At 72.6% G+C, this 57,330-nt stretch carries 46 protein-coding genes, 1 tRNA gene and 1 riboswitch; of the genes, 29 read left to right on the top strand and 18 right to left on the bottom strand.

What is annotated here, in order from left to right; all coding sequences use genetic code 11:
- Positions 1–851: 851 nt before the first annotated feature.
- A complete protein-coding gene (locus ACFVVX_RS12300) occupies positions 852–1,937 on the bottom strand; it encodes a ThiF family adenylyltransferase (protein ID WP_387944338.1) in 1,086 nt (361 codons plus the stop codon).
- 285 nt (positions 1,938–2,222) lie between these two features.
- Between ACFVVX_RS12300 and ACFVVX_RS12295 the strand changes: the two genes are divergently transcribed.
- The gene (locus ACFVVX_RS12295; protein ID WP_387944638.1) at positions 2,223–2,924 is read left to right on the top strand and encodes a M48 family metallopeptidase; all 702 of its coding nucleotides are present in this window, start codon (positions 2,223–2,225) and stop codon (positions 2,922–2,924) included.
- Positions 2,925–3,116: 192 nt separating this feature from the next.
- Here ACFVVX_RS12295 and ACFVVX_RS12290 read toward each other — a convergent pair whose 3' ends face one another.
- Together ACFVVX_RS12290 and ACFVVX_RS12285 are read right to left on the bottom strand one after the other, a co-directional pair.
- Positions 3,117–3,725 (bottom strand): NUDIX hydrolase, encoded by a 609-nt coding sequence (locus tag ACFVVX_RS12290; protein ID WP_387944336.1) that lies wholly within the window; start codon positions 3,723–3,725, stop codon positions 3,117–3,119.
- The gene (locus tag ACFVVX_RS12285) at positions 3,722–5,260 is read right to left on the bottom strand and encodes a zinc-dependent metalloprotease (RefSeq protein WP_387944334.1); all 1,539 of its coding nucleotides are present in this window, start codon (positions 5,258–5,260) and stop codon (positions 3,722–3,724) included. Before ACFVVX_RS12285 ends, ACFVVX_RS12290 begins: the two co-directional genes overlap by 4 nt.
- 209 nt (positions 5,261–5,469) lie before the next feature.
- On the opposite strand from ACFVVX_RS12285, the gene ACFVVX_RS12280 reads away from it, so the two are divergent.
- The 4 genes from ACFVVX_RS12280 (at position 5,470) to ACFVVX_RS12265 (ending at position 8,695) form a co-directional block, all read left to right on the top strand.
- Positions 5,470–6,618 carry an NAD-dependent epimerase/dehydratase family protein gene (locus ACFVVX_RS12280; protein ID WP_387944332.1) on the top strand — a complete coding sequence of 383 codons (1,149 nt, stop codon included), beginning with the start codon at positions 5,470–5,472 and terminating at the stop codon, positions 6,616–6,618.
- Between the two features lie 108 nt (positions 6,619–6,726).
- A complete protein-coding gene (locus ACFVVX_RS12275) occupies positions 6,727–7,167 on the top strand; it encodes a molybdenum cofactor biosynthesis protein MoaE (protein ID WP_387944330.1) in 441 nt (146 codons plus the stop codon).
- Between the two features lie 184 nt (positions 7,168–7,351).
- Positions 7,352–7,540, top strand: a complete 189-nt coding sequence (locus tag ACFVVX_RS12270; RefSeq protein WP_387944328.1) for a hypothetical protein — start codon at positions 7,352–7,354, stop codon at positions 7,538–7,540.
- Between the two features lie 42 nt (positions 7,541–7,582).
- A complete protein-coding gene (locus ACFVVX_RS12265; protein ID WP_387944326.1) occupies positions 7,583–8,695 on the top strand; it encodes a PDZ domain-containing protein in 1,113 nt (370 codons plus the stop codon).
- 125 nt (positions 8,696–8,820) lie between these two features.
- Here the strand turns inward: ACFVVX_RS12265 and ACFVVX_RS12260 are convergent, their stop codons facing one another.
- Positions 8,821–9,384 (bottom strand): PPA1309 family protein, encoded by a 564-nt coding sequence (locus ACFVVX_RS12260; protein ID WP_387944324.1) that lies wholly within the window; start codon positions 9,382–9,384, stop codon positions 8,821–8,823.
- Between the two features lie 178 nt (positions 9,385–9,562).
- Here ACFVVX_RS12260 and ACFVVX_RS12255 point away from each other — a divergent pair, with 178 nt between their 5' ends.
- From ACFVVX_RS12255 to ACFVVX_RS12245, 3 genes are all read left to right on the top strand, one after another.
- Positions 9,563–12,574: a UPF0182 family protein gene (locus ACFVVX_RS12255; protein WP_387944322.1), complete on the top strand. Its 3,012-nt coding sequence runs from the start codon at positions 9,563–9,565 to the stop codon at positions 12,572–12,574.
- A 56-nt stretch (positions 12,575–12,630) separates the two neighbouring features.
- Positions 12,631–12,704, top strand: a tRNA-Met gene (locus tag ACFVVX_RS12250).
- Positions 12,705–13,053: 349 nt separating this feature from the next.
- The gene (locus ACFVVX_RS12245; RefSeq protein ID WP_387944320.1) at positions 13,054–15,033 is read left to right on the top strand and encodes a tetratricopeptide repeat protein; all 1,980 of its coding nucleotides are present in this window, start codon (positions 13,054–13,056) and stop codon (positions 15,031–15,033) included.
- 29 nt (positions 15,034–15,062) lie between these two features.
- Here ACFVVX_RS12245 and ACFVVX_RS12240 read toward each other — a convergent pair whose 3' ends face one another.
- Positions 15,063–15,482 carry a Fur family transcriptional regulator gene (locus ACFVVX_RS12240; RefSeq protein ID WP_387944318.1) on the bottom strand — a complete coding sequence of 140 codons (420 nt, stop codon included), beginning with the start codon at positions 15,480–15,482 and terminating at the stop codon, positions 15,063–15,065.
- Between the two features lie 105 nt (positions 15,483–15,587).
- Between ACFVVX_RS12240 and ACFVVX_RS12235 the strand changes: the two genes are divergently transcribed.
- A complete protein-coding gene (locus ACFVVX_RS12235; protein WP_387944316.1) occupies positions 15,588–17,066 on the top strand; it encodes a catalase in 1,479 nt (492 codons plus the stop codon).
- A gap of 97 nt (positions 17,067–17,163) precedes the next feature.
- Here ACFVVX_RS12235 and hisN read toward each other — a convergent pair whose 3' ends face one another.
- The 5 genes from hisN to ACFVVX_RS12210 form a co-directional block, all read right to left on the bottom strand.
- A complete protein-coding gene (hisN, locus tag ACFVVX_RS12230; protein ID WP_387944314.1) occupies positions 17,164–17,961 on the bottom strand; it encodes a histidinol-phosphatase in 798 nt (265 codons plus the stop codon).
- A 253-nt stretch (positions 17,962–18,214) separates the two neighbouring features.
- The gene (locus ACFVVX_RS12225) at positions 18,215–18,538 is read right to left on the bottom strand and encodes a DMT family transporter (RefSeq protein WP_387944312.1); all 324 of its coding nucleotides are present in this window, start codon (positions 18,536–18,538) and stop codon (positions 18,215–18,217) included.
- A 120-nt stretch (positions 18,539–18,658) separates the two neighbouring features.
- Positions 18,659–19,714 carry a ribosome small subunit-dependent GTPase A gene (gene rsgA, locus ACFVVX_RS12220; RefSeq protein WP_387944310.1) on the bottom strand — a complete coding sequence of 352 codons (1,056 nt, stop codon included), beginning with the start codon at positions 19,712–19,714 and terminating at the stop codon, positions 18,659–18,661.
- A 15-nt stretch (positions 19,715–19,729) separates the two neighbouring features.
- A complete protein-coding gene (gene aroA, locus ACFVVX_RS12215; protein ID WP_387944308.1) occupies positions 19,730–21,061 on the bottom strand; it encodes a 3-phosphoshikimate 1-carboxyvinyltransferase in 1,332 nt (443 codons plus the stop codon).
- A 67-nt stretch (positions 21,062–21,128) separates the two neighbouring features.
- Positions 21,129–21,845: a M50 family metallopeptidase gene (locus tag ACFVVX_RS12210; protein WP_387944306.1), complete on the bottom strand. Its 717-nt coding sequence runs from the start codon at positions 21,843–21,845 to the stop codon at positions 21,129–21,131.
- A 132-nt stretch (positions 21,846–21,977) separates the two neighbouring features.
- Between ACFVVX_RS12210 and ACFVVX_RS12205 the strand changes: the two genes are divergently transcribed.
- The 8 genes from ACFVVX_RS12205 (at position 21,978) to def (ending at position 29,913) form a co-directional block, all read left to right on the top strand.
- Entirely contained in the window at positions 21,978–22,730 is a 753-nt protein-coding gene (locus ACFVVX_RS12205) for an SOS response-associated peptidase (RefSeq protein ID WP_387944304.1), read from the top strand.
- Positions 22,731–22,747: 17 nt separating this feature from the next.
- Positions 22,748–23,404, top strand: a complete 657-nt coding sequence (locus ACFVVX_RS12200; RefSeq protein WP_387944302.1) for an alpha/beta family hydrolase — start codon at positions 22,748–22,750, stop codon at positions 23,402–23,404.
- Positions 23,405–23,681: 277 nt separating this feature from the next.
- A complete protein-coding gene (locus ACFVVX_RS12195; RefSeq protein ID WP_387944636.1) occupies positions 23,682–24,425 on the top strand; it encodes a sigma-70 family RNA polymerase sigma factor in 744 nt (247 codons plus the stop codon).
- On the top strand, positions 24,422–24,814 hold the full coding sequence (gene rsrA / locus ACFVVX_RS12190) for a mycothiol system anti-sigma-R factor (RefSeq protein ID WP_387944300.1): 393 nt from the start codon (positions 24,422–24,424) through the stop codon (positions 24,812–24,814). The genes ACFVVX_RS12195 and rsrA overlap by 4 nt, the downstream gene beginning before the upstream one ends.
- Before the next feature lie 389 nt (positions 24,815–25,203).
- Entirely contained in the window at positions 25,204–26,649 is a 1,446-nt protein-coding gene (locus ACFVVX_RS12185; protein ID WP_387944298.1) for an HD-GYP domain-containing protein, read from the top strand.
- Positions 26,650–26,678: 29 nt separating this feature from the next.
- Positions 26,679–27,965, top strand: coding sequence for an HD-GYP domain-containing protein (locus ACFVVX_RS12180; RefSeq protein ID WP_387944296.1), 1,287 nt, complete (start codon positions 26,679–26,681; stop codon positions 27,963–27,965).
- Positions 27,966–28,219: 254 nt separating this feature from the next.
- Positions 28,220–29,209: a tetratricopeptide repeat protein gene (locus tag ACFVVX_RS12175; protein ID WP_387944294.1), complete on the top strand. Its 990-nt coding sequence runs from the start codon at positions 28,220–28,222 to the stop codon at positions 29,207–29,209.
- Positions 29,210–29,271: 62 nt separating this feature from the next.
- Positions 29,272–29,913 carry a peptide deformylase gene (gene def, locus ACFVVX_RS12170; protein WP_387944292.1) on the top strand — a complete coding sequence of 214 codons (642 nt, stop codon included), beginning with the start codon at positions 29,272–29,274 and terminating at the stop codon, positions 29,911–29,913.
- A gap of 84 nt (positions 29,914–29,997) precedes the next feature.
- Here the strand turns inward: def and ACFVVX_RS12165 are convergent, their stop codons facing one another.
- The 3 genes from ACFVVX_RS12165 to ACFVVX_RS12155 form a co-directional block, all read right to left on the bottom strand.
- Entirely contained in the window at positions 29,998–31,056 is a 1,059-nt protein-coding gene (locus tag ACFVVX_RS12165) for a ferritin-like protein (RefSeq protein WP_387944290.1), read from the bottom strand.
- Between the two features lie 162 nt (positions 31,057–31,218).
- Positions 31,219–32,235, bottom strand: a complete 1,017-nt coding sequence (locus ACFVVX_RS12160; protein ID WP_387944288.1) for a ribonucleotide-diphosphate reductase subunit beta — start codon at positions 32,233–32,235, stop codon at positions 31,219–31,221.
- Positions 32,235–34,631: a ribonucleoside-diphosphate reductase subunit alpha gene (locus ACFVVX_RS12155; protein WP_387944634.1), complete on the bottom strand. Its 2,397-nt coding sequence runs from the start codon at positions 34,629–34,631 to the stop codon at positions 32,235–32,237. The genes ACFVVX_RS12160 and ACFVVX_RS12155 overlap by 1 nt, the downstream gene beginning before the upstream one ends.
- 184 nt (positions 34,632–34,815) lie before the next feature.
- A riboswitch (cobalamin riboswitch) is annotated at positions 34,816–34,957 on the bottom strand.
- A 156-nt stretch (positions 34,958–35,113) separates the two neighbouring features.
- Between ACFVVX_RS12155 and ACFVVX_RS12150 the strand changes: the two genes are divergently transcribed.
- The 5 genes from ACFVVX_RS12150 (at position 35,114) to ACFVVX_RS12130 (ending at position 43,078) form a co-directional block, all read left to right on the top strand.
- Positions 35,114–36,301, top strand: coding sequence for a hypothetical protein (locus ACFVVX_RS12150; protein ID WP_387944286.1), 1,188 nt, complete (start codon positions 35,114–35,116; stop codon positions 36,299–36,301).
- Between the two features lie 243 nt (positions 36,302–36,544).
- Entirely contained in the window at positions 36,545–38,062 is a 1,518-nt protein-coding gene (locus tag ACFVVX_RS12145) for a glycosyltransferase family 2 protein (protein ID WP_387944632.1), read from the top strand.
- Positions 38,059–39,156 carry a glycoside hydrolase family 26 protein gene (locus tag ACFVVX_RS12140; protein WP_387944284.1) on the top strand — a complete coding sequence of 366 codons (1,098 nt, stop codon included), beginning with the start codon at positions 38,059–38,061 and terminating at the stop codon, positions 39,154–39,156. Before ACFVVX_RS12145 ends, ACFVVX_RS12140 begins: the two co-directional genes overlap by 4 nt.
- Positions 39,156–41,342, top strand: a complete 2,187-nt coding sequence (locus tag ACFVVX_RS12135; protein ID WP_387944282.1) for an ArnT family glycosyltransferase — start codon at positions 39,156–39,158, stop codon at positions 41,340–41,342. The genes ACFVVX_RS12140 and ACFVVX_RS12135 overlap by 1 nt, the downstream gene beginning before the upstream one ends.
- Positions 41,343–41,344: 2 nt before the next feature.
- On the top strand, positions 41,345–43,078 hold the full coding sequence (locus ACFVVX_RS12130; protein WP_387944280.1) for a glycosyltransferase family 39 protein: 1,734 nt from the start codon (positions 41,345–41,347) through the stop codon (positions 43,076–43,078).
- 184 nt (positions 43,079–43,262) lie between these two features.
- Here ACFVVX_RS12130 and ACFVVX_RS12125 read toward each other — a convergent pair whose 3' ends face one another.
- Positions 43,263–43,757, bottom strand: coding sequence for a GNAT family N-acetyltransferase (locus tag ACFVVX_RS12125; protein WP_387944278.1), 495 nt, complete (start codon positions 43,755–43,757; stop codon positions 43,263–43,265).
- Positions 43,758–44,268: 511 nt separating this feature from the next.
- Between ACFVVX_RS12125 and ACFVVX_RS12120 the strand changes: the two genes are divergently transcribed.
- Positions 44,269–45,225: a helix-turn-helix domain-containing protein gene (locus ACFVVX_RS12120; RefSeq protein ID WP_387944276.1), complete on the top strand. Its 957-nt coding sequence runs from the start codon at positions 44,269–44,271 to the stop codon at positions 45,223–45,225.
- 26 nt (positions 45,226–45,251) lie between these two features.
- Here ACFVVX_RS12120 and ACFVVX_RS12115 read toward each other — a convergent pair whose 3' ends face one another.
- The 4 genes from ACFVVX_RS12115 to ACFVVX_RS12100 all read right to left on the bottom strand — a co-directional run bounded on the left by ACFVVX_RS12115 (position 45,252) and on the right by ACFVVX_RS12100 (position 49,156).
- On the bottom strand, positions 45,252–46,031 hold the full coding sequence (locus tag ACFVVX_RS12115; RefSeq protein ID WP_387944274.1) for a histidine phosphatase family protein: 780 nt from the start codon (positions 46,029–46,031) through the stop codon (positions 45,252–45,254).
- Positions 46,032–46,210: 179 nt separating this feature from the next.
- Entirely contained in the window at positions 46,211–47,824 is a 1,614-nt protein-coding gene (gene mctP, locus ACFVVX_RS12110; RefSeq protein ID WP_387944272.1) for a monocarboxylate uptake permease MctP, read from the bottom strand.
- Complete coding sequence (locus ACFVVX_RS12105; protein ID WP_387944270.1) at positions 47,821–48,084, bottom strand: DUF3311 domain-containing protein; 264 nt, start codon at positions 48,082–48,084, stop codon at positions 47,821–47,823. Before ACFVVX_RS12105 ends, mctP begins: the two co-directional genes overlap by 4 nt.
- A gap of 280 nt (positions 48,085–48,364) precedes the next feature.
- On the bottom strand, positions 48,365–49,156 hold the full coding sequence (locus ACFVVX_RS12100) for a GntR family transcriptional regulator (RefSeq protein WP_387944268.1): 792 nt from the start codon (positions 49,154–49,156) through the stop codon (positions 48,365–48,367).
- A gap of 336 nt (positions 49,157–49,492) precedes the next feature.
- Here ACFVVX_RS12100 and ACFVVX_RS12095 point away from each other — a divergent pair, with 336 nt between their 5' ends.
- The 6 genes from ACFVVX_RS12095 (at position 49,493) to ACFVVX_RS12070 (ending at position 57,268) form a co-directional block, all read left to right on the top strand.
- On the top strand, positions 49,493–50,785 hold the full coding sequence (locus tag ACFVVX_RS12095) for an extracellular solute-binding protein (RefSeq protein ID WP_387944266.1): 1,293 nt from the start codon (positions 49,493–49,495) through the stop codon (positions 50,783–50,785).
- Positions 50,786–50,876: 91 nt separating this feature from the next.
- Positions 50,877–51,902 (top strand): carbohydrate ABC transporter permease, encoded by a 1,026-nt coding sequence (locus ACFVVX_RS12090; RefSeq protein WP_387944264.1) that lies wholly within the window; start codon positions 50,877–50,879, stop codon positions 51,900–51,902.
- Positions 51,899–52,729: a carbohydrate ABC transporter permease gene (locus ACFVVX_RS12085; protein WP_387944262.1), complete on the top strand. Its 831-nt coding sequence runs from the start codon at positions 51,899–51,901 to the stop codon at positions 52,727–52,729. The genes ACFVVX_RS12090 and ACFVVX_RS12085 overlap by 4 nt, the downstream gene beginning before the upstream one ends.
- A gap of 6 nt (positions 52,730–52,735) precedes the next feature.
- Positions 52,736–54,289, top strand: a complete 1,554-nt coding sequence (locus tag ACFVVX_RS12080; protein ID WP_387944260.1) for a glycoside hydrolase family 3 protein — start codon at positions 52,736–52,738, stop codon at positions 54,287–54,289.
- Between the two features lie 452 nt (positions 54,290–54,741).
- Complete coding sequence (locus ACFVVX_RS12075; protein WP_387944630.1) at positions 54,742–56,019, top strand: extracellular solute-binding protein; 1,278 nt, start codon at positions 54,742–54,744, stop codon at positions 56,017–56,019.
- A 190-nt stretch (positions 56,020–56,209) separates the two neighbouring features.
- Complete coding sequence (locus ACFVVX_RS12070) at positions 56,210–57,268, top strand: SIS domain-containing protein (RefSeq protein WP_387944258.1); 1,059 nt, start codon at positions 56,210–56,212, stop codon at positions 57,266–57,268.
- Positions 57,269–57,330 lie beyond the last annotated feature (62 nt).

The following is a 57,330-nucleotide window of genomic DNA, read 5'->3' as shown; positions in this document are numbered from 1 at the left end:
ATCTGTGGGTGGCTCACCGTCACCTGCGGCTGTTGGCTGCGCACAGGAAGTCGGCCAGGTCGACTTCCTGTGCGCGGCGGTTGCCGTGAGTGGGTGGCGCCGGTTCTCCAGTGGCTTGTCGGGCGCGGTGGCTGATGGCCGGCCCTCTGAGGGCGGGGGAGGTTCGTCGCCCGGCCCCTGTGCCCGGCCCCTCCGCTGCGGGCGGAGGGGCCGGGCCAGTTGTGGTGCTTCCGCCGGCCTCGGGCGGTGCGCCCGGGGCCGGCGAGTTGACCCGCGCTTTGGGGCCCACCCCCCTCCCCCTCCCACCACCCCTCTCCATTCGGTCTGCGGTCTGTCCCGGTCAACGCCTGCCCACGCCCTGCCCACACCTCGCCGGCACCTGCCCGTGCCCGCACCCGCGCCTGCCCGTGCCCGAGCCGTGCCCGAGCCGTGCCCGTGCCTGCCCGTGCCTGTGCCTGTGCCTACCCGAGTCCCGCCGTCGCTTGCCCGCGCCATGCCCGTGCTCGCCTGTCCCGTGCCCGTGCCCGTGCCCGTGCCCGTGCCCGAGTCCCGCACCCGCCCCCGCGCCCGTGCTCGCCAGTGCCTTGCCCGCGCCGGCCGCGGCGGCGCGGGCGCGCCACCGGCCGGGCCGGTCCCCGCTTAGCCTCGCCCTGCTCAGCCCCGTCCCGCCGCCGTGCAGCGCCGACGCGGCTGCGACTTCGACTGCCGGCCGATCCTCGGCCCACGGCTGTCCCTTCCTCACATCCTGCACGCTGCAGCGGGCAGGACGGACGCGGTCCCACGTCGGACGCGAGGTCCGTAAGTGCTGATGGTCCGACAGGCCTCCCTTCCCGGGGGTCCGGTGGTCGCGGTCAGTTCGGCGGCAGCGGTTGCCAGAGGCAGCCGCAGTCCGGATGGCCCTTCAACCGCAGGCGGCGGGACATGCCGTCACCCGCGGAGATCTCGCACCAGCCGTCGACGCTGGGCGGGCGGAGGCCGTCGAGGTGGAGCTGGACGTGAAGGGCCGCGAGACCGGCCACGGCCGTCGCCAACGCCGTGTCGCAGGCCGGGGTGCGGGCCCGGCCAGGGCCCTCGTCGGCGAGCTGGGCGAGCAGTCGGGGCCAGGCGGCGTCCTCGTCCTCCCTCGTGAGCACCAGGCAGTGGCCGCAGGCCGAGACGCCGGGGACCACCAGCGGCCCGACGACCCCGAGCTCCTCCACCACTCCGACGTACAGGTGCGGCACCCCGGCCCGCAGCAGCTCCCTGGCCGCGTACGTGCCGCCGGCGAACGCCCCGCTGCCGTCCCTGGGCGCCAGCACGACCAGATCGGGCGGTCCTTGCGCCACGCGGCCGTGGCCGGGCGCCGGCCGTCGCGCCGAGGCCCGTTGGACGACCTCGCGGGCGGCGGTCGCCCGCAGCCTCCCGACGTCCCCCGCTGGCAGGCCCGCGGGGGAGCAGTCCCCGGGGCCGACCCGCCCGTTGTCCACCACGGTGACGGCCCCCACCCCGCCCGCCGCCAGGACGGCGGCGAGGGCCGCCCCGACCCGGCCGGCGCCGCGCACCTCGACCCGCAGGTCGGCCCGGCGGGCCAGGACGGCGGGCGCGGCGCCCGGACTGGAGTGGACCAGGGAGAGCGAGGCGAGATCCGGCCCGAGCAGGTCGCGGTGCGGCTGCGGGTAGCGCCCGAGCGCGGCGCCCGCCGCGTCGGCGTCGTCCAGCAGCCCGGCCTGTTCCAGCTCGTCCAGCAGCGCGTCCGCCGGGTCGCGGCCGAGGCCGACCCGCTCGCCGGCCGCGAGCAGCTCCGGTCGCTCGCGCGTCCCGTCGAGCAGCCCGAGGAAGTCGCAGAGGGTCTTGTCGGCGCGTTCGACCACCCCGGCATAGCGCTGGACGGTGCCGAACTGCAGGGTGTCCGAGTCCCGCCAGCTGCGGGAGAGGGCGGGCTTCAGGGCAAGGCGCACGGCGGTCTTCCTTCCGATCGTTTCCGGACGGCTGATAGCAGCGTGCCCGATCGGACCGACGCCGTGCTCTGGGTTGTCCACAGGCGCGGGTCCATGATCACACCATCAGTTCGCACCCCCTGTGGATAACTCGCCGTCCGGTCCGGGGCCGCATTCCGGACACTCTCTGTCGGCCTTTCGTTCGCGATCACTCCACGAAAGATTTCGGCCACGGCAGCGGACTTCTGTCAGGGGTAGCGGGTAACGTCGTGTGCCATGGCAGCCGAACGGGACTCCCATCCCCCGGTGTCGCGTCGGCGTGCCCGTGCAGCGTCCGGGTCGCAGGTCGCGGCGCCGAGTACGCGCGGGCGCCCTGATCAGCGGCCGACATCCCCGGAACCGCCGCAGCCCCCTCCCGACGCGGACAAGCGCGGCGAGGCGCATGTCGAGAAACAGCTCGACCGCTCCCGGGTGGAGGTCCGCCGCAGTGCCCGCCGCAGTCGCACCGTCTCCGCGTACCGTGAGGGCGACCGCACCATCGTGCTGATCCCGGCCCGGATGTCGCACGCCGAGGAGCAGCGCTGGGTCGCGCAGATGCTGGAGAAGCTGGCGGCCCAGGAGAGCCGCCGGATGCTCGGCGACGACGCGCTGGCCGCCCGGGCGCGTGAGCTCTCCGCCGGCTACCTCGGCGGCCGGGCCCAGCCCGCCCAGGTGCGCTGGGTCACCAACCAGAACTCGCGCTGGGGGTCGTGCACCCCGAGCGAGCGCACGATCCGGCTCTCGCACCGCCTCCAGGGCATGCCGGAGTACGTGGTCGACTACGTGCTGCTGCACGAGCTCGCCCATCTGCTGGTGCCGGATCACGGCCCGGCCTTCTGGGCGCTGCTGGAGGCCTATCCGCGCACCGAGCGGGCCCGCGGTTATCTGGAGGGCGTGGTCTCGGCGGCCCGGCTGCCACACATCCCGGGCGCCCGGCCGGAGCCCGACCCCGCCGGTTCCTGCGGCTAGCCCCCAACCCTCAGCCCCAGCCCCTCAAGCCCCAGCCCCCAGCCCCCAGCCCCCAGCTCCGACGCGTCGGAGAAGGCGCGGCAGACCGCCGGAAGCCCGGGCGAGGGGCCGTCGGAGCCCGCGGGACGGCCAACCGGAACGAAAGAAGGGGCGCGGGCCTCCCGGCCCGCGCCCCTTCGACATGCCTTCACCTCAACCGCGGGCGGTCAGCTCCCGGGCGCGCGCGACGAGGTCGCGCACCGAGTGGTCGGTCAGTTCGGGCAGCCGGTCGAAGTCGAACCAGCGCAGATCCAGCGACTCCTCGCTGATCAGCGCCTGCGCCCCGGGCGGTGCCACCGCGATGTACTGGACGTCGAGGTGGGTGTTCTCCGGCCGGTCCTTGCCGGTGCAGCGCACCTGGTGCCGGTCGAGCTTGGCCGGCACCGGAACACCGTCGACCGTCAGCAGCACGAGGTCCGGGATGCCCGACTCCTCGGTGGCCTCGCGCAGCGCGGCCGAGGCGAGGTCCGGGTCGCCCGGCTCGCAGTGGCCGCCCATCTGCAGCCACATCCCGACCTTGGGGTGCAGGGTGAGCAGCACCCGCCCGGCGGCGGGGTCGATGACCGCCGCGCTGGCCGTGATGTGGGCGGGCAGGCACGAGCGGTACAGGCCCTCGGGCTGCTCGGCCAGGTGGTCCAGGTAGTCGCGCCGCAGCCGGTCCTGGTCCGGGTCGGCGGGCTGCCAGTCGGCCAGGGTGCGGACGGCGTCGGCGTGCAGCGAGGCGGCGGGCCGGGTCGACGCGCCGGGGTCGGTGATCGTCATGCGGTGGGCTCGCCCTTCCCGTCCTCGTCCCCGTCCTTCTTCGTCAGGTCGGGCTTGGCCTCCGGCGCGGGCGAGCCGCCGGCGGCCGCCTCACCGAGCAGCTTGTCGATCGCGTCGAAGTCGAGGCCGCCCTCCAGGCCGTCGCCGGTGCCGCGGTGCACGAAGGCGTCCGGGTCGTCCAGGTCGGCGGCGGTCGGCAGCATGTCGGGGTGCTGCCAGAGGTCGTCGCGGCCCTCGATGCCGCGGGCGTCGGCGAGCAGTGCCCACAGCCGGGCGGCGTCGCGCAGCCGGCGCGGGCGCAGCTCCAGGCCGACCAGGGTGGCGAAGGTCTGCTCGGCCGGTCCGCCGGCGGCGCGGCGGCGGCGGACCGTCTCGCGCAGGGCGCCGGCCTGCGGCAGGTGCGGTTCGGCGGCGGCGTGCACGACGGCGTCCACCCAGCCCTCGACCAGCGCGAGCGCCGTCTCCAGGCGGGCGAGCGCGGCCTTCTGCTCGGGGGTGTCCTCGGGCTGGAGCAGGCCGCCGGCGAGCGCCTCCTGAAGCGCCTCGGGGTTGCTCGGGTCGAGCTGGCCGGCCAGCTCCTCCATCCGGGAGCTGTCGACCTTGATGCCGCGGGCGTAGGCCTCGACGGCGCCGAACAGGTGGGCGCGCAGCCACGGCACGTGGGCGAAGAGCCGCTGGTGGGCGGCCTCGCGCAGGGCGAGGTAGAGCCGGACCTCGTCGGCGGGCACGTTCAGGCCCTCGCCGAACTCGGCGATGTTCTGCGGCAGCAGCGCGGCCTTGCCGGCCGGGGCGAGCGGCAGGCCGACGTCGGTGGAGCCGACCACCTCGGCGGCGAGCGCGCCGAGCGCCTGGCCGATCTGGGTGCCGAACATGGCACCGCCCATCGAGCGCATCATGCCCATCAGCGGGCCGGCCATGGCCTGCATCTCCTCGGGCAGCACGCCGCCCATGGCGGTGCCGACCCGCTCGGCGACCGGGTCGACCAGGTCCTTCCAGACCGGCAGGGTGGCCTCGATCCACTCGGCGCGGCTCCAGGCGACGGCGGTGCCCGCACCGGAGGGGAACTCGGTCGCGGAGTCCAGCCAGAGGTCGGCGAGCCGGACGGCCTCGGCGACGGCCGAGCGCTCGGTGGCGCTGACCGAGCGGTCCTTGCTCTTGCCCTCGACGGGCTCGGCGACCACGGTCTGGCGGGCGATGTCCTTGGCGAGATCCCAGTTCACCGGGCCGCCCTCGAAGGAGAGCATCTGCCCGAGCTGCTGGAAGGCCGCGCCGAGGTCGTTGGGGTTGAGGCCGCCGAACATCGCGGCGAAGGGGTTGTCCGCACCGGGCCCGCCGGCACCGGCCGGCCCGCCGGGGGCTCCCGGCATACCCATGCCGAACAGCGCGCCGAGCGGGTTCCCGGAGAAGCCGAACGGCGACTGGCCGCCCTGGTCGGGCTTGCCCTGGCGGGGCTTGTCCTGCTCGGACTTGTCCTTGTCCTTGCCGTCCTCGGGCTCCTCTGGCGGAACGCCGAATCCGAAGGGAAGGTCGCTCACGGGGTCCTCGATCCGGTCGGCCGTCTTGCGGGTGGTGGCGGGTGAAAACTGCCGGTCCGAGGCGGTCGGCGGAGTGGGGGACTCGTGGCCGGTGGGCGGCTCCCGCGCGGCTGGCCCGCGCCGGGTGCACCGCCGGGCCTTAGCCTCGGGCAGGATGGACGTACTGACACACGTACGTACGCACATAAGCTAACCGTGGAGGATGGCCGGTGAGTTCCCCGCCCTCGGACGTTCGCTCTGGGCTGACCGGAGGTGAGGACGCCCCGGACATCACGGCGTCGCCGCCTCCAGCCTACGGCGGAAGGCCACTGACCGTGGCCGTGACCGGCGCCGCCGGCGTGCTCGGCGAGCGCGTCGCCGCACGCCTGGTGGCCTCGCCAGGCGTGAAGAAAGTGCTCGCGGTGGACGACCGCCGCGGGGAGGTGCCGGGGGTCCAGTGGCGGATCCTGGACGTCCGCGACCCGGCGGTGGCCGAGCGCCTGGCCGGGGTGGACGTGGTCGTCCACCTCGCGATGGACCTCGGCATGGAGTCCGACCCGCGGGCCCGCAGCGCCTACAACGTGCGCGGCGCGCAGACCGTGCTGACCGCCGCGGCGGCCGCCGGGGTCAACCGGGTGGTGCTCTGCACCTCGGCGATGGTCTACGGCGCGCTGGCCGACAACGAGGTGCCGCTCGCCGAGGACTCGGAGCTGCGGGCCACCGAGGAGGCCTCGCTGGTCGGCGACCTGCTGGAGATCGAGCGGCTGGCCCGGCGGGCCCCGCGCGCCCACCCGGGCCTCCAGGTCACCGTGCTGCGTCCGGCCGTGGTGGTCGGGCCGGGCGTCGACACCGTGCTGACCCGGCACTTCGAGGCGCCCCGGCTGCTGGTGGTCGCGGGTTCCCGGCCGTGCTGGCAGTTCTGTCACGTGGACGACCTGGCGGCGGCGCTGGAGTACGCGGCGCTCGGCCTGGTCGAGGGCGAGGTCACCGTCGGCTGCGACGGCTGGCTGGAGCAGGAGGACGTGGAGCGGCTCTCCGGGATCCGGCGGATGGAGCTGCCCGCCTCGCTGGCGCTGGGCACCGCCGCCCGGCTGCACCGGCTGGGCCTGACCCCGGCCCCGGCCGGGGACCTCGCGTACACCATGTACCCGTGGGTGGTGTCCGGCAGCCGCCTGCACGAGGCGGGCTGGCGCCCGGTGTACAGCAACGAGCAGGTGCTGGCCGAGCTGCTGGCGCAGGTCGCCGGCAAGCACGCGGTGGCCGGACGGCGGCTGGGCGGCAAGGAGGCCGCCACCAGCCTCGGGGCGGCGGGGGCGACGGTGGCGCTGGTCGGTACCGCGGCACTGGTGCGCCGGGCCCGCAAGCGGCGCCGCTTCTGACCGGTCGGGGCGGTCGGTTCTCCATCCCGTTCTCACGATGCGAAATTTTGCAATCGTGATACGGAAGCCCCTTGCCCGAAACCACCCGGGATGGGGAATCATGGAGTCATGTCCGAGAACCACGACCCCATCCGCCTGCTCGCCGTCCGCGACACCCCGCTCTCGCTCGACGAGGTGTACGAGGCGGTCGGCGACGACGCGGCCGGCGGTACGACCGTCTTCGTCGGGACGGTTCGCGACCACGACGGCGGCAAGTCCGTCGCCGCGCTGGAGTACAGCTGCCACCCCTCCGTCGAGCAGGAGATGCGGCGGATCGCGGAGAAGGTCGTCGCGGACTTCCCGGTCCGGGCGCTCGCCGCGGTGCACCGGATCGGCCGGCTGGAGATCACCGACAAGGCCGTGATCGTCGCGGTCTCCTGCGCCCACCGGGGTGAGGCGTTCGCCGCCGCCCGCCGGCTGATCGACGACCTCAAGCACGAGGTGCCGATCTGGAAGCACCAGGTCTTCTCCGACGGCGAGGAGGAGTGGGTCGGCGCCGGCAGCTGCTGAAGCGCCCCGCCGCACCGTTTTCCGGCAGGCGCGCCGGGCCCTCACCCGAACGGGTGCGGACCGGTGCGCCGGATACTCCCTGGCAGTGAGCCGATCGGCCGTCCCGTAACCCGGACGGCGCCACCTGCGTTGTCCGCCGGGGTGGTTAATCTGCTCATAGACACGACGAGCTGGGAGTACTGAGATGGCTGTGCTCGCCTGGTTGATCATTCCGGTAATCGCCGTCCTGCTCGCCGCCCTGTGGGCGGGGTGGGCCCAGCGGGCCCCGCGAGCCACGGGGGACCCGGCCTCACTGGCCGAACACCGGCGCTTCATGGCGGCGATGGAACGCACCACCGCCGACAGCGCCCCGGGCGACCGCCCCGGCCGGTAGCCCGGCGGGCGCCGCGTCACCCGCGTCCCGTACTGTCGAGGCATGCCACGCCGCTCTGCGACGATGCTCGCCGCCACCCTGCTCCTCATAGCGCTGCTCTGCGTCTCGGTGCTGACGAAGGTGCCGTACACGGAGATGAGCCCCGGGCCGACGTACAACACGCTCGGGATGCAGGACAAGACGGGCAAGCCGGTGATCAGCATCACCGGCCACGAGTCGTACCCGACCAGTGGCCACCTCAACATGACGACCGTCCAGGTCACCGGCGCCAAGTACGAGCCCAGCCTGGTCTCCGCGGTGGTCGGGTGGCTGCGCGGCGACGTGCTGGTCGTCCCGCACGACAACGTCTACCCGAAGGGGCAGACGGACGAGCAGGCCAAGCGGCAGAACGCCGAGGAGTTCGCCTCCTCCGAGGACAGCGCCCGCACGGCGGCGCTCACCCAGCTGGGCATCCCGGTGGGGGCCGAGCTGATCGTCAAGTCCGTCGCGGCCGGTGCCCCGGCGGAGGGCAGGCTGCACGCCGGCGACCAGATCGTCGCCGTCGGCGGCACCCCGGTGACCACCCCCGAGGACGTCGCCAACGCCGTCACCAAGCACAAGCCGGGCGAGCCGGTGGTGTTCACCGTCGTCCCGCGGGTCAAGGACGCCAACGGCGCCAAGGCCGACCCGGCCAGCCGCACCGATGTCACCGTCGTCACCATGCGGGCCGGGGACGCCGACCCGACGCTCAAGCCGGACCGCGCCGACTCGGCGATGGTCGGCATCGTGGCCGGGATCCGGCACACCTACCCGTTCCAGATCGACATCGGCCTGCAGGACGTCGGCGGCCCGAGCGCCGGTCTGATGTTCTCGCTCGGCATCATCGACAAGCTGACGCCCGAGGACCTCACGGCGGGCAAGTTCGTCGCCGGCACCGGCACCATCACCGACGACGGCAAGGTCGGCCCGATCGGCGGCATATCGATGAAGCTGATCGCCGCCCGCGACGCCGGGGCCGAGTACTTCTTCACCCCGGCCGCCAATTGCGCCGAGGCGAGCAAGGACACCCCGTCCGGGCTGACCCTGATCAAGGCCGAGACGCTGGACGGCGCGCTGAAGTCGCTGGAGCAGGTCCGCTCCGGGCAGACCGCCGCGCTGCCGTCCTGCACCGGGTAGCGCCGGCGCCGCCGGACCCGGCGACCGCCCGCGGGGTGAGCGGCGGCGGCCGGCCCCGGGGCGGACGGCACCCGGGGCCGACCGGCGTCACCGCCGGAACGGCGCCACCGGGTGGAAAGGCCCGGTCAGGAGAAGGTCGCCAGCAGTGCCTTGGTCAGGCCCGGCACCAGGTCGGGGCCGGTCAGCACCTCGCGGGCGGTGTCCTTGGAGCGCAGCCGCAGGGCGATCTCCTTCTTGCCGTTGCGCAGCACGGCGGCGGTGATCCGCACCTCCTCGCGCTTGGGGTGGTTGGCCACCCAGTCGGCGAGCTGGGAGTCGCTGGCGTTGCGCGGGCGGGACTGCTCGGCGCCCGGCGGAAGCATCAGCCGCTCCACCACCAGGGCGCAGCCGGCCACCGCGTCCGGCCAGGCGATGGTGCCGAGGAACTTGTCCAGCTCCATGCCGGCCGGCAGTTCGTCCTGCTCGACCGGGGTGAGACCGGGCTCGTCGCTGTCGGCGAGGCCGAGCTGCTTGGCGACCCGGGGGTCGGCCTTGCGCAGCGCGGCGCTGTCCACGAGGGCGAACAGCCGGGCCGGGAGGTCCCAGCCGAGGGTGGCGGCGTACTCGTCGATCTCCAGCGCGGCCCGGGTGAGCGGGGTAGCGGCCGGGAGGCTGGAGACGTCGTCGGGGGAAGGGGAGACATCGGACATGTCCCAATCCTCACACGCCGGGCGGCCGGGGCGGTGCCACACACGGACGGCCGACCACGGCGGGCGGTTGTAGTAACCGTCTGCTAACGGTGGGAACTCGGCTAAAGCCTGGTTAAGTTGCACTGACGACCGAACCTATTCCAGACGACACAGCTGAGGTGCCACCGTGGTATTCCAGATGCCGGAACGCTCAGGGCCGGGTTTCCGGCGCAGGGTAGGCCCGCCCTCCCGGCGCGCGCGGGTCGCCCTGCTGACCCTGGGCGTGCTCGCGGTGCTCTTCCTGTTGTTCGTCATGTTCGCCGGGTTCTGGACGGACTGGCTCTGGTTCAAGTCCGTCCACTACTCCTCGGTGTTCACCACCCAGCTCTGGACGAAGGTGGGGCTGTTCGCCGTCTTCGGCCTGCTGATGGCGCTGATCGTGGGCGCCAACATCTGGCTGGCGCACCGGCTGCGGCCGCCGCTGTCGGCGATGTCGGTGGAGCAGCAGAGCCTGGACCGCTACCGGGCGGGGCTGGCGCCGTTCAAGCGCTGGGCGCTGATCGGGCTCTCGCTGGTGATCGGCCTGGTGGCCGGTGCGGCCGCGTCCGGCCAGTGGCGGACCTGGCTGCTGTGGACCAACGGGACGTCCTTCGGCGTCAAGGACGCGCAGTTCAACCTGGACGTCTCCTTCTACGCCTTCGAGCTCCCCTTCTACGAGTTCCTGCTCGGTTTCGCGTTCAGCGCGGTGATCGTCTCGCTGCTGGCGTCGGTGCTGGTGCACTACCTGTACGGCGGGCTGCGGCTGCAGGGCCCGGGCCGCCGGGCCAGCGCCGGGGCGCAGGGCCACCTGGCGGTGCTGCTCGGCGTCTTCGTGCTGCTGAAGGCCGTGGCGTACTGGCTGGACCGGTACGCGCTGGCGGTCAAGACCGGCGGGTACAAGGGGGTGTCCGGCTGGACGGGCCTGCGCTACGTGGACGCCAACGCGTTCCTGCCGGCCAAGACCATCCTGTTCTTCGTCGCGATCATCTGCGCGGTGCTGTTCTTCCTGACCCCGATCCGCCGCACCTGGGCGCCGGCCCTGATCGGCCTCGGCCTGATGGTGCTGTCGGCGGTGCTGATCGGCGGGGTGTACCCGGCGATCGTGCAGCAGTTCCAGGTCAAGCCGAACGAGCAGGCCAAGGAGACGCCGTACATCCAGAAGAACATCGACGCGACGCGGCAGGCGTACGGGATCGCGGACAGCCAGACCACCCCGTACACCCCGCAGGGCTCGACCACGGCGGACGCGCTCAAGCCGGACGCGCAGACCATCGCGGACATCCGCCTGATCGACCCGAACGTGGTCTCGCCGACCTTCCAGTCGATCGAGCAGCAGCGCTCGTACTACGCCTTCCCGTCCACCCTGGACGTGGACCGCTACGGCAAGGGCGCGGGCGCCCAGGACACCGTGATCGGCCTGCGTGAGCTGGACCTCAACGGGGTGCAGCGGAACTGGATCAACGACCACTTCAAGTACACCCACGGCTACGGCGCGGTCGTCGCCAAGGGCAACCAGGTCAACGACAAGGGCCAGCCGGTCTTCACCGAGTCGGGCCTGCCGGCCACCGGTTCGCTGGGCGACTACCAGCAGCGGATCTACTACGGCGAGAAGACCAGCACGTACTCGATCGTCGGCGGCGCCAACAAGGAGATCGACTACACCACCGACTCCGGCGAGAACAAGGAGTACACCTACACCGCGGGCAGCGGGGTCTCGCTGGACAACCCGATCACCCGGGCCGCCTACGCGGTGAAGTTCGCCGAGCCGCAGATCCTCTACGCGGGCGCGATCAGCGACGGCGCCAAGGTGATCTACGACCGCACCCCCAAGGAGCGGGTCGAGAAGGTCGCGCCGTGGCTGTCCATCGACGCCGACCCGTACCCGGTGGTGCAGCCGGGCCCCGACGGCCAGCCGGGCCGGGTGGTCTGGGTGCTGGACGGCTACACCACCTCCGACGGCTACCCGTTCTCGTCCAAGACGACGCTGGGCACCGCCACCAAGGACTCGCTGACCAACCAGCGCGGTGAGCTGCTGACCGTCGCCAACCAGGTCAACTACATCCGCAACTCGGTCAAGGCCACCGTGGACGCGTACACCGGCGAGGTGACGCTGTACCAGTGGGACGAGAACGACCCGGTGCTGAAGACCTGGATGAAGGCGTTCCCGGACACCGTCAAGGCCAAGGCCGACATCCCGGGCACGCTGATGCCGCACCTGCGCTACCCGCAGGACATGTTCAAGGTGCAGCGCGACCTGCTCGGCCAGTACCACGTGACGGACGCCAACTCGTTCTTCAATGGCAGCGACATCTGGCAGGTCCCGGTGGACCCGACCAGCGACACCAAGCAGGTCCAGCCGCCGTACTACCTGACGGTGCGGATGCCGGACCCGGCGGTCACCTCGGCGAGCTTCTCGCTGACCACCACCTTCGTGCCGAACAGCCGGGACAACCTGGCGGCCTTCATGGCGGTCAGCGCCGACCCGGGGCCGGACTACGGGAAGATCCGGATCCTCAAGGTGCCGGGGGACAGCAAGACGCTCGGCCCCAACCTGGTGCAGTCGCAGTTCAACTCCCGCCAGGAGGTGGCCCAGCAGATCACCCTGCTGAAGAGCGGCGGCGACTCGGAGCTGGAGTACGGCAACCTGCTGACCCTGCCGGTCGGCGGCGGGCTGCTCAACGTCGAGCCGGTCTACGTGCGCGGACGCGGTGCCAAGTACCCGACGCTGCAGAAGGTCCTCGCGGTGTACGGGAACGACAACGTGGCGTTCGAGAACACCCTGGAGGAGGCGCTGAAGAAGGTCTTCGCCGGCGTGGCCCCCGCGACCACGCCCACCGTGCCGAGCAACCCCACCACCCCGACCACCCCGACCACCCCGGGGACGCCGACCTCGCCGACCCAGCCGCCGAGCGCCGGTACCGGCACCTCGCCCGAGCTGCAGAAGGCCTGGGCGGACGTCGAGAAGGCGTACAACGACAGCCAGAGCGCGTTCAAGAACGGCGACTGGGCGGCCTACGGCCAGGCCCAGAAGGCGCTCGGCGAGGCGATCAAGGCGGCCCAGGAGGCCCAGCAGAAGGCGGGCGGCACTCCTGCCGCCTCGCCCACGGCGGCGGCCCCGACGGCGGCCCCGACGACCCCGGCCCAGAGCCCCGCGCCGAGCGCGAGCCCCTGAGCTGGGAGAACCGATTCCTGTTCCACCCCGCACCCGTGCTAGAGTTCAACTACCGACGCGGGGTGGAGCAGCTCGGTAGCTCGCTGGGCTCATAACCCAGAGGTCGCAGGTTCAAATCCTGTCCCCGCTACTCAGTAGCAGCAAGAGGCCCGGAGGATCATCCTCCGGGCCTCTTGCGTTTCCGTCCGGGGGCGGCCCGGCCCGCTCCGGTACTATCGACCGTTGCGAACATCGGGGTTTGTGGCATCGGAGTGTCGGGAAATCGACAAAGCGCCGAAGCAATTCCGTCGGCTTCGGGTCCGCCCCGCCGAAATCGGCCGGGGCAGGTGTACGCGGGTTGCGGGTGATGCGACGATGGGACACACGGGGGACGTTGCACGGCTGCTGACCGGCCGTCGGATCCGGCAGGCCCCCTGGGGGTCCCCCTGGCCGAAGGCCGGGGGAGGATGCCGCGGCACTCTGGGGGAGCGGGAGTCGGCATGAGGCTGATCGGCAGGAACGGACCAGGAGCCAAGCCCGCAGCGACCACCGAGGCGGACACCGACGCCTGGGCGGAGAGCCCCGAGCGCCACCCCGGAGCCCTGCCCGCCCAGCGCACCAGCGGACTGACCGAGCGCCGGCCCTCCGACGGCTACGGCCCGGACAGCCTGGTGCACGTCTCCGCCCGTCAGTTCGCCGCCGCCATCGGCCCGTACGGCTCCCTCGCCGAGGGCGGGGCGGAGCAGGGCGGGCAACCCGGCACCGACCCGGCCGGCTTCGACTCCGCCAGCTTCGAGACCGCCCTGGCCGCCCGCGAGCAGGCCGCCCTGGAGTCCCGGCACCGCCAGGCCGCCGACGACGGCGACCCGGACGCCGCCGGCCGGCTCGGCACGCTGCTGCTGCGCCGCGGCGAGCTGGAGGACGCCGAGCCGTACCTGCGCAGCGCCGCCGCCGCCGGGCTGCGCGCCGCCGCCAACAACCTCGGCGTGCTGCTGCACCAGCAGGGCCACCGGGCCGAGGCCGCCCAGTGGTGGCGGCAGGCCGCGGTGGCCGGCAGCGCACCGGCCGCCCACGCGCTCGGCCTCCAGCTGCGCGACCAGGGCGAGGAGGAGGCCGCCGAGTACTGGCTGCACTTCGCCGCCGACCACGGCCACCCGCTCGGGGCCTACGCGCTGGGCGACCTGATGGAGCACCGGCGCGACGTGCGGGCCGAGCGCTGGTTCAAGGTGTCCGCCGACGCCGGGCACCGGGAGGCCGCCTACCGGCTGGCCCGGATGCGCGAGGCCGCCGGGGACAAGGAGACCGCCGAGACCTGGTACCGCACCGCCGCGGCGCGCAGCCACGCCCGCGCGGCGCTGCGCCTCGGCGTGCTGCTGGAGGAGCGGGCCCGGACCGACCAGTCGCTGCTGGAGGAGGCCGCCCGCTGGTACCGGCAGTCGGCGCAGAACGGCGAGCCGCGGGCCGCCTGCGCGCTGGGCTTCCTGCTGCGCGACTCCGGGGACCCGGCCGCCGCGGCCGACTGGTGGCAGGAGGCCGCCGAGGCCGGGGACGGCAACGCCGCCAACGCGCTGGGCGCGCTGCACGCCGGCCGGGGCGAGGCCGCGGAGGCCGAGCGCTGGTACCGCAGCGCGCTGGACGCGGGGGACCAGAACGGGGCCTTCAACCTCGGCCTGCTCTGCGCCGGCGCCGGCCGCGACCAGCAGGCCGAGCAGTGGTACCGCCGCGCCGCGTACGCCGGGCACCGGGAGGCCTGCAACGCGCTGGCCGTCGTGCTGCTCCAGCGCGGCGACGAGTCGGGCGCCGAGCCGTGGTTCTCCAAGGCCGCCGAGGCCGGCAGCGTGGACGGCGCCTTCAACCTGGGCGTCCTGCACGCCGGTCGCGGCGAGCACCGGCAGGCGCAGGAGTGGTACGCGCGCGCCGCCGCCGAGGGGCACGGCGAGGCGGCGCTCCAGCTGGCGGTCGTCCAGGAGCAGCGCGGCAACCTGGCGGGCGCCCTGGAGCGCTACCGGCAGGCGGCGGCGGGCGGTTCGGCGGAGGGCGCGTTCCGGCTGGCCTCGGTGCTGGACCGGCGCGGGGACGCGGACGCGGAGGCCGAGCACTGGTACGCGATCGCGGCGGACGCCGGGCACCGGCGGGCCCAGGTGCGGATGGGCGTGCGGGCGGCCGAGCGCGGCGCGCTGGAGATCGCGGAGAGCTGGTACCGGCGGGCGGCGGAGGCGGGCAGCCGCAGCGCCGCGTTCAACCTGGGGCTGCTGCTGGCCCGCCAGGACAGCGAGGCCGAGGCGATGCTCTGGTACACCCGGGCCGCGGACGCCGGGCACGGGCGGGCGGCGCTGCGGCTGGCCCTGCTGGCGCTGCGGCGCGGCGAGCCGGTCCAGGCGGAGAACTGGTGCCGGCGGGCGATCGACTACGGCCCGGCCGAGGTCGCGGAGCGTGCGGGGCGCCTGCTGGGCGCGCTGCACGCCGAGTTGAGCGCGTAGCCGTCGGGCCCGAGTCGAGCGCGTAGCGCTCAGGGGCCGTTCGTACAGTCCGGACAGAGACCGCGGTAGGTGATCTCGGCTCCGGAGAGCACGAAGCCGAAGCGCTCGGCGGCGGGCAGCGCGGCCAGCGGGTCGCCCTGCGGGTGGACGTCGCGGATGGCGCCGCAGCCGGAGCACACCAGGTGCTGGTGGGCGTGGTGCGCGTTGGGGTCGTAGCGCTTGGCGCGGCCGTCGGTGGCGACCTCCAGCACCTCGCCGAGGCAGACCAGCTCGCCCAGCGTGTTGTAGACCGTCGCGCGGCTGATCTCGGGGAGCCGTTCGACGGCGCGGGCGTGCACCTCCTCGGCCGTCAGGTGGACGTGCTCACCGTCGAGGACCTCGGCAACGACCCGGCGCTGCGAGGTCAGCCGCCACCCACGTCCGCGAAGTCGCTCCAGCAGATCACTCATGGGTACAGGGTAAGTGACGCTCCGGACCTGGTTCCAGTATTGACTTAGACAGAGTCCAAGTTAGGATCGGTTCATCACGACCGGATCACGCGGAGGCACCCTCTTATGACCACTCAGGACGAGCTGCGCCCCACCCTCACCACGGAGGCGGGTGCCCCCGTCGCCGACAACCAGAACACCGAGACCGCCGGTGTCGGCGGTCCGGCGCTGATCCAGGACCAGCAGCTGTTCGAGAAGCTCGCGCACTTCAACCGCGAGCGGATCCCGGAGCGCGTGGTGCACGCCCGCGGCGCCGCCGCGTACGGGACCTTCACGGTGACCGCCGACGTCTCCGCCTACACCCGGGCGCACTTCCTCTCCGAGGTCGGCCGGCAGACCGAGACCTTCCTGCGGTTCTCCACCGTGGCCGGCAACCTCGGCTCCGCCGACGCCGTCCGCGACCCGCGCGGTTTCGCGCTGAAGTTCTACACCGAGGAGGGCAACTACGACCTCGTCGGCAACAACACCCCGGTGTTCTTCATCAAGGACGCCACCAAGTTCCCGGACTTCATCCACACCCAGAAGCGGGACCCGTACACCGGCTCGCAGGAGGCGGACAACGTCTGGGACTTCTGGGGCCTGTCGCCCGAGTCGACCCACCAGGTGACCTGGCTGTTCGGCGACCGCGGCATCCCGGCCTCCTACCGCCACCTCAACGGCTACGGCTCGCACACCTACCAGTGGCAGAACGAGGCCGGCGAGTACTTCTGGGTCAAGTACCACTTCAAGACCGACCAGGGCATCAGGAACCTGACGGCCGAGGAGGCGGCGAAGCTCGCCGGCGAGGACCCGGACAGCCACCAGCGCGACCTGCGCGAGTCCATCGAGCGCGGCGAGTTCCCGACCTGGACGGTGCAGGTCCAGATCATGCCGGCGGCGGACGCGGCCGGGTACCGCTTCAACCCCTTCGACCTGACCAAGGTCTGGCCGCACGCGGACTACCCGCCGATCGAGATCGGCCGGCTGGAGCTCAACCGCAACCCGGAGAACGTCTTCGCCGAGGTCGAGCAGTCGATCTTCTCCCCGGCGCACTTCGTGCCCGGCATCGGCCCGTCCCCGGACAAGATGCTGCAGGGCCGGCTGTTCGCCTACGCGGACGCCCACCGCTACCGCGTCGGCATCAACGCCGACCACCTGCCGGTGAACCGCCCGCACGCCACCGAGGCGCGCACCAACAGCCGGGACGGCCACCTGTACGACGGCCGCCACGGCCGCAGCAAGAACTACGAGCCGAACAGCTTCGGCGGCGCGGTGCAGACCAACCGCCCGCTGTGGGCCGCCACGGCCGTCACCGGTGCCACCGGCACCCACGAGGCGCCCTCGCACCGCGAGGACGACGACTTCGTGCAGGCCGGCACCCTGTACCGGCTGTTCTCCGAGGACGAGAAGCAGCGGCTGATCACCAACCTGGCCGGCTTCATCGCCAAGGTCTCGGCCGACCGCGACGACATCGTCGAGCGGGCGGTGGAGAACTTCCGCAAGGCGGACGCCGACTACGGCCGGCGCCTGGAGGCGGCGGTGCGGGAGCTGCGCAAGCAGAAGTGACGCCGCCAGAGGTGACGCCGTATCCCCGATGAGCCGCGGGCCCGTCCCGACCGGAAAGCCGGTCGGAACGGGCCCGCACCCATGGGTGGAGAGGGGGTCAGACGCTGAGGCGGCGCAGGGCCTCGTCGTGCAGCAGGCCGTTGGAGGCGACCGCGTCGGCGCCGCCGGGGCCGGGGACGCCGTCCAGACCGGTGAAGCGGCCGCCGGCCTCCTCGACGATGACGCAGTTGGCGGCCATGTCCCAGAGCGACAGCTCGGGCTCGGCGGCGATCTCCACCGCGCCCTCGGCGACCATCATGTAGGACCAGAAGTCCCCGTAGGCGCGGGTGCGCCAGCAGGCCCGGGTGAGGTCCAGGAACGGGTCGAGACGGCCGCGGTCCTCCCAGCCGGAGAGCGAGGAGTAGGAGAACGAGGCGTCCTCGATCCGGGAGACCCCGGAGACGTGGATCCGGCTCGCCTTGGCCAGGCTGCGGCCGGCGAACGCGCCGAGGTCCTTGGCGGCCCACCAGCGGCGGTTCAGCGCGGGGGCGGAGACGATGCCGACCACCGGGCGCTCCACGCCGTCCGGGCCGTCCTCCAGCAGCGCGATCAGGGTGGCCCAGACCGGTACGCCGCGGATGTAGTTCTTGGTGCCGTCGATCGGGTCGATCACCCAGCGGCGCGGGCCGGAGCCCTGCAGGCCGAACTCCTCGCCGAGCACCGCGTCGCGCGGGCGGGCCCGCTGGAGGACCCCGCGCACGTGCTCCTCGGCGGCCTTGTCGGCGTCGCTGACCGGGGTCAGGTCGGGCTTGGTCTCGATCTTCAGGTCGAGGGCGCGGAAGCGCTCCAGAGTGATCGAGTCGGCCGAGTCGGCGAGGACGTGGGCGAGTCGGAGGTCGTCGTGGTAATCGGCCATGGTCGGAACCCTAGCGAGCCGTACCCGATCGGGACAGTCGGGCTCGCGGAGCGGACGGCTCCGACCGAACACGCGACGTATCCCCCGCCCCGGAAGCCCGCCCCGCCACGCCTGGGAGTCCCGCCCCGAGCCGAAGGGCCGCGCCGGTGCCGAAAGGGAGAAGCGAGGACGCCCCGAGGAACGAGGGGCGTCGGAGCGCCGACCGTCGGCGCCGGGTTCGAGCGGCCCGGAGGCGAGCGGGCGACAGATCAGCTCAGTGCGCCGAGCCGCTCAGCTGGAGTCCGATCACCCCGGCGATCACCAGGGAGATCGAGACCAGCTTGAGCACCGAGGTGGTCTCCTCCAGGAAGACCATGCCGTAGATCGCCGTGCCGGCCGCGCCGATCCCGGTCCACACCGCGTAGGCCGGGCCGACCGGCAGGGTCTTCAGGGAGAGGGTGAGCAGGCCGAAGCTGCTGAGGGCGAACACGCAGAAGCTGATGGTGGGCCAGAGCTTGGTGAAGCCGTCGCTGAGCTTGAGGTTGATCGCGAAGCCGGTCTCCAGCAGGCCGGCCAGGATCACCAGGGCCCATGCCATCGCGTGCTCTCCCTGTCGATCGAGGTGTCGGACCGCGATCCGGCCCGACTTTCCTATGATCACCAGGCCTGGCCGGTCCGACACCTCGAACGCTTGGAAAACAAGCGGCGCGGCGCGCCGTCAGTCCCCCTCGCGGGTCTCCTTGCTGGCCAGCAGCCGGCGCAGCGAGTAGAGCCGGGCGGCCTCGGCGTGGCCGTCCGCCACCCAGGCGTCCAGCGCGCAGTCCGGCTCGTCGTGGCTGCACGCGCGGGGGCAGTCGGCGGTGCCGGGCTCCAGATCGGGGAAGGCCAGGATGACCCGGGAGGGGTCGATGTGCGAGAGGCCGAAGGAGCGGAAGCCCGGGGTGTCGATCACCCAGCCCGGGTCGAGCGCCTTCTTCGAGCCCGGCTTGGCCCCGGGGGGAGGCGGCAGCCGCAGCGCCAGCGCCGAGACGGTGGTGTGCCGGCCGCGGCCGGTCACCGCGTTGACCACCCCGGTGGTCCGCTGGTGCAGCGGCACGAGGGCGTTGACCAGGGTGGTCTTCCCGACGCCGGAGTGCCCGATGAACACCGTCGAGAGCCCGCGCAGGTGCGCCCGGACGGCCTCGGCGCCCTCGGTGGCCAGCTCGTCCCGCCGGGTCACCACGTAGTTGATGCCGAGCGGGGCGTACGACTCCAGCAGCGGCCCGGCCGCGGCCAGGTCGGACTTGGTGAGCACCAGCAGCGGCTCCATGCCCGCGTCGTAGGCGGCCACCAGGCAGCGGTCGATCAGCCGGGGCCGGGGCTCCGGGTCGGCGAGCGCGGTGACGATGGCCAGCTGCTGCGCGTTGGCGACGACGATCCGCTCGTACGGGTCGTCGTCGTCCGCGGTGCGGCGCAGCACCGAGGTGCGCTCCTCGACCCGGACGATCCGGGCCAGGGTGTCGGCGTCCCCCGAGAGGTCGCCGACGATGTTGACGATGTCGCCGACGACGACGCCCTTGCGGCCCAGCTCGCGGGCCTTCATGGCGACGATCTCGCGTTCCTGCCGGGTGCCCGCGTCGAGCAGGCAGGTCAGCCGGCCGCGGTCGACGGTGAGGACCATCGCCTCGGCGGCGTCGTCGTGTTTGGGCCGGATCCGGGTCCGCGGCCGGGAGCCGCGGCGTGCGGGGCGGTTGCGGATGTCGTCCTCGTCGGCGTCCTTGCCGTAGCGGCGCATGTGCTCAGTCTCCGCTCAGCCGCCCGCCACCGCTTCGCCGAGCAGGTCCGCCCACATGATCGGGAAGTCGGGCAGGGTCTTGGCGGTGGTGGCCACGTTCTCCACCTGGACGCCCTCGACGGCCAGGCCGATCACCGCGGCGGCGGTGGCCAGGCGGTGGTCCTCGTAGGTGTGGAAGACGCCGCCGTGCAGCGGGCGCGGGCGGATCCGCAGGCCGTCCTCGGTCTCGGTGACATCGCCGCCGAGGTCGTTGATCTCCTTGGCGAGCGCGGCCAGCCGGTCGGTCTCGTGCAGCCGCAGGTGGGCGATGCCGTACAGGTGGGACTCGGAGTCGGCCAGTGCGGCGACGGCGGCGATCACCGGGGTCAGCTCGCCGACGTCGTGCAGGTCCGCCTCGATGCCGTGGATCCGGCCGGTGCCGGTGAACTGCAGGCCCTCGTCGGTGAACTCGCAGACGCCGCCCATCTGCGTGTAGATGTCGCGCAGCTGGTCGCCGGGCTGGGAGGTGTGCCGGGGCCAGTCGCGGACGGTGACCCGGCCGCCGGTGACCAGCGCGGCGGCGAAGAACGGCGCGGCGTTGGAGAGGTCGGGCTCGACCACCATGTCGCGGCCCAGCAGGGCGCCGGGGGTGACCCGCCAGACGTCCTTCTCGCCGCCGTCCTCGGGGGCGTCGACCTGGACCCCGGCCAGGCGCAGCATCTCCACCGTCATCCGGATGTGCGGGAGGGAGGGGACGGGGCCGCCGACGTGGCGGACCTCGACGCCCTGGTTGTAGCGGGCGCCGGAGAGCAGCAGGGCGGAGACGAACTGCGAGGAGGAGGAGGCGTCCAGCTCGACCGGGCCGCCGTCCAGCGCGCCGGTGCCGTGCACGGTGAGCGGGAAGGCGCCGCGGCCGCCGTCGTCGATCCGGCCGCCGAGCGCGCGCAGGGCGTTGATCACGCCGTGCTGCGGGCGCTCGTAGCTGCGCGGGTCGCCGTCGAAGTGGACCGGGCCGTCGGCGAGGACGGCGAGCGGGGGCAGGAAGCGCATGACCGTGCCGGCGTTGCCGACGTCGATGGAGGCGGGGCCGAGCAGGGCGGGCGCGGGGATGACCCGCCAGGCCTCGCCGCCGCCGGTGCCGCCGGCGTCGTTGTTGACCCGCTCCTCGATGCCGACGCCGAGGGCGCGCAGGCCGTCGGCCATCAGCTGGGAGTCGCGGCTGCGCAGGGGGCGCCGTACCCAGCCGGGCTCGCCGGCGAGGGCGGCCAGCACCAGGGCCCGGTTGGTGACCGACTTGGAGCCGGGGATGGTGACGGTGGCGTCAACGGGGGTGGTCGCGACGGGGGCGGGCCACAGGGTCTCGGTCATGGGGCAAGTTTAGGGGCCGTACGGGAACTGTCCCCGCCCGTGGCCGGATGACGGGACGGCCCCGCGGTCACATCGGCCGGAGCAGCCAGTTCGCGCCGAGGGCCAGGCAGGCCAGGGCGGTCACCAGGAACAGCGCCACCCAGGCGAGGCCGGGGATGCCGGTGATCCGGGCCAGCTGGTCGGCGTCGGAGTCGCGGGCCTGGCCGCGGCGGCGCTGGTGCTGGAGCTCGACCACCGGGCGGACGCCGCCGAACAGCAGGAACCAGCTGCCGAGGTAGGCGAAGGCGGCCTGGACCTCGGCGGTGCCGAACCAGGAGACCAGCAGGAAGGCGGAGCCGGCCAGCAGGACGGAGAGGAGGCCGAAGGCGTTGCGGATCCGGACCAGCAGGGCCAGCAGCAGGGCGATGGCCAGCCAGAGCAGCAGGGTGATCCGGCCCCCGGCGAGCAGGGCGGCGCCGCCGAGGCCGAGCAGCGCGGGGGTGGTGTAGCCGGCGGCGGCGGTGAGCACCATGCCGGGGCCGGTGGGGCGGCCGTAGGAGAGGGTCAGGCCGGAGGTGTCGGAGTGCAGCCGGATGCCGGCCAGCCTGCGGCGGGTGAGGCGGGCGGCCAGGCCGTGGCCGCCCTCGTGGGCGATGGTCACGGCGTTGCGGCTGAACCGCCACAGCGGCCGGGCCAGCACGGCCAGCAGTGCGGCGGCGCCGGTGGCCAGGACCAGCCAGCCGGGCGGGGCGGGCTGGGTGCCGGTGACGCGGTCCCACACCTCGCCGATGCTCTGGGTGTCCATGTGTGCGCTCCCTGCCTGCGGTCCGGCGGCCGAGGTGGCAGCCTCCCATGCGGGGACGGCCGGGCGGCCGCGGGGGGTTCGCTCCGCGGGATGAGGAAACGGTGAGAGTGCGGTGCATGGCAAGCTGACGGCATGTGCGGTCGCTTCGCCTCCAGCAGGAGGCCCGAGGACATCGTCGAGCTCTTCGGCGTCCGGCAGTGGGACCCGGCCGAGACGCTGGCGCCCAGCTGGAACGTCGCCCCGACCGAGAGCGCCTTCGTGGTGCTGGACCGGGTGCCCAAGGGGGGCTCGCGGCCGGTGCGCCAGCTGCGGGTGCTGCGCTGGGGCCTGGTGCCGCAGTGGTCGAGGTCCGCCGAGACGGCGGTGAAGATGATCAACGCCCGGTCGGACACGGTGCACGAGAAGCCCTCGTACCGCCAGGCCTTCGCCTCCCGGCGGTGCATCCTGCCGGTCGACGGCTACTACGAGTGGCAGACGGTGCCGGGCGAGCGCGGCAAGCCCCGCAAGAAGCCGTTCTTCGTCTCCCGGGCGGACGGCGCCCCGCTGGCGCTGGCCGGGCTGTACGAGTTCTGGCGCGACCGGACGGTGCCGGCCGGGCACCCGGAGGCGTGGCTGGTCACCTTCACCATCGTCACCACCGAGGCGGAGGAGCTGCTCGCCCCGATCCACGAGCGGATGCCGCTCTTCCTCGCCCCGGGCTCCTTCGACGACTGGCTCGACCCGGGTGCGGTCGACCCGGAGGAGGTGCGCCGGCTGCTGATACCGCCGCCGCCCGGCGCGCTGCTGGCCACCCCGGTCTCGCCGGCCGTCGGCAGCATCCGCAACAACAGCCCCGAACTGACCCGGCCGTGGACCGAGGTCGAGCACGAGACCACGCTTTTCTGAACCGGGAGCCCCGCACGATGACCACCGAACTCCTCTCCACCCCCGCCGGGGACGCCCGGATCACCTGGCACCGGGCGGGTGCCCCGACGGCGGTGCTGGCGCTGGGGCACGGCGCGGGCGGCGGGATCGAGGCCAGGGACCTCGTCGCGCTGGCGGCCGCGCTGCCGCCGCTGGGGTTCACCGTGGCGCTGGTCGAGCAGCCGTGGCGGGTGGCGGGCAAGCGGCTCGGGCCGGCGCCGAAGGCCCTGGACGCGGCGTGGACGCCGGTCGCCGAGCGGCTGGCCGGGGACGGTCTGCCGCTGGTGGTCGGCGGGCGCAGCGCCGGGGCCCGGGTGGCCTGCCGGACGGGCGCGGCCACCGGTGCGGCGGGGGTGGTGGCGCTGGCGTTCCCGCTGCACCCTCCGGGCCGGCCGGAGAAGAGCCGGGCGCAGGAGCTGCTGGAGTCGGGCCTGCCGACGCTGGTGGTGCAGAGCGTGGCCGATCCGTTCGGCGGCCCGGCGGAGTTCCCTGAGCTTCCGGCCGGGCACGAGCTGGTGTCGGTGCCGTACGGCGGCCACGGGTTCGACGTGCCCAAGCGGGCGCCGGTGGGGCAGGACGAGGTGCTGGAGCTGATCACCGGGGCGGTCGGCGGCTGGCTGTCCGGGCTGCTCGGGGCCGCTGCCGGTGGTGCGTGAGCGGGCTGTCGCTGTTCGCTCACCCGTGCGAGTGAATCAAGGGGGTGGGGCGGGAATGCGGGCGCCCTCGGCATGGTTGACACCCTCGTCAGCTTGAGTCCCGAGGTGGAAGGCAGCACAGATGGGTTCGATCGCGTGCCCCGAGCGGCCGGAGGAGCGCGAGGCCGCCACGGCCTTCACCCCTGCATGGTCGGAGTGGATTGCCGCGGGCGAGAAGCCCGTCAGCCCGATATCCTCCATTTCGGGGCGGCCCGCCGTGGGGCGCCATGCCGAGGAGGTGGGTCCGGTCGTCGGGACCGAGCACGAGGCCGAGCCGGGCAGGGGCCCGGGCGAGAGCCTGCCCACGGGCGAGGCGCTCACCGGTGAGGAGCTGGCCGAGGCGATCGGTGAGGACACCTTCCGGGTGTCGGCGGAGGAGAGCGAGGAGGCCCGGCGGGAGCGCTTCGAGCGCGACGCCCTGGGCTACCTGGATCCGATGTACTCGGCGGCGCTGCGGATGACCCGCAACCCGGCCGATGCGGAGGACTTGCTCCAGGAGGCGTTCGCCAAGGCGTACGCGTCCTTCCACCAGTTCCGTGAGGGCACCAACCTCAAGGCCTGGCTGTACCGCATCCTCACCAACACGTTCATCAACTCGTACCGCAAGAAGCAGCGGGAGCCCCAGCGCACCGCCGCCGAGGAGATCGAGGACTGGCAGCTGGCCCGGGCCGAGTCGCACATGTCGACCGGTCTGCGCTCGGCGGAGACCCAGGCGCTCGACCACCTCCCGGACAGCGACGTGAAGGACGCCCTCCAGGCCATTCCGGAGGAATTCCGTATCGCCGTCTATCTCGCGGACGTAGAGGGCTTTGCGTACAAGGAGATCGCGGACATCATGGGTACTCCCATCGGTACGGTGATGTCCCGGCTGCACCGCGGCCGTCGTCAGCTGCGCGGCATGCTGGAGGATTACGCCCGTGAGCGCGGGCTCGTCCCGGCCGGCAGCGGGGCAGGGCAGGAAGCGAAGGGCTCGGGCTCATGAGCTGCGGCGATCCGCACGACACCGAGTGTGGCGAGGTCCTCGACCACCTCTATGAATTCCTCGACAACGAGATGGCCGAGGGCGACTACGACAAGTTGCGGGTGCACTTCGAGGAGTGCTCGCCGTGCCTGGAGAAGTACGGGCTGGAGCAGGCGATCAAGGCGCTGATCAAGCGCTGCTGCGGGTGCGACGACACCCCGGCCGACCTGCGCGGCAAGGTGCTGGCCAGGATCGACTCGATCCGTGCCGGGCAGCGTTCCGGCGAGGCGGTGGTGATCGCCGTCGACGCCACGGCGGACGTCCACACCGCCGTACCGCCGAAGGCCCCCGCCGAGGCGGCGGCCCGGCCGGTGGGCGCGTCCGTCGAGGCCGGCGCTCCGGCGGAGTGAGCGGCGGCCCGCCGATCGGCGGGCGGACGCGTGTTCGCACCGGATGCGGCGGATTGGCCGGATCCGGTGGCCCCGCCGCACCGGGCGGATCGGCCGGACAGGCCTGACACCTCGCATTCCACGGATACGTGAATACCCGGCCCCGGGAGCATGCGCTCCCGGGGCCGCTCCCTTTCTGCTCGCATGCGCCGTCACTCGTTCGAGTGAGTTGGTAATGCGCCAGCTGCGGCATTCCGCGATCATGCGTCCCTGCACCGGAGCGGCGGCCTATCCTCCTGACGGACACTCACCGCCGGTCCGTCCGGCGCGCTGAGCGCAGAGCGGGCCAGGACGGCGGGGAGGTCGAGATCGCTACCGACAGTGGAGGCGCAGCCCTGCGGGAGGCCGCCGTGCGGTATCTGGTGGCCGTCCCGGTGGCGGCGGCCTGCTGCCTGCTGCCGCTGCTGTCCGACGCCGTCCCGCTCGGGGTGCCCCGCTGGCTGGGCGGACCGGTCGACTGGCCCAAGGTCGGCCTGCTGGCCTTTCTGCACGGCTGCTGGGAGTCGCTCGCCCAGGGCCTGCCCACGCCCTGCCTGCGACTGCTGCGGCTGGTGCTGCGCCGGCCGCTGCCCGAACGGGCCCCGGCCCGGCCCGGGGTGAACGCCTTCTTCCCGGTGCTCTTCGCCGGGGTGCTGATGCTGCCGCCCGCCGCCGCCGCGCTGGTGGCCGTCCCGGCCGCGCTGCTCGGCCACCCCGAGCCGTACTTCTGGTTGCGGCAGCTGTGGAACGGCGCGCAGCTCGCGCTCTGCGCGTTCGCCTCCTCGGTGGTGTTCCATCTGCTGTGCGGGCCGCAGTTGCTGCTGGGCTCGCGGTTCCCGGCCGCGCTGCTGCCCGCGCTGGCCGCCGTCGGTACGTTCTGCCTGGTCAACGGGGTGCTGGTGGGCGTGATGCTGGTGCTCGCCGAGGGACGGCGGCCCGGTGTGCTGCTGCGCGGGCCGGCCGCCGCGGTCGGGCTGCCGGTGCTGGTGCACGCGGCCGGCGGGCTGATGGTCGCGGTGCTCTGGCAGGGCCCGTACGGGGCCTTCGCGGCGCTGCTGGCACTGCTGCCGCTCTCCATCTCGGCGTGGGTGTTCGCCCAGGGCCACCGGGAGCGCGACGCCCACCAGGCCACCGTCCAGGCGCTGGTGCAGGCGGTCGAGATCAAGGACGCGTACACCCGCGGACACAGCGAACGGGTGGGCAGGGCCGCCGTACTGATCGCCGGTCAGCTGGGCATGGAGGCCGAGCGGCTGCGCACCCTGCGGTTCGCGGGCATCCTGCACGACGTCGGCAAGCTGGGCGTCGCCACCGAGCTGCTCCGCAGAAACGGTCCCCTCACCGAGGCCGAGCGACGGGCCGTGGAGGTCCACCCGGTGTACGGGTACGAGCTGGTGCGCGGGATCTCCTTCCTCGGCGAGGCGCACGCCGGGATCCTGCACCACCACGAGCGGATGGACGGCCGGGGCTATCCGAGCGGGCTGGTGGGGCAGCAGATCCCGGAGTTCGCCCGGATCATCTCGGTGGCCGACGCCTTCGACTCGATGACCTCGACCCGGTCCTACCGGCGCGGGCGGCCGGTCACCGAGGCCGTCGCCGAGCTGCAGCGCTGTTCGGGCAGCCAGTTCGACCCGGTGATGGTGGGGGCGCTGGTGGACGCGCTCGCCGTGCACGACTGGCAGCCGGTGCTGCCGCCGCCGCCCGGCGACTGCATCCGGGCGGTGCCGGACATCCCGCTCGGGGTGCCCGAGCCGGCCCGGGCGGCCCCGCGCCGGGTGCCGGCCCAGGGCGGGACCGGGCCGATGGCCGGTCAGCCGTGACCGGGGCGGGCGGGCCGGGCACGGTGCCGGTGTTCGGGACCGGACCGGGGGCGGTGCACGCCGGGGCGGTCGGGCTGTTCGCCGTGGCGGTCGGCGCGGTCGCGGTGCGCGGGGTGTCCCAGCCCGGCGTGGCGCTGGCCTTCGTCGTGCTGATCGCGCTCGGTGAGTGCGTCCGGATCACCCTCCCCGGCGATCGCGAGCAGGCGCCGATCGGGGCGGCCGGGGCGCTCGCCTACGCCCTGCTGGGGCCGCTGCGCGGGCTGCCGACGGCGCACGGGGTGCTCCAGGTGGTCGTGGTCGCGGGGGCGGGGATGCTGCTCTCGCTGCTCCCCGCGGCGCTGCTGCCCCGGGCGGGGCGGCACCGGCGGTGGCCGTGGAACGACCCGGCCCGGCGGGACACCGCGGCCCGGCGGCTGATCGGGGTGGGCTTCGCGGCGGTGCTCTTCCAGCCGCTCTACAACAGCGGCCTGGTCGACCGGTACTCGCCGGACGGCCCCGCGTACGGGGTGTTCCTGACCGTGGTGGCCGCGCTGGCGGCGCTGTGCGATGCCACGCTCGCCGCGCTGCTGCGGCGGGCGCGCAGCGGGCTGCGGTTCCCGGCGGCGCTGGAGGACGAGCTGCGCTCGCTGTTCGGGATCGGCTCGGCGATCGTCGCGACCGGGATGCTGGTCAGCCTCGCTGCGGGCGAGGTGGGGCTGTGGGCGCTGCCGCTGTTCTGCGCTCCGCTGCTGCTGGCCCAGGTGTCGTTCCGGCGGGCCGCCGCCGCCCGGGCCACCACCGGGCAGACCATCGCCAGCCTGGCCAAGGCCACCGAGGTAGCGGGCTACACCCCGCCGGGGCATGCCCGCCGGGTCGCCGACACGGCGTGCGCGCTGGGGCGCGAGCTGGGGCTGGGCACCCGTGAGCTCGCCCTGTTGGAGTACGCGGCGCTGATGCACGACGTCGGGCAGCTGTCGCTGGTGGAGCCGGTGCCGGACGGGGCGACGGCGCTGCTGTCGGACGAGGAGCAGCAGCGGATCGCCCGGCTGGGGAGCGAGGTGATCCGGCGGACGGGGGTGCCGCGACAGGTGGCCGAGCAGGTCGCCCGGTCGGCGGACCCCTGGCACGGGCCGGACGGGGGCGCGGACCGGTCGGTGCCGCTGGCGGCGCGGATCATCCGGGTGGCGAACGCGCACGACGACCTGCTGACGGCGGCCCGGGGCCGGGGCGTGGGGGAGGCGGTCGGGGGGCTGGAGGTGCTGGAGGTGCTGCGGATGGGGCGCGGGCGGGTCTACGACGCCCGGGTCGTCGACGCACTGGTGAGGGTGCGGGGCTGAAGCGCGTTCCGCAGGGGTGGACGGGGCCGGTCCGGCCCCTGGGGTTGAGGCCGGGCGGTGGGGCGGGCAGGCTGGGTAGGGGCGGGGGCCGGAAGCGGGTGCAACCGCGGCGGTGGGGAGCGCAGGCGGCAGCGGGCGTGGTTGGATGCGGTCGTAGCGTGGAACACCGACCCGGGGCACCGGGACCGTGACGCGGGAGCGGATACGGGAGAAGTGGTGCGGGACTTCAGCGGACGACGACGGCAGGGACGAACGTGAGGATCTTCCACCGGGCACGGCACCGGCCGTCCGCCACCTGGCGGCAGACGACCGACCGGGCCTTCACGCTGATCGGCGACGGCCGTTTCGAGGACGCGGGCGCGCTGCTGGTGATGGCCGCCGATCTGGAGCCGTGGCTGTCGGACTCCTGGTTCAACCTCGCGCTGCTGCACAAGTTCCGGCGGGACTGGGAGCAGGCCCGGGCGGCCGGGCTGCGGGCGGTGGCGCTGCTGGACCGCGAGCAGGGCGCGCCGGACTGGTGGAACCTGGGGATCACGGCGACGGCGCTGCAGGACTGGCCGCTGGCGCGGCGGGCCTGGCAGGCGTACGGGCTGCGGCTGCCGGGTGGGCCCGGGGCGCAGCCGGACGGTCCGGTGAGCCTGGACCTGGGCACGACGCCGGTGCGGCTGTCGCCGGATGGCGAGTCCGAGGTGGTCTGGGGCCGGCGGCTGGACCCGGCCCGGATCGAGGTGCTGTCGATTCCGCTGCCGTCCTCGGGCCGCCGGTGGGGCGAGGTGGTGCTGCACGACGGCGCCCCGCACGGTGAGCGGGTGACCGACGGGGTGGCGTACCCGGTGTTCGACGAGATCGAGCTGTGGGCGCCGTCCCCGGTGCCGACGTACGTGGTGCTGCTGCAGGCCGCCACGGCGGGGGACCGGGACGCGCTGGAGCGGCTGGTCGCGGACGCGGGGTACGCGGCGGAGGACTGGACGTCCTCGGTGCGGCTGCTGTGCCGGGCGTGCTCGGAGAGCCGGATGGCCTCCGACGACGGGCACACGGCCCACCACGATCCGCACGACGACGGGGACGCCGCCCACCCGGGGCACCTGAGCCATCTGAGCCAGGGCGCGGGCGGGATGTCCTGGCTGGTGGAGCGGGAGTGCGGGCTCGCGGCGCCGGCCGGGGTGGTGCGCACGCTGCTGGACCGCTGGGTGGCCGCGGCGCCGGGGACCAGGGCGTATCGGGATCTCGAGGAAGTCTGCTGAGCGGGCCGCTTACTCTTGATCGGTATACCTCGGTAGTCCACGGAATCGGAAGATAAGCAGCGATGGCGGAGCAGCACGACCACCAGCACGACCACGACCACGAGCCCGAGCAGGGCGAGGCCCAGCCGGTGAAGGTGGTCGGCGAGGAGCCGGACCTCTCGAAGGGCACCGCGCGTCCGATCACGGTGTACGGCAACCCGGTGCTGCACCGGGAGGTCAAGGACGTCACCGCGTTCGACGGTGAGCTGTCGGGGCTGATCGACGACATGTTCCAGTCGATGTACGCGGCCGAGGGCGTGGGCCTGGCGGCCAACCAGATCGGCGTGGACCTCAAGGTCTTCGTCTACGACTGCCCGGACGACGAGGGCGTGCGCCACATCGGCCACGTCGTCAACCCGGTGCTGGAGGAGCTGCCGGCCGGCAGCAAGCGGGTCCTGGACGACGGCAACGAGGGCTGCCTCTCGGTGCCGACCGCGTACGCCGAGCTGCCCCGGCCGGACTACGCCGCGGTGACCGGGCAGGACAAGGACGGCAACCCGATCCGGGTGGAGGGCACCGGCTTCTTCGCCCGCTGCCTGCAGCACGAGACGGACCACCTGTACGGGTTCCTGTACATCGACAAGCTGTCGAAGCGGGACCGCAAGGACGCGCTGCGGCAGATGGCCGAGGGCACGCCGCGGTACGCGACGGTGGCGAACGGCTGACGACCACGTCACACGAGGGCCGGTGCGGGGTGACCGCACCGGCCCTCGTGCCGTCCGTGCCCGGTCCCCGGGCCGGGTCCGGTCCTAGTCCTGGACGAAGAGCCACTCCGGGCCGTAGGTGAAGCGCGGGTCGGCCGGGAGCTTGACGGTGTTGATCTGCTGGGCGGTGCGGCGCATCGCGCCCATCAGCCCGATCGCCGGGCCGATCGAGGCGGGCCCGGCGCTGCCCCAGGCGTCCTGGAGGTCGCTCAGCATCTTGCTGTACTGCTGGTTGAAGGTGTGCAGGAGAGCGGCGGTGGCCGGGTCGGGCTCGTTGCCGGGGGACTCCGCCCAGCCGCCCAGGGGGACGCGGGCGACCGGGGAGGTGTCCGGCAGCGGGACGTCGGCGCCGGTGAACCCGAACGTCTGCGTCCGCTCGTCGAGGACGAGCTTCTTGCCGACGGCGATCTCCTTGAAGGCGTAGTAGTGGGCGAGTTCGCCCGGGGCGCCGGGGAAGGGGTTGTCCGGGGAGGCCTCCGTGCCCTCGCCCTGGGACTGGATGACGTGGATGGCGGCGAGCACGTCGTCGATGGTGTTCATCGGGACGATGTCGTTGCCGGCGCCGTGGGACGATCCGAGCGGGAAGTCCACCTGCCGCTCCCCGGTGAGCAGGTGGGCGAAGGTGGGGAAGACGTTGGCGATCCGCTGGTAGAAGGCGCCGATCGTGTTGCCGTCGGCGGCGAAGGCGAGCGGGTGCTCGGGCTTCTCGATGTCGGAGAACAGACAGGCCGACTCCCGGGTCAGCCCGCTGAGGTAGACCTCCAGGCCGGGGTTGACCCCGCCGGGGAGCTGTCCGGGGTACTTCGGGACGGTGAGCGGGTCCTTGAGGACGACGTCGCCGCCGATGCTGGTGAGCATGTTGCAGACCAGACCGAAGTGCGACATCTCGTCGAAGAGGATCTCGCGGATGGTGTGGCGGACCGGCTTGCTGTTGTCGGGGTCGGTGATCGACCAGAGGGCGGTGGCGTAGGGCGGGATGGTCGAGAGTTCCAGCATGATCGCGCGCTGCAGCGCGTCCCTGAGCTCCTGTTCGGTCCAGTCCTCCTCCGCCACGCTCATGAGTTGGACGATCGCGTCGCTCCCGTAGTCCAGAACCGTGGTCACGGCTGGCCCCTTTCCGTTCGGCTGTGGCCGGAAGGTACTGGGCGGCGGGTCGTCCGTATGCGTGTCGTCCCGGTGTGGCCCGGCGGTTCATCCGGACGAGGGAACGCCGCAGCCCCGCCCGGTGCGGACACCGGGCGGGGCTGCGGGGTTGTCAGGTGCGGCCTAGAAGTCGTCGTCGAAGGCGACCGAGCCCTCGACGGCGACCTGGTACGCGGAGACCCGGCGCTCGAAGAAGTTGGTCAGCTCCTGCACGTTCTGGAGCTCCATGAACCCGAACGGGTTGGTCGAGCCGTACCGGATCGGCATGCCGAGGCGGGCGAGCCGCTGGTCGGCGACGGCCTGCAGGTACTCGCGCATCGACGCGGTGTTCATGCCGGGCAGGCCCTCGCCGCAGAGGTCCTGGGCGAACTGGAGCTCGGCCTCGACGGCCTCCTCCAGCATCTCGGTGACCTGCTTGGCCATCGTCTCGTCGAAGAGGTCGGGCTCCTCCTCGCGGACGGTGTCCACGACCGACATCGCGAAGTCCATGTGCATGGACTCGTCCCGGAACACCCAGTTGGTGCCGGTGGCCAGGCCGTGCAGCAGGCCGCGGCTGCGGAACCAGTACACGTACGCGAAGGCGCCGTAGAAGAACAGGCCCTCGACGCAGGCCGCGAAGCAGATCAGGTTCAGGAGGAACGCGCGGCGGTCGTCCTTGGTCTGCAGCGAGTCGATGTGGTCGACCGCGTTCATGTACTTGAAGCAGAACTGGGCCTTCTGGTGGATGGAGGGGATGTTCTCCACCGCGGCGAAGGCCGCGTTGCGGTCCTCGGGGTCGGGCAGGTAGGTGTCGAGCAGCGTCAGGTAGAACTGGACGTGCACGGCCTCCTCGAACAGCTGCCGGGACAGGTAGAGCCGGGCCTCGGGGGAGTTGATGTGCTTGTAGAGGCTCAGCACCACGTTGTTGGAGACGATCGAGTCGCCGGTGGCGAAGAAGGCGACCAGCCGGCCGATCATGTGCCGCTCGCCCTCGCTCAGCTTGGCGAGGTCGGCGACGTCGGAGTGCAGGTCCACCTCCTCGACGGTCCAGGTGTTCTTGATCGCGTCGCGGTAGCGGTCGTAGAACGACGGGTAGCGCATCGGGCGAAGGGTCAGCTCGAACCCGGGGTCGAGCAGCATCTTCTCGCGGTCGACGGACATTACTGGCAGGCCTCGCAGGACTCGGGGTTCTCCAGGGAGCAGGCCAGCGCGGCCTCCTCCTCCGGGGTGAGGGTCGGGGACGCCACCGGCACGGGGGCGGCCGCGCGCGCCGTGCCGGAGGCGGCCTGGGCGATCCGGGTCGCCGGGCGCGAGCGCAGGTAGTAGGTGGTCTTCAGACCGACCTTCCAGGCGTACGCGTACATCGAGCTGAGCTTGCCGATGGTGGGCGCGGCCATGAAGAGGTTCAGCGACTGGCTCTGGTCGATGTACGGCATCCGGGCGGCGGCCAGGTCGATCAGCGCGCGCTGGGGCAGCTCCCAGGCCGTGCGGTACAGCGAGCGGACGCCGGCGGGCAGCCAGGTGAGCTCCTGGACGGAGCCGTTGGCGTCGCGCAGCGCGTCCCGGGTCTGCTGGTCCCAGACGCCGAGCTCCTTGAGCTCGCGCACCAGGTACGGGTTGACCTGGAGGAACTCGCCGGAGAGGGTCTCGCGCTTGAACAGGTTGGAGACCTGGGGCTCGATGCACTCGTACACGCCGGCGATCGAGGCGATGGTGGCGGTCGGCGCGATGGCCAGCAGCAGGGAGTTGCGCAGGCCGGTGGTGGCGATCCGGGCGCGCAGGGCGGTCCAGCGGTCGGCCCACTCGGGAGCGGCGCTCGGGAAGTGGTCGATGTGCAGCTCGCCGCGGGCGGCGCGGGTCTCGCCGTACGCCTCGTGCCGGCCCAGCTGCTCGGCCAGGTCGGCGGAGCGCTCGTAGGCGGTGAGCATGATGCGCTCGGCGATCAGGGTGGAGAGCTGCTTGGCCTCGGCGGAGTCGAAGTCCAGGCGGAGCTGGAAGAAGACGTCCTGCAGGCCCATCACGCCGAGGCCCACCGGGCGCCAGCGCGAGTTGGAGGCGCCGGCCTCGGGGGTCGGGTAGAAGTTGATGTCCACCACGCGGTCGAGGAAGGTGACGGCGGTGCGGACGGTCGAGTCCAGCCGGTCCCAGTCCATCGCGTTCAGCAGGTCCCCGGCGGTGGCGCCGGCGGCGACGTGGGCGCCGAGGTTGACCGAGCCGAGGTTGCAGACGGCGGTCTCGGAGTCGTCCGTGACCTCCAGGATCTCGGTGCACAGGTTGGAGGAGTGCACCGTGCGGCCGGGCAGCGCGGTCTGGTTGGCGGCGCGGTTGGAGGCGTCCTTGAAGGTCATCCAGCCGTTGCCGGTCTGCGCCAGGGTGCGCATCATCCGGGCGTACAGGGTCTGCGCGGGGATGGTGCGGACGGCCTTGCCGGCCTGCTCGGCCTTCAGGTACGCCTCGTCGAACTCGACGCCCCACAGGTCGACCAGCTCGGGCACGTCGGCGGGGGAGAACAGCGACCAGTCGGCGTTGGCGTTCACCCGGCGCATGAACTCGTCCGGGATCCAGTGCGCCAGGTTGAGGTTGTGGGTGCGGCGCGCCTCCTCGCCGGTGTTGTCGCGCAGCTCCAGGAACTCCTCGATGTCCGCGTGCCAGGTCTCCAGGTAGACACAGGCCGCGCCCTTGCGGCGGCCGCCCTGGTTGACGGCGGCGACCGAGGAGTCGAGGGTGCGCAGGAACGGGACGATGCCGTTCGACTTGCCGTTGGTGCCCCGGATCAGCGAGCCGCGCGAGCGGATCCGCGAGTAGGACAGGCCGATGCCGCCGGCGTGCTTGGAGAGGCGGGCGATCTGGGCGTAGCGCGAGTAGATCGAGTCCAGGTTGTCCAGCGGCGAGTCGAGCAGGTAGCAGCTCGACATCTGCGGGTGCCGGGTGCCGGAGTTGAAGAGGGTCGGCGAGGAGGTCAGGTACTCCAGCCGGCTCATCAGGCGGTACAGCTCGGCCACCTCGCGCACCGACTGCTCGCTGTCGCCGACCGCCAGGCCGCTGGCGACGCGGAGCAGGAAGTGCTGCGGGGTCTCGACGACCTTGCGGGTGATCGGGTGGCGCAGCAGGTAGCGGCTCTGCACGGTGCGCAGGCCGAAGTACTCGAAGCGGTCGTCGCCGCTCGGGTCGATCAGCGCGTTCAGGGCGGCGGCGTGCTTGGCCACGAAGGCGGCGGTGGTGTCGCCGATCAGGCCCTCGGCGTGGCCGACGGCGATCGAGGCGGAGAACGAGACCGAGCCCTGGCTGACGGCCTCGTCGACGATCTCCAGGGCGAGCAGGCGGGCGGCCAGCTTCGAGTACTGCGGGTCCTCGGCGATCATCGACGCGGCGGCCTCCACGGCCAGCCCGCGCAGCTCGGCGAAGTCCGAGCCGGCGTGGCGGCCGCGGAGCGCGGCGGCGGCGACATGGCCGGGGTCCACCTGGGGGAGATCGACGCTGCGGTCGGTCAGTAGCCGGAGCAGCGAACCACCGGGGTCGGAAACCGTCGGTTCGGCGGGGGAACCCTGGGCGGGCAGGGTGGCTGAGGCAGCGGTGGTCAAGGCGCTCTCTCCTGGCGGCGATCGGCGGTGGATCCGGCAACCGGGCCGACCGGGGCAGGGGAGCACGGCGCGAACGCCTGGTGGCGTCGCGCGACGGTGGCATCCCCGGCCCGCCCGCGAGGCCCGGAAGTACTGCACGTGCTGCAGGGCCTCTGCGGGGAGGCCGTGGCACGCCGTCGGCAGGTACTCGGACTCGCGGGCTCTCAGGGGAGCCGCCCGCACACCGCTGCGGGGCAGTCCCGGACTCGCACCGGGTTCCCCTGCGTCGACAGCAGGATCGAGCATACATCTAGTGGTGTCCGCTCGATGCGACACCACATGTTGTGCGGCGCCGCGTGTCGGGACGATGACGGCGGGTGCGGGTGCGGCGCCCGGGGTGTCCGGCGGACGGCCGGTTTTGGGAACGGATTGGTTACCGGACGACCGGCCGTCGGGGTCATGCCCTACGATCTCGGCACATGAGCGAGGGAACGGGCGTACCGGCGGAGTGGACGCGTCAGCCGGCGCAGCCGGTGCCGGGTCAGCAGCCGGAAACGCCGGGTCAGGTGCCGCCGGGTCAGCCGCCCGTGCCGCCGCAGCAGCAGGGTGGGCCGGTGCCGCCGCCGCCCGGTGGCTTCGGACCGCCCGCGACCCCGTACGCGCAGCCGGGGGCCGGGGTGCCGCCGCAGGCCCCGCCGCCGGCGCCGCCGCACGTGCCGACCGGTCCGGGCGGCTACCCGCCGTCGGCCCAGACGGTGCCGATGCCCCCGGCGCAGCCGCAGCCGCAGTCGCACCCGTTGGCCCAGACCGTGCCGATACCTCCGGCGCAGCCGCAGCCGCAGCCGCTGGCCCAGACGCTGCCGATGCCTCCGGCGCAGCCGCAGGGCCCCGGCGGGCCGCCCCCGTACAACCAGTGGCCGCAGGCCGCCGCGCCGCAGTCCGCCGCCGAGCCGGACTGGGGCGCGATGGCGGACCGCCACGCGAACGAGTCCCGCAAGCGCAAGCGCCTGTGGATCGGCGCGGCGGCGCTGGCCGCCGTCGTGGTCGGCGGTGTGGTCGCGGCCGGCGTGTGGATCAACGGCGACGGCAAGGGCGGCGACCCCAAGCCGGCCGCCAGCTCCACCCCGGCCGGGGTGCCCACCGAGCAGGCGCTGGCCGTCATCTCGGACGCCGCCACCGACAAGCTCCCGGTCGACGCCGCGACGCTGTTCCCGGACCAGACCCGCACCGTCGACGGCAAGGTGTGGACCCGCAAGGTGACCGGGGCGACGTCCCCGTGCTCCAAGGCGACCACCGGCGGCCTCGGCCTCGCCCTCGGCGACGACACCTGCCGCTCGCTGGTCCGCGCGACGTACGTCAGCGGCGACAGCGCGGTGACGGTCGGCGTCGCGGTCTTCGACAACAAGGCGGGCGCGGACCGCGCGCTCGGCCGTCACGCCGGCCTGATCCAGGGTCTGGCCGGCCCCGGCGTGGCCATGTTCTGCGTGACCGACAAGTCGGGCTGCACGGAGACGCACGCCGCGATCGGCCGCTTCGGCTACTTCACCGTGGCGGGCTCGCTCAAGCAGACCCCGGACCAGGGCGACCCGGTGGCCTCGACCGCCGGCACCTCGCTCGCGGACCGCACCAAGGCGGTCCTGCTGGGCCGCGCCGGACACACCGGCTGAGCCTGCCGGAGGAGGCCGCCGGCGGACCGTCCGGCGGCCAACCGTCCCGGTGCGGACGGCAGATGGCTGTCCGATAGGATGACCGCCTTCGGGGGGAGGCACCGGCCTGCCCCAAAGCGCCCCCGAAACGGGGAATCAGCGAGCAGGAGGTACCGCGCGGTGAGCGCTGCCGTCAATGCGGCCAGCAGACGGCGCAGAGCGGCAGGCCGCAGACGCGGCAGCCCGGGCGAGCCCGTCCCGTCGATGCTGCTGCCGGCCCCGCCCACTTCGCAGGAGAAGTACAGCTACACCATCAGGCACCAGTGGGTGCTGACCCTCTGCTCGGTGGTCAGCTTCGCCTGCCTGGTGGTCAGCCAGGGTCAGCTGTACTCCGTGGGGTCGTGGTTCTGGCTCTGCGTGCCGTTCCTGTTCTTCACGGTCGTCTACTACCTGGTGTCGCTGCGCGTGAACAGTTTCACGCCGAACTTCGACATCAAGGAGCACCGCCGGCTGGTCCGGCAGTGGAAGCCCGACGAGCTCCCGACCGTGGACGTCTTCCTGCCGGTCTGCGGCGAGCCGATCGAGGTGCTGCACAACACCTGGACGTACGTGCGGAAGATGGCCGAGCACTACCCGGGCCTGGTGATGCCGTTCGTCCTGGACGACGCGGCGAACCCCGAGGTCGAGGCGATGGCCGCCGACTTCGGCTTCCGGTACGGCGTCCGGGAGAACCGGGGCTGGTTCAAGAAGGCCGGCAACCTGCACTACGGCTTCGGGCGCTCGGACGGCGAGTTCATCCTGATCCTCGACGCCGACTTCGCGCCCCGCCACGACCTGCTGCACGAGGTCCTGCCGTACCTGGAGCGGGACAGCAGGCTCGCCATCGTGCAGACGCCCCAGTTCTTCCGGGTGCTGGACTCGCAGAACTGGATCGAGCGCGGCGCCGGGGCGATCCAGGAGCTGTTCTACCGCTCGGTCCAGGTCGCCCGGCAGCGCAACGACGGCGCGATCTGCGTCGGCAGCTGCGCGGTCTACCGGCGGGCGGCGCTGGAGGAGAACGGCGGCACCACGCTGATAGCCCACTCCGAGGACGTCCACACCGGCTTCGACCTGCGCGCCCTCGGCTGGGACCTGCAGTACGTACCGGTGGCGCTGTCCACCGGTGTCTGCCCGGACAACGCGGGGGCCTTCCAGAACCAGCAGTACCGCTGGTGCATGGGCTCGATGTCGCTGATGACCAGCCGGAAGTTCTGGCAGACCAAGCTCGACTTCACCACCCGGCTCTGCTACATCTCCGGGTTCCTGTACTACATCCACACCGCGCTGCTGACCTTCGCGCTGCCGATGCTGCCGATCATGCTGCTGCTCTGGCGGCCCGACCTGCTCAGGGTCGAGCACCTGACGCTCGTCATCCCCAGCCTGGTGTACGCGACCCTGATCTTCCCGCTCTGGCACCGGGCGCCGTACCGCCTGGAGGCCTGGGCCGGCCGGATGATGTACGGCTGGGCGCACTTCTTCGCGGTCTGGGACCTCGTCCGCGGGCGCGAGCGCGGCTGGCAGCCGACCGGTTCGAGCAAGGCGAAGAACCGCCAGCGGCGGTTCTGGACCGGCATCATCGTCTGGGGCGCGGGCTCCGCGCTGGTCTGGGTGGTCGCGGCGGTCTACCGGATGTTCACCATGTACCCGCTGGACTTCGCCCTGGTCCTCTCCTCAGGCCTGTTCTACGCGGTGACCGTCGGCCGCATCCTCATCCAGCCCCGATCCCAGGACGCAGTGGCATGACGCTCCACACCACCTCCGGACCGGGCAGCCGGGCCCGCTCCGGGCTGGTCCGCGCGCTCGCGGCGGCCCTGCTGCTGTTGCCGCTGGCGGCCTGCGACCTGCTCGGCGAGAAGCCGCTCGGCCCGGTGGCCGCCGCTCCGGCCCCGGCCCCGACCGCCTCCGGCACGGCCACCGCCGGGGCGTCGCCGGCCGCCTCCGGCACGGCCCCCGCGCCGACCACGGCGGCGCCCGCCAACCTGCCGTACGACGTCCGGCCGCTGCTCAAGCCGGCGAAGAAGTACATCGGGGTGGCCGTGGACGGCGCCCCGCAGTCGATGACCGGCGTGGACGAGTTCGCGACGAAGGCCGGCAAGCGGCCGAACATCGTCGAGTACTACTCCGGCTGGGGCGACGAGTACGACGTCAAGGGCGTGACCAACGCCTGGGCGGCCGGGGCGATGCCGTTCATCGCCTGGGAGCCGTACAAGACGCCGCTGGCGGACATCGCGGCGGGCAAGCACGACGACTACGTCAAGCGGTACGCGGCCGCCGTGCGCAACACCAACATCCCGGTGGCGATCAGCTTCGCCCACGAGTTCAACGGCACCTGGTACGACTGGGGCACCAAGACCACCACCGCCGCCGACTTCGTCGCCGCCTACCAGCACCTGCACGACGTGTTCACCCAGCTCGGCGTCGGCCAGGTGATCTGGGTGTGGAGCCCGAACAGCATCAACCCGGTGCCGACGGTGACGCTCAAGCAGTACTACCCCGGTGACACCTACGTCGACTGGGTGGGGATCGTGGCGTACTACACGCACCTCGAAGCGGGCACCTTCGACACCCTGTACACGCCCACCCTCACCCAGATCCGCACCTTCACCGGCAAGCCCTGGATCATCGCCGAGACCGGCTCCGAACCCGGCGCCCGCAAACCGGCCGACATCTTCAACCTCGCCGCCAACGTGCTGAAGCGCCCCGACTGCCTGGGCTTCATCTGGTTCAACCTCAACAAGGAGGTCGACTGGCGGATCGAGAGCGATCAGCAGTCCCAGACCGCCTTCAAGCAGGCGGTCTCCGACGGCCGCTACAGCTTCGATGTGAAGAGCCCCTGATGACGTCCTCCCCTGCGCACCGCACCCGCCGCCGGGTCCCCGGCCCGAGACCGGAGGCCGCCGACGGCCGCCGCGCCGACGGCCCGTCCGTCGAGGCCCCGCCCGCCGGGCCGCCGGCCGCCGAGCCGCCGTCCGCCGGGCAGTCGCCCGCCGAGGCGGCGCACGGCGAGCCGCTGCCCGTCGAGGACGGGCCGGTCCGGATCCCCGACACCGGAGGGTCCTGGTTCGAGAGCCCCCGCCCGCAGCCGGCCCGTTCGCACGAGGCCCGCCCGCGGGAGGCCCGTTCGCACGAGGCCCTGCCGCACGAGGCGCCGCTCGACGGCGACGCCGAGCAGCCCGGGCCGCGCCGCGGGCGCCGCCGGGCGCCGGGGGCCGAGCAGGAGCAGCCGGTACCCGCCGCCCCCGCCGAGGAGGGACCGGCCGAGCCCGCACAGGCGCTGCCCGGGCCGCGCCGCGGCCGCCGCCGGGCGCCCGGGGTCGAGCAGGAGCAGCCGGTACCCGCCGCCCCCGCCACCGACGAACCGGCCGAGCCCGCGGAGCCGGACCCGGACCCGGACCCGGCGCGGGAACCGGAGTCGGAGGCCGGACCCCGCCGCGGCCGCCGCCGGGCCGCCGAGGCCGACACGGCCGACGAGGTCGACGAGGGCCCCGGCTACACCCTGCCGCCGGTGCCCGAGGCCAGCTGGACGCTCGACTCCGGCCGCCGCCGCTCCTGGGTCAGCCGGGCCCTGCTGATCGCCATCCTGGCGATCCAGACCGCGATGTCCGTGCGCCTGTCGAACACCGCGTTCCAGGACGAGGCGCTGTACATGTACGCCGGACACGCGCAGCTGTCCCACTGGATGTACGGCACCCCGATGCCGAAGGACTACAACAGCTACTTCTCCGGCTCGCCGACGCTCTACCCGATCCTGGCCGCGGTGGTGGAGAACCACTTCGGCATGCTCGGGGTGCGGCTGTTCAGCCTGCTCTCCATGCTGGGCTCCACCGCGCTGCTCTACGGCTTCAGCCGACGGCTGTTCAACGAGCGCGTCGCGCTCGGCGCGGCGGCGATGTTCGCGGTCACCCAGTCCACCGTGGTGCTGGGCTTCTTCGCGACCTACGACGCCCCGGCGGTGCTGCTGCTCGCGCTGGCGATCTGGATCGTGGTGCGCAGCGACCGGGCGCCCGCCGCCGTCGTCCTGGCGGCCGCACCGGTCGCGGTGCTGGCGGTCGGACTGAAGTACGCCTCGGCGCTCTACCTGCCCAGCCTGGTGCTGCTCGCGGTGCTGACCGGGCGGCGCGAGGGCGCCCGCCAGCCGCTGCTGCGCGGGGTGCTGCTGGCGGCCGGCTCGGGTGGGCTGCTCTGGCTCGGGATGACCTTCACCGACGTCCTCAAGGGCGTCCAGGCGACCACCACCCAGCGCGAGCACGGCACCGAGCCGTGGACGGAACTCGCCCGCCAGTGCGTGGAGTTCAGCGGCCTGATGTTCGTCACCGCGGTCGGCGGCGCGATCGCCTACGCGCTGCGCGGCCGGATGAACGAGTCCCCGCTGGTGCGTACGATGACCGGCCCGGGCCGGCGCCGGCGGGTCCTGCTCGGACTGCTGCTGACCGGCACCGCGCTGCTCGCCCCGGCCTACCAGATGCACCTGAACACCTCGGTGGCGCTCTACAAGCACCTCGGCTTCGGCCTGCTGTTCGCCGCGCCGATGGCCGGCATCGGCCTGGCCCGACTGGTCGGCCCGCACTTCCGGCACCCGCAACTGGGCATCCTGCTCTGGGTGGTGGCGCTCGCGCTCGGCCTCACCCAGTCGACCTGGCGGTTCGACACCTGGCCGGACTCCACCCGGATGACCGAGGTGCTGCGCCAGCACGTCACCAGCACCGGCCGCTACCTCGCCTCGGCCGACAACGTCCCGGTGTACTACACCCGGGACCTGACCCTGCAGAGCCAGTGGACGTCCACCTACGGCATCGGGTACGTCGACAAGGCCGACAAGCTGCACACCGGCGACGACGGCTACCGGACGGCCATCGCGGACGGCTGGTTCGACCTGGTGGTGCTGGACGGGGTCGCCACCCCGGGCACCGACCGGGTGGTGGCGGAGGCGATCGCGCAGAGCCCGCATTACCGACTGCTCGGGCGCATTCCCTTCACACACGTGGGTGGAACCGGGTACTACCGGATCTGGGTCAAACAGTAGCGATGACCACCTCCACCAGTGCGACGGGTGCGTCGGCGGCCTGGCCGCCGGTCCCGGGCCACCCGCCGATGCCCCCGTCCCCGCCCGCGCCCGCGGCCGCGCCCCCCACGGCGCCGCCGCCCCCGCCCGCGCCCCCGGCCGTGCCCCCGGCCCCCACCGCGCCCTCGGCTCCCGGCGCGGCGCCACCGGTCCCGGCCGCGCCCGAGGCCGGTGAGCAGGCCCCGCCGTGGCGGGCCGCCCTCGGCACCGCCCTGCCGCCCGCGCTGCTCACCCTCGCGCTCTGCCTGTACGGCATCCAGGACCGCCAGCTCTGGCGGGACGAGCACGCCTCCTGGTGGGCGGCCACGCTGTCCTGGTCCGACCTCGGCACCCTCACCGGGAACATGGACCTGGTGCTGGCCCCCTACTACCTGCTGCTGCACCTGTGGGTCTCGGTGGCCGGCGAGTCCGAGGCCGCGCTGCGGATCCCCTCGGCGCTCGCGATGGCCGCCGCCGCCGGCTGCGTGGCGCTGCTCGGGCGGCGGCTGCTCTCCCCCCGGCTGGGCCTGCTCGCCGGCGTGCTGTTCGCGGTCTGCCCCAGCATCACCTGGTACGGCCAGGACGCCCGGCCGTACGCCTTCGCCGTCCTGGCGGCCTCCGGCAGCACCCTGCTGATCACCCGGATCGTCCAGGACCGCAGGCCCGCCGCGACCGGACTGCGGCCGGTGCTGCTGCTCTGGACCGGCTACGCGCTCACCGTGGTCGCCATGGGACTCACCCACCTGGTGACGCTGATGGTGCTGCCCGGCCACCTGCTGCTGGTCGCCCGCGAGTTCCGCCGCGGCGCGGACGACGCGGGGGCCCGCTGGATGCTGGTCGGCCGGTGGGCGGTGGCCTCGGCCGCCGCGGTGCTGCTGCTGAGCCCGCTGCTGCTGCTCGGCGCCGGGCAGAGCGGCCAGATCGCCTGGAACGGGCGCGACTGGAGCGACCTCGGCGAACTCGTGAAGGACCTGGCAGGCTCCTCGGCGCTCGGCTGGACCCTGCTGCCGCTGGGCGTGCTCGGCGCGGTGGGCCTGCTGCTGCTCCGCCAGCAGGTCGGTCCGCTGATCTGCTGGGCGCTGGTGCCGGTGCTGGTCACCGTGGCGACCGCGCACTGGCTGCACCTGTTCCTGGCCCGCTACCTGCTCTTCACGGTGCCCGCCTGGATGCTGCTCACCGCGGCCGCGATCGGCCGGCTGCCCGGGCTGGTCGCCCAGCTCACCGCCTCCCGGACCCCGCCGCGCTGGGTGGTCGGCCCGGTTCCGCCGGTGGTGGCCTTCGCGCTGGCCGCCGTGCTGGCCTGGCCGGCCCAGGCCGACGTCCGGGACGACCTGGGCGGGGAGGCGGACGCCCGCGCCGCCGCCGGGGTGATCAGCGCCGGACTCCACCCCGGGGACGGCGTGGTGTTCGAGCCGACCAGCTCGATGCGCCGGGCCCTCGCCTACGAGTTGCGCGACCGTCCGGCTCCGAAGGACACCCTGCTCTGGGTGACCGCGCAGCAGGCCGGCAGCTTCGGCGCGCTGGAGTGCGAGGAGCCGGCCCGCTGCATGGCCGGGGTCCAGCGGATCTGGCTGCTGGTGGCGAGTGCGGACCGCCGGCCGTACGGCAGCGTGTCGGACAAGGTGGCCAAGGAGCTGAAGCAGTTCCACGCCGTCCGCACCGAGGCGGTGCCCAACCTCCGGGTGGTACTGCTGGAGCGCACCAGGGGCAAGCCCTAGTGCCGCGTCAGGCAACCTTCGCCCCGTCGCGACGCCCGGCACGCACTCTCGCCGCACCGGCCGAAAGCCCAAGTACGTCCAGTACGAGGGCTTCCGGCCGGCACGCCGATAGCACGCACCGGACGCCGCTCCTTGACGGGCAAAAGTTGCCTGACGCGGCACTAGGAACCGCCCCGAGGCCCGCTCAGAACGCCAGGCTGTACACCATCAGGTCCATGCCCGGGTACGGCGCCCAGTCCCGCTCGGGGGTGCGGCGGAAGCCGACGCGCTCGTAGAGGCGGTGGGCGGCCGTCATCTCGGGGCGGGTGGAGAACGCCATGCCGGCCAGGCCCAGTTCGCGGCTGCGGGCCAGCGAGGCGCGGACCAGGGCCTCGCCGACACCCCGGCCGCGGGCGGCCGCGGCGGTGGCGAGCATCCGGATCTCGCCCTCGTGCGGGTCGGCGATGTCGGCCCACTCGGTGCCGCCCACGGCGAAGGTCACGCAGCCGAGCACCCGTCCGTCGGCCGGGTCGACCGAGACGAGGACTTCGGCCTCCCGGGCCCGGCGGGCGGCGTCGCGCAGGAGGTCGACGTAGCGGCTCTCGGGCGAGGTGTAGCCGTCGCCGACGAAGGCCTCGACGGTGATGCGGCCGGCGGCTTCGAGGTCCTCGGTGCGGGCTCGGCGGATGACGGTGTCCATCCGGCCAGTGTGCCGGAGCCGGCCGCGACGGCCCGAGCCGGGTCCGGGCAGGTGGCCGGGCCTGCGGCCGGGCGGGCGGCCGGGCGTGCGTCGGCGCGGGCGGTCCGGCGTGCGGTGGCGCGGCCGGCCGGTACGGCCGCCGGGCGGTCGGCGGCGGGCAGGGCGGGGGAGTCGGCGGCGGGGTCGGCGGACGGGCGCAGGGAGGCGGCCGGCATGGTGCCGTACAGCCGGTCGGGCAGGGCGGGTTCGACGGGGTAGCCGCCGGGCCGGTGCCAGTTGTCGCGGCCGGTGGCGGTGCCCCGGGCCACCTCGCGGCCGATCAGGGTGCCGAGCAGGCCGAACCCGCCGACGGCACCGGCCAGGGCGAGGGCGCTTGCGAGCGTGTCGGAGTCCATGGCTCCACTCTCGCGGGGCCGCCCGGACACCACGAGTGGCAGGAATGACCGATTGCATCGAAATCCTGCCACCAACCCCTTCCCGTCGGGCCGTCCGGGAGGGCATCCTGGGCGGCATGCTGACGAACGTGGTCGCGGTGGTGCTGGAGGAGCTCCACCCCTTCGAGCTCGGGGTGGCCTGCGAGGTCTTCGGCCTGGACCGCACCGACGAGGGCCTGCCCGGGTACGACTTCGCGATCGCGGGCGCCCGGCCCGGACCGCACCGCACCCACGCGGGCTTCACGGTGGACGTCCCGCACGGCCCGGAGCGGCTGGCCGAGGCCGACCTGGTGATCGTCACGGCGACGACCCTGCGCGAGGAGTACCCGCAACCGCTGGTCGACGCCCTCCGGTCCGCCGTGGACGGCGGCGCCCGGGTGCTGTCGATCTGCAGCGGCGCCTTCGTCCTCGGCGCCGCCGGGCTGCTCGACGGGCGCAGCTCCACCACGCACTGGCGGCACGCCGACGAGCTGGCCCGGCGCTTCCCGCTCACCCGGGTCGAACCGGACGTGCTCTACGTGGACGACGACCCGGTGATCACCTCGGCCGGGACGGCGGCCGGCATCGACGCCTGCCTGCACCTGGTGCGCCGGCTCCAGGGGGCCGAGGTGGCCCGGGGGATCGCCCGCCGGATGGTGGTGGCGCCGCACCGGGAGGGCGGGCAGGCCCAGTTCGTGGCCCGCCCGCTGCCCGAGGGGGACGGCGACTCGCTCGCCCCGCTGCTCGACTGGATGCGCCACCACCTGGACCAGGAGTCCACCGTGGAGCAGCTGGCCGCCCGGGTCCACATGTCGCCGCGCACCTTCGCCCGCCGCTTCCAGCAGGAGACCGGCACCACCCCGCACCGCTGGCTCACCGGGCAGCGCCTGCTGCTCGCGCAGCGGCTGCTGGAGTCCACCACCGAGCCGGTGGACGCGATCGCGGCCAGCTGCGGCTTCGGCAACGCGGCCACCCTGCGCCACCACTTCGGGCGCCGGCTGGGCACGACCCCGCTGGCCTACCGCCGCTGCTTCGCCGAACCCGTCACCGGCTGAGCCGGCTGAGCCGAACCCCACGCGGCCTACGGCGCCCCCGCCAGGTGCCCGGTGTCGTTCCAGTGCGCCGGCCGCAGCCGGCCGCCCTCGGCGCGCCAGAGGCTGGTCGAGCAGTTGCGCACCGGCTCCAGCGCGGTGAGCCGCGCCTCGGTCAGCCGGTCCAGCACGTACCGGAGCATCAGCACCGTGCAGTCGTGCCCGACCAGCAGCACCGGCCGCCCGGCCTCCTCCTCGCCCAGGTCGCGCAGCAGGCTGCGCATCCGCAGCGCCACGTCGGCCCAGGACTCGCCGCCGGGCGGGCGGTAGTACAGCTCGCCCATCTTGCGCCGTCTCGCGGCCTCCTCGGGGTACTTGGCCTCGATCGCCGCCTTGGGCAGCATCTCCAGCACGCCCAGTTCGCGGTCGCGCAGCCGCTCGTCGTAGCGCACGTTCAGCGACACCGGTACCGCGCCGAGCCCGGCGGCCTGGGCGAGCGCGATCCGGGCCGTCTCGGTGGTGCGGACGTACGGCGAGCACCAGACGCTGCGCGGGCGGTCGGCGCTGGGCAGCGCGGCCCACCACAGGCCCAGCGCCTGGGCCTGCTGCTGGCCCTGCAGCGAGAGCGGGATGTCCGCGTCCCGGCAGCTGATCGGCACGCTCAGCGCACCGGCCGCCTCGGCCAGCTGGAACTCCACGTTGGCGGTGGACTCGCCGTGCCGGGTGGCGATCAGGACGGACGGCAGCCGGTGGGCGGCGGCCGGTGCGGTGGGCGGTGCGCCGTGGGTGGACTGGTACTGGCCGTTGAGAGTGGTGCCGAGTTCTGCCATCGCCGCTTCTCCCCGTGATCGATGCCGGTGCGATCAGTTGCCGGCCGTCCGGCGGTCCGGTCTGGTCTGGTCGTGCTGGATGGTGCTCTGGGTGTGCGGCCGTTCATACATATGATCGCGCCGCCTTCTCCAGTGTTCACGGAGAAGGCGGCGCGATCACAGGGCGCGCGCGGGGCGTATCAGTGCGCCGCCACGGGCTCCGGCGCGTTCTTCAGCTCTTCGTCGCCGGTTTCGGCGCTGTAGTCGCCCGGCCGGGTCTCGTCCGGCTGCTCGGGCGCCTTGAGCGCCCGCAGCACCACCGTGAGCACCACCGACACCGCCAGGTTGAGCACGAAGGCGGTCAGGCCGATGTAGCCCAGCTCGCCGATGCCGGGGATCTCGGTGGCGTTGCCGCCGAAGTGCTTGGTCGCCGGGCTGGCCAGTCCGTAGGCCTGCCAGGTGCCGTAGACCATGCCGGCCGCCCAGCCGGCGAACAGCGCCCAGTGGTGGAACCAGCGGGTGAACAGGCCGCCGACGATGGAGACGAAGGTCTGCAGGATCCACAGGCCGCCGAGCAGCTGCAGGTTGATCGCGGCCTGCTTGTCCATGGTGAGCACGAAGGCCAGCGCGCCGACCTTCACCAGCAGCGAGGCGAGCTTGGCGACCCTGGTCTCGTCGGCCGGGGTGGCGGTGGGCTTCAGGTACTCCTTGTAGACGTTGCGGGTGAAGAGGTTGGCCGCGGCGATCGACATGATGGCGGCCGGCACCAGCGCGCCGATCCCGATCGCCGCGAAGGCGACGCCGGTGAACCAGTCCGGGAACATGTTCTCGAACAGCTGCGGGACCGAGAGCTGGGTGTTGAACTTCTTGTCGCCCTTGCCGACGCCCGCCGCGATGGCCATGAAGCCGAGCAGCGCCAGCAGGCCCAGCATCAGCGAGTACGCGGGCATGATCGCCATGTTGCGGCGCACGGTGTTGCGGGACTTGGAGGCCAGCACGCCGGTCACCGAGTGCGGGTACATGAACAGCGCCATCGCCGAGCCGAGGGCCAGCGTGGCGTACGTCCACTGCTTGTTCTCCGGCACGGTCAGCGAGCCGGCCGCCTTGGGGGCGCTGAACTTCTCGCCGACCGCGTCGAAGATGTGCCCGTAGCCGCCGAGCCGCATCGGGATGTAGATCACCGCGACGATGATCACGATGTAGATCAGGGTGTCCTTGACGAAGGCGATCAGCGCCGGCGCCCGCAGCCCGGAGGAGTAGGTGTAGGCGGCCAGCACGCCGAAGGCGATGAACAGCGGCAGGTCCTTGACGAACCAGTTGGCGTTCTCGCCGCCGCCGACGCCCAGCACGTCCAGCACCGCCTGGATGCCGACCAGCTGCAGGGCGATGTACGGCATGGTGGCCAGGATCCCGGTCAGCGCCACCACGAGGGACAGCGGACGCGATCCGTACCGCCCGCGCACGAAGTCGGCCGGGGTGACGTACCCGTGCACCCGGGAGACCGACCAGAGCCGCGGCAGGAAGAGGAAGACCAGCGGGTAGGCGATGATCGTGTACGGCACCGCGAAGAACCCGGCCGCGCCGGTCGCGTAGACCGCCGCCGGGACGGCGACGAAGGTGTACGCGGTGTAGAGGTCCCCGCCGAGCAGGAACCAGGTGATCCAGGTCCCGAAGCTGCGGCCGCCCAGACCCCACTCGTCCAGGTGCTGGGCGTCGTCCGCCCGGCGCCAGCGCGAGGCGAGGAAGCCCATCACGGTGACCAGCGCGAAGAAGAGCACGAAGACGACCAGGGCGGGCACGTTGACGCCGTTCATCGCGCGCCACCCGCCTTCCGGACGGCCTTGCGGGCCTTCTCGTCCCGGTTGATCAGCAGGTACGCGGCCACCGTGAAGACGGCCGAGATCGGCACCCAGAGCAGCTGGTACCAGTAGAAGAAGGGGACACCACCGACCTCGGGGTCGGTCTTGTCGTAGGAGGACACCCAGAGCATCGCGACGATCGGCACGAGCAGGGCGAGTCCGGCCAGCACCCGCTCCGGCGTCACGGCCGGGATCGACCCGGGTGGCTCGGGCATGACAGGTTCGGTGGGATGGAGGTCTGACGACATGGTTCGGCTCCGCTCCGGAGGGGTCACCCCGTCGGCGCCGCAGCCCAGCGGGCACCGCACGCCCCCCTGAGCCCGCCGAGCAGCACCACTGGTGATCGACAGTCAGTACGGGTGCGAAATCTAGAGCATGGAGTGATCTGTGTCACCGGAAACGGCGGAACTTCCCGGTATCCGGACGCGCGCGAGCCCCGGCACGCGCGTCGCGCGCCGGGGCTCGGCAGCTCAGGGGGCCGGGGCGGCCGGAGGCCTACTCCGGGCGCTTGAGGCGGGTGATGAACTTGTAGCGGTCGCCGCGGTAGATCGAGCGCACCCACTCGACCGGCTGGCCCTCGGCGTCGAAGGAGTGCCGGGAGAGCTGGAGCATCGGCAGTCCGAGGTCGGAGCCGAGCAGGCCGGCCTCGCGCGGGTTGGCGAGGGTGGTCTCGATGGTCTCCTCGGCCTCGGCCACGGTGACCGCGTACACCTCGCGCAGGGCGGTGTACAGGGAGTTGTGCTTGGCGAGGTTGCGGCGCAGCGCGGGGAAGCGCTTGGCGGAGAGGTGGGCGACCTCGATGGCCATCGGGTCGCCGTTGGCCAGGCGCAGCCGCTCGATCCGCAGCACCCGGCCGCCGGGCTTGATGTCCAGCAGCGGTGCGAGGTGCTCGTCGGCGGTGATGTAGCCGATCTCGATCAGCCGGGAGGTGGGCTCCAGGCCCTGGGCCCGCATGTCCTCGGTGTAGGAGGTCAGTTGGAGGGCCTGGGCGACCTTGGGCTTGGCGACGAAGGTCCCCTTGCCCTGGATGCGCTCCAGTCGGCCCTCGACGACCAGCTCCTGGAGGGCCTGGCGCACGGTGGTGCGCGAGGTGTCGAACTGGGCGGCCAGGGCCCGCTCGGGCGGTACCGGGGTGCCGGCGGGCTGGGTCTCGGTGAGCTGCAGCAGGTGGCGCTTGAGGCCGTAGTACTTCGGCACCCGTGCGGTGGCGTCCCCGGCGGGCTGGCCCGGGGCGCTCTTCTCCTGGGGGTCGTTCACCTGGGCCGTGCTGCCCCCGTCGCTGCTCATCGGACCTGTCTCCCGCTTCTCGCAGGGCCTGTGGGTGCCCCGCCATATCGTTAACGGCTCACATCGTTGCATGTATGGCTACGGAACGAATACCTCATCACGCGATGAACGATGTGCGGTGTCGGCTTGATAACGGGTGGTCCTGATAGGTCGAACAGCCGTTGACAGGCCCATTGGTCTAGGCCAAGCTCCAGGCATCTGGTCTACACCACTAGGCCGGTAACTATGAATCCCCCCACCCGTTCGCTGGGGACCGCGGCACCTTTCCTCCCGCTTTATGTGGGTCTGCCGCTGCCACCCGACGGGGGTAACCCAGGCATCCCTCAGGAGGATGGCGTGAAGCGTCAGCTCATCGCGGCGGTCGGCGTCGCAGCAATGGTCGTCGGCCTGGCGGCCTGCGGCTCGGACGGCAAGAAGGACAGCGACAACACCGCGAGCGGTTCGTCCTCCTCCGCCGCCACCAAGAACTACAGTGGCAAGACGCTGACCGTGTGGACGATGGACGGCTCCGCCCCCAAGGGCTGGACGGACTCGGTCAAGGCCGACTTCGAGACCGCCTACCCGGGCTCGAAGGTCGACTTCCAGGTCCAGCCGTGGAACGGCATCGGCCCGAAGGTCACCGCCGGTCTGTCCGAGGGCTCCGTCGACGTCCTCGAGGTCGGCAACACCCAGACCGCGGGCTACGCCGCCACCGGTGGTCTGCTCGACATCACCAAGGACAAGGCCGCCCTGGGCGGGGCCGACTGGGCCGCCAACCAGAACGAGGCCGCGATCCTGGACGGCAAGCAGTACGCCGCCCCGTGGTTCGTCACCAACCGCGTCGTCGCCTACAACAAGGACCTGTGGGCCAAGGCCGGCCTGACCGCCACGCCGAAGACCCTGGACGAGCTCTACGCGGACTTCGACAAGCTGAAGGCCACCGCGGGCGTCACCGACGCGATCTACATGCCGGGCCAGGAGTGGTACGTCTACTTCGGTCTGCTCACCAGCGAGGGTGGCAAGCTCGCCAAGAAGGACGGCGACAAGTGGGCCGGTGGCCTGTCCACCCCCGAGGCGCAGAAGGCCTTCGACATCTACAAGAAGCTGCAGAGCTACTCGACCACTGCCCCGAAGGACAAGGACGAGGCCACCCCGCAGCAGAAGGACGTCTTCGGCAAGGGCGACATCGGCGCCATGATCGGCCTCGGCTGGGAGCTCCCGGACGAGAAGACCATGCCGAAGGACAAGATCGGCTTCTTCCCGCTCCCGGGCAAGACCGCTGACAAGGCCTCCAGCGTCTTCCTCGGCGGCTCGAACCTGGCCATCTCGGCGACCAGCAAGAACACCGACATGGCGAAGGACTTCCTGAAGATCGCCCTCAACGACAAGAACGAGGGTCTGGTCGCCGCCGCGGGCAACGTCCCGAACAAGGCCGCGCTGAACAGCCAGGTCGCCGGTGACTTCGCCAAGGCCGCCCTCCCGGCCGCCTCCAACGGTGCGATCACCCCGAACGTCCCGACCTGGGCGAGCGTCGAGAACGAGCCGAACCCGATCAAGGGCTTCCTGACCGGCGCCCTCACGGGCGACTACGCCGCGGCCGCCAAGAAGGCCGACGACGAGATCGCGAAGCGTCTGAACGCCAAGCAGTAAGCAAGTCGAGCGGCGTCGCTCACCGACTCCCGGCGGGGGGCCGGTGAGCGGCGCCTGTCCGTCGTGGCCAGGTTGTTAGGAAGAGAGAACGATGGCTGTGCATTCGGAGCGGGTGCAGACACAGTCCCCGGAGTCAGGGAAGGCTGCTGTGGCCAGTATCGAGAAGGGCGCCGTCGACCGCGCCCAGGGCACCCCGAAGAAGAGCGGCAGACCGGCGGCCCGGGCCGGCATCGGCTCCCGCCTCCTGCCGTACCTGCTGCTGCTGCCGGCCGTCGTGGCGACCCTGGCCCTGCTGGGCTGGCCGCTGCTCAAGACCGTGCTGCTGTCGTTCCAGAACCTCAACAGGCGGCAGTTCATCCTGCACCTGACCGAGTGGAACGGCCTGGAGAACTACACCGAGCAGCTCAAGGACCCGGACTTCTGGGCCGTCACCGGCCGCACGGTGGCGTTCACCGTGGTCAACGTGGTCCTGATCATGGTCGGCGGCACCCTGATCGGCCTTCTGCTCAACCGCCTCGGCAAGAAGATGCGGCTGCTGCTCTCCCTCTCGCTGATCCTCGCCTGGGCGATGCCGGTGGTCGCGGCGACCACGGTCTACACCTGGCTCTTCGACCAGCACTTCGGCGTGGTCAACTGGTTCCTGGACAAGCTGGGCTGGCACTCGATGGCCACCTTCAGCTGGACCGAGGGCCAGTACACGACGTTCTTCGTGATCATCCTGCTGATCGTCTGGGGCTCGGTCCCCTTCGTGGCCTTCAACATGTACGCCGCCCTGACCACCATCCCGAAGGAGCTCTACGAGGCTGCCCGGATGGACGGGGCCGGCGCGTTCAAGATCTTCGGCTCGGTGGTGTTCCCGAACCTGAAGCCCTTCTTCCTGGCCACGACCTTCCTTGAGGTCATCTGGGTCTTCAAGGCCTTCACCCAGGTCTACCTGATCAACCACGGCGGGCCCGACTCGCTCACCCGGACCCTCCCGGTCCACGCCTTCCTCGAAGGCAGCGGTGCCCAGCGCTTCGGCGTCGGCTCCGCGATCGCGGTGCTCACCATCCTGATGCTGGGTGCGCTGATGGCGTACTACTTCCGGATCATTCTGAAGCAGGAGGACGAGCTGTGAGGCGCTCGCTCATCGGACGTACGTGGCCGAACGTCATCGCGGTCGTCCTCTTCGTCTTCTTCATCTTCCCCGTCTACTGGATGTTCTCGACTGCCTTCAAGCAGGACAACGACATCATCAGCCGGACGCCGGTGTTCCTCCCGCTGAACCCGACCCTCGAGCACTTCGACAAGGCCGTCCACGCCCCGAACTTCTGGACGTACGTCACCAACAGCCTCACCGTCACGATCAGCGCGGTGCTGATCTCGCTGGTGATCGCGACCCTGGCGTCCTTCGCCATCGCCCGGATGAAGTTCCGCGGCCGCAAGACCTTCGTCCTGGTCGTCATGGTCGCCCAGATGGCGCCGTGGGAGGTCATGACCATCGGCGTCTACATGATCTCCCGCGACAACGACCTGCTGAACAGCCTCGTCCCGCTGACCATCTTCTACATGATGATGGTCCTGCCCTTCACCATCTGGACGCTGCGCGGCTTCATCGCCGCGGTGCCGAAGGAGCTGGAGGAGTCGGCGATGGTGGACGGCTGCACCCGCAGCCAGGCCTTCGTGAAGGTGATCTTCCCGCTGCTGGCCCCGGGCCTGATGTCGACCTCGCTGTTCGGCTTCATCACCGCCTGGAACGAGTTCCCGCTCGTCCTGTGGCTGAACAAGAAGGCCGAGAGCCAGACCCTCCCGCTCTGGCTGTCCTCGTTCCAGACCAACTTCGGCACGGACTGGGGCGCCACCATGGCCGCCTCGACCCTGTTCGCCATCCCGATCCTGATCCTGTTCGTCTTCCTGCAGCGCAAGGCTGTCGGCGGACTGACCGACGGCGCCGTGAAGGGCTGATCGACCGTGAGCATCCTCATCCCCACACTCCCGGTCAGTGACCAGCTGCACCGCGACGCCCTGACCGTCCTCCAGCCCGGCTTCGTCGGCACCGAGCCGCCCGAGTGGCTGCGCCGCCACCTGGAGGCCGGCCTCGGCTCGGTCGCCCTGTTCGACCGCAACGTGACCGACCTGGAGCAGCTCGCCGCGCTCACCTCGGCGCTGCGCGCGGAGAACCCCGACCTGCTGATCGCGATCGACGAGGAGAGCGGCGACGTCACCCGGCTGGAGGCGGGCTCCGGCTCGTCGTGGCCCGGCAACTTCGCCCTCGGCGCGATCGACGACCCGGCGCTGACCCGCGACGTGGCCCGCGAGCTGGGCCGGGCGCTGGCCGCCGCCGGCGTCAACTACAACTGGGCGCCCACCGCGGACGTCAACTCCAACCCGCGCAACCCGGTGATCGGCGTCCGCTCCTTCGGCGCCGACCCGGAGCTGTGCGCCCGGCACACCGCCGCCTGGGTCGAGGGCCTGCAGTCGGCCGGCGTGGCCGCCTGCTCCAAGCACTTCCCCGGGCACGGCGACACCGCGGTCGACTCGCACCACGGCCTGCCGGTGATCGACGTCGACCTGGACGTGCTGCGCGCCCGCGACCTGATCCCGTTCGAGGCCGCGATCGCGGCCGGGACCAAGGCCGTGATGACGGCCCACATCATGATCCCGGCGCTCGACCCCGAGCTCCCGGCCACGCTCAGCCCCCGGGTGCTGCGCGACCTGCTGCGGGCCGCCCCGGCCGACGGCGGTCTCGGCTACCAGGGCCTGATCGTCAGCGACGCGATCGAGATGGGTGCCATCGCCGACACCTTCGGCATGGGCGACGGCACCGTGCTGGCCCTGGCGGCGGGCGCGGACGCGATCTGCGTCGGCGGCGGGCTGGCCGACGAGGAGACCGTGCTGCTGCTGCGCGACGCCATCGTGGCGGGCGTGCAGGCCGGCCGGCTCCCCGAGGAGCGGCTGGCGGACGCCGCCGCCCGGGTGCGCGCACTCGGCAGCTGGGGCCGGATCGAGGGCCAGCGCGAGCGGCCGGAGCCCGACCTCGCGGTCGGCCTACGCGCCGCCCGCCGGGCGCTGCGGGTGGTCCGGGCGCCGGGCCGGGAGGCCCTGCCGGTGACCGAGCGCCCGTACGTGGTCTCGTTCTCCGCCGAGCCCAACATCGCGGTCGGGGACGTGACCCCGTGGGGCGTGGCCGGCATGCTGGCCGACCGCTTCCCCGGCACCCGGACCCTGGAGGTCGGCCCGGACGCCGCCGCCGCGGAGCGCCTGGAGGCCCTGGTCGCCGAGGTGGTGGCCGGCGCCGAGGGCCGCCGCCTGGTGCTGGTGGTCCGCGACGCCCACCGGCACGAGTGGATGTCGGCCGCGCTGTCCCGTCTGGTGGCGGCCCGTCCGGACGCCGCGGTGGTCGAGATGGGCCTGCCGCAGTCCGAGCCGGTCGGCGCGCTGCACATCGCCACCCACGGCGCCGCCCGGGTCTGCGGGCTGGCGGCCGTCGAGGTGCTCACCGGACAGCCGGGAGCGATCGGCTGAGTCCCCGTCGGACCGGTCACCCAGGGTGCCGGAGGGCATCGTGAGAGCGGGCCCGTCATGCGCATGGCGCATGACGGGCCCGCTCTGTTTTTCACCGGCGCTGACCTGCGGGTTCGCTGTCTGTCGGTGTTCCCTCAAATCGGTCTTAAGTCAGCCTTAAGTTCTACTTAGGGTAATGATGCCGCAACTGATCGCCACGGGGTACAACAGGTCTGCAACGTCCCCTCCGGGCAGGCCATTTGGCGTTGACACCGGCAGTGGTCTAGGCCAGAGTCCACTGCATCCGGTTCGAAATTAAACCTCACCGGATGTGGTATCAGCCCTTCCCGAAGCTCCTCGTTGCCTTGCCCGGGCCGTCCCGGCGGGCGCCATCACGCTGCCGGCGGGCACTGGCTCTAGCACCCTCGGAGGATGGCGTGAAGAAGCGCCGGCTCATCGCGACGTTCGGAATCATGGCGCTGGCCGCCGGATTGACGGCCTGTTCCTCGGGCGACTCCCCGTCGGGGGACGCCAAGTCCGCCGGCGCGGATCCGAAGACGGCCACCGGCACGGTCACCGTCTGGCTGATGGACGACGCCCAGAAGAACTGGCCCGACCTGGTGCAGCGGGTGAACGACGAGTTCGCGGCCAAGTACCCGCACGTCACCCTGAAGCTCTCCTACCTGGGGTGGGCCGAGAAGGTCGGCAAGCTCGACCGGGCCATCGCCGACGGCAACGCCCCGGACGTGGTGGAGCTCGGCAACACCGAGACCATGAAGTACGTCCTGTCCGGCGCGCTGGCGCCGGTGGAGCGGACCAGCTTCGACAACGCGGACTCCTGGATCAAGGCGCTGGCCAACACCTGCACCTACCAGGACAAGCTGTGGTGCGTGCCGTACTACGCGGGCGCCCGGGTCGCGATCTACAACTCCGGGGCGTTCCAGGCGGCCACCGGCAGCGCCGACTTCCCGAAGACCGAGGACGAGCTGCGGGCGGCCCTCGACAAGATCGCCGACAAGAACAAGGCCGACAAGACCTTCTCGCCGGTGTACCTGCCCGGTCCGTACTGGTACGCCGCGATGAGCTACGTCTCCGCGTACGGCGGCACCATCGCCCGGTTCGACAGCGCCGGCAACTGGCACGGCACCCTGCACGACGCCAAGTCCCAGCAGGGCATCACCCACTTCGTCGACCTGGTGCGCAAGTACAACAAGGGCGACCTGGCGCTCAACGAGCAGAACCAGTTCGAGGCGATGGCCCGCGGGCACGCCGCGTCCTTCTACGGCAACGGCTACGAGGCGGCCAGCGTGACCGCCCCGGTCACCGGCGACCCGAGCCTCAAGGACGCGGTCAAGGTGGCCACCATGCCCGGCCCGGAGGGCAAGCCGCTGCCGACCTTCATCGGCGGCTCGGACCTCGCCGTCACCGCCAAGTCGCCGTCCGCGGCGCTGGCCGCCGACTGGATCCGGTTGTTCACCAGCACCAAGTCGCAGCAGGCGCTGGCGGACAAGGACATCCTGCCGAACAACCTGACCCAGCTGAACCCGCTGAAGAGCAAGCCGGCCACCGCCGCCGCGGCCAACGCGGTGCCGGACGCCTGGTTCACCCCGCTGGCCCCCGGCTGGGGCGCGGTGGAGAAGCAGAAGATCCTGCCGGACATGCTGACCCAGATCCTCAAGGGCAAGTCCGTGGACCAGGCCACCAAGGAGGCCGACGCCGCGATCGACCTGCTGATCAACAACCCGTCCTGACGGGTCCGCCGAGCCCTCGGGAGCGCCCTCCGGTCCACCGGGGGGCGCTCTCGAATGTGCTCCACGGGGGAGCCCCCCGTAGGATTGCCGCAGGAATCACCGCAGCGAGTGTGCGGACTCGCCGCCGTAGAGGTCCCGCCGGGCAATCCGCCCTGGCGGGGTAGAACCATCTCATCGGAGGCACATCCAGATGTCCGACACGCAGACTGTTTCCGTCCCGGGCCGGATCATGGCGGCGGAGATGGCCGAGCAGCCGGCCGTCCTCCAGCGCATCCTCGACGAGGGCGCCCCGAAGATCCGCGAGATCGCGGCCGAGATCGCCGCCCGCAACCCGCGCTTCGTCCTGCTGACCGCGCGCGGCACGTCCGACAACGCGGCCCTGTACGCCAAGTACCTGATCGAGATCCTGCTCGGCAAGCCGGCCGGCCTGACCTCGATGTCCACCACCACCGCGTACGGCGCCAAGCCGGACCTCACCGACGTGCTGGTGATCACCGTCAGCCAGTCGGGCGGCTCGCCCGACCTGGTGGCCTCCACCAAGGCCGCCCGCGAGGCCGGTGCCATCACCCTGGCGGTCACCAACAACGCCGCCTCGCCGCTGGCCGAGGTCTCCGAGTTCCACATCGACGTGCTGGCCGGTCCGGAGAAGGCCCTCCCGGCCACCAAGACCTACACCGCCGAGCTGCTGGCGCTCTACCTGCTGGTCGAGGGCCTGCGCGGCGGCGACGGCTCGGCCGCCAAGGAGCTGCCGGCCCTGGCCGCCGGCATCCTGGCCCGCCAGGCCGAGGTGAAGGCCCTGGCCGAGCGCTACCGCTTCGCCCAGCGCCTGGTCATCACCTCGCGCGGCTACGGCTACCCGACCGCCCGCGAGGCGGCGCTGAAGCTGATGGAGACCACCTACATCCCGGCCTCCCCGTTCTCCGGCGCCGACCTGCTGCACGGCCCGCTGGCGATGGTCGACAACGTCTCCCCGGTCATCGCCATCGTCCCGGACGGCAAGGGCGGAGAGGCCCTGCAGCCCGTCCTGGACCGCCTGCGCGGCCGCGGTGCGGACCTGGTGGTCATCGGCCAGCAGGCGCAGGTGGACGCCGCCTCCGCCGGCTTCGCGCTGCCGGCCGGGGTGCCCGAGGAGGTCCAGACGATCCTGGAGATCCTGCCGCTCCAGCAGCTGGCCTACGAGGTCACCATCGCCCGCGGCCAGGACCCGGACGCCCCGCGCGCCCTGGCGAAGGTCACCGAGACCCACTGATCCGCCGCCCGCAGGGCGCAGAACGCCGAACCCCCGTCCACAGCCTGTGGACGGGGGTTCGG

It is taken from the genome of Kitasatospora sp. NPDC058170, assembly GCF_042883905.1.
In the GTDB taxonomy this organism is placed as follows: domain Bacteria; phylum Actinomycetota; class Actinomycetes; order Streptomycetales; family Streptomycetaceae; genus Kitasatospora.
Note: the sequence above shows the minus strand (reverse complement) of the source record. Positions and strands in the feature narration are given on the sequence as shown.

Coding starts and splice junctions, on each gene's coding strand:
- ACFVVX_RS12290 (WP_387944336.1), bottom strand. CDS start 3,725: ATGACGATCACCGACCCCGGCGCGTCGACCCGGCCCGCCGCCTCGCTG.
- ACFVVX_RS12275 (WP_387944330.1), top strand. CDS start 6,727: ATGTCCGAGAACCACGACCCCATCCGCCTGCTCGCCGTCCGCGACACC.
- ACFVVX_RS12270 (WP_387944328.1), top strand. CDS start 7,352: ATGGCTGTGCTCGCCTGGTTGATCATTCCGGTAATCGCCGTCCTGCTC.
- ACFVVX_RS12265 (WP_387944326.1), top strand. CDS start 7,583: ATGCCACGCCGCTCTGCGACGATGCTCGCCGCCACCCTGCTCCTCATA.
- ACFVVX_RS12260 (WP_387944324.1), bottom strand. CDS start 9,384: ATGTCCGATGTCTCCCCTTCCCCCGACGACGTCTCCAGCCTCCCGGCC.
- ACFVVX_RS12255 (WP_387944322.1), top strand. CDS start 9,563: ATGCCGGAACGCTCAGGGCCGGGTTTCCGGCGCAGGGTAGGCCCGCCC.
- ACFVVX_RS12245 (WP_387944320.1), top strand. CDS start 13,054: ATGAGGCTGATCGGCAGGAACGGACCAGGAGCCAAGCCCGCAGCGACC.
- ACFVVX_RS12240 (WP_387944318.1), bottom strand. CDS start 15,482: ATGAGTGATCTGCTGGAGCGACTTCGCGGACGTGGGTGGCGGCTGACC.
- ACFVVX_RS12235 (WP_387944316.1), top strand. CDS start 15,588: ATGACCACTCAGGACGAGCTGCGCCCCACCCTCACCACGGAGGCGGGT.
- hisN (WP_387944314.1), bottom strand. CDS start 17,961: ATGGCCGATTACCACGACGACCTCCGACTCGCCCACGTCCTCGCCGAC.
- ACFVVX_RS12225 (WP_387944312.1), bottom strand. CDS start 18,538: ATGGCATGGGCCCTGGTGATCCTGGCCGGCCTGCTGGAGACCGGCTTC.
- rsgA (WP_387944310.1), bottom strand. CDS start 19,714: ATGCGCCGCTACGGCAAGGACGCCGACGAGGACGACATCCGCAACCGC.
- aroA (WP_387944308.1), bottom strand. CDS start 21,061: ATGACCGAGACCCTGTGGCCCGCCCCCGTCGCGACCACCCCCGTTGAC.
- ACFVVX_RS12210 (WP_387944306.1), bottom strand. CDS start 21,845: ATGGACACCCAGAGCATCGGCGAGGTGTGGGACCGCGTCACCGGCACC.
- ACFVVX_RS12205 (WP_387944304.1), top strand. CDS start 21,978: ATGTGCGGTCGCTTCGCCTCCAGCAGGAGGCCCGAGGACATCGTCGAG.
- ACFVVX_RS12200 (WP_387944302.1), top strand. CDS start 22,748: ATGACCACCGAACTCCTCTCCACCCCCGCCGGGGACGCCCGGATCACC.
- rsrA (WP_387944300.1), top strand. CDS start 24,422: ATGAGCTGCGGCGATCCGCACGACACCGAGTGTGGCGAGGTCCTCGAC.
- def (WP_387944292.1), top strand. CDS start 29,272: ATGGCGGAGCAGCACGACCACCAGCACGACCACGACCACGAGCCCGAG.
- ACFVVX_RS12160 (WP_387944288.1), bottom strand. CDS start 32,235: ATGTCCGTCGACCGCGAGAAGATGCTGCTCGACCCCGGGTTCGAGCTG.
- ACFVVX_RS12150 (WP_387944286.1), top strand. CDS start 35,114: ATGAGCGAGGGAACGGGCGTACCGGCGGAGTGGACGCGTCAGCCGGCG.
- ACFVVX_RS12145 (WP_387944632.1), top strand. CDS start 36,545: ATGCTGCTGCCGGCCCCGCCCACTTCGCAGGAGAAGTACAGCTACACC.
- ACFVVX_RS12140 (WP_387944284.1), top strand. CDS start 38,059: ATGACGCTCCACACCACCTCCGGACCGGGCAGCCGGGCCCGCTCCGGG.
- ACFVVX_RS12135 (WP_387944282.1), top strand. CDS start 39,156: ATGACGTCCTCCCCTGCGCACCGCACCCGCCGCCGGGTCCCCGGCCCG.
- ACFVVX_RS12130 (WP_387944280.1), top strand. CDS start 41,345: ATGACCACCTCCACCAGTGCGACGGGTGCGTCGGCGGCCTGGCCGCCG.
- ACFVVX_RS12125 (WP_387944278.1), bottom strand. CDS start 43,757: ATGGACACCGTCATCCGCCGAGCCCGCACCGAGGACCTCGAAGCCGCC.
- ACFVVX_RS12120 (WP_387944276.1), top strand. CDS start 44,269: ATGCTGACGAACGTGGTCGCGGTGGTGCTGGAGGAGCTCCACCCCTTC.
- ACFVVX_RS12115 (WP_387944274.1), bottom strand. CDS start 46,031: ATGGCAGAACTCGGCACCACTCTCAACGGCCAGTACCAGTCCACCCAC.
- mctP (WP_387944272.1), bottom strand. CDS start 47,824: ATGAACGGCGTCAACGTGCCCGCCCTGGTCGTCTTCGTGCTCTTCTTC.
- ACFVVX_RS12105 (WP_387944270.1), bottom strand. CDS start 48,084: ATGCCCGAGCCACCCGGGTCGATCCCGGCCGTGACGCCGGAGCGGGTG.
- ACFVVX_RS12100 (WP_387944268.1), bottom strand. CDS start 49,156: ATGAGCAGCGACGGGGGCAGCACGGCCCAGGTGAACGACCCCCAGGAG.
- ACFVVX_RS12090 (WP_387944264.1), top strand. CDS start 50,877: ATGGCTGTGCATTCGGAGCGGGTGCAGACACAGTCCCCGGAGTCAGGG.
- ACFVVX_RS12075 (WP_387944630.1), top strand. CDS start 54,742: ATGGCGCTGGCCGCCGGATTGACGGCCTGTTCCTCGGGCGACTCCCCG.
- ACFVVX_RS12070 (WP_387944258.1), top strand. CDS start 56,210: ATGTCCGACACGCAGACTGTTTCCGTCCCGGGCCGGATCATGGCGGCG.